This is a genomic window from Vibrio sp. Vb1127 (genome assembly GCF_033338735.1).
Lineage (GTDB): Bacteria > Pseudomonadota > Gammaproteobacteria > Enterobacterales > Vibrionaceae > Vibrio > Vibrio alginolyticus.
In genome coordinates, this window is record NZ_JAWOTF010000012.1 from 1 (window position 1) to 57671 (window position 57671).

The 57671-nt window shown below is 45.4% G+C and carries 53 protein-coding genes (1 of these 53 running past the window's edge); 31 read left to right on the forward strand and 22 right to left on the reverse strand.

Features of this window, described 5'->3' with window-relative positions; genetic code table 11:
• Nucleotides 1-212: 212 nt before the first annotated feature.
• A complete protein-coding gene (locus tag R7H07_RS15985; RefSeq protein ID WP_017821766.1) occupies nt 213-1391 on the reverse strand; it encodes a 2-octaprenyl-3-methyl-6-methoxy-1,4-benzoquinol hydroxylase in 1179 nt (392 codons plus the stop codon).
• A 257-nt stretch (nt 1392-1648) separates the two neighbouring features.
• Here R7H07_RS15985 and miaB point away from each other — a divergent pair, with 257 nt between their 5' ends.
• The 5 genes from miaB (at nt 1649) to lnt (ending at nt 7267) form a co-directional block, all read left to right on the forward strand.
• Nucleotides 1649-3073: a tRNA (N6-isopentenyl adenosine(37)-C2)-methylthiotransferase MiaB gene (gene miaB / locus R7H07_RS15990; RefSeq protein ID WP_005373038.1), complete on the forward strand. Its 1425-nt coding sequence runs from the start codon at nt 1649-1651 to the stop codon at nt 3071-3073.
• A gap of 73 nt (nt 3074-3146) precedes the next feature.
• Entirely contained in the window at nt 3147-4244 is a 1098-nt protein-coding gene (locus tag R7H07_RS15995) for a PhoH family protein (protein ID WP_005373033.1), read from the forward strand.
• A 2-nt stretch (nt 4245-4246) separates the two neighbouring features.
• Complete coding sequence (ybeY, locus tag R7H07_RS16000; protein WP_005373030.1) at nt 4247-4711, forward strand: rRNA maturation RNase YbeY; 465 nt, start codon at nt 4247-4249, stop codon at nt 4709-4711.
• Between the two features lie 105 nt (nt 4712-4816).
• Entirely contained in the window at nt 4817-5716 is a 900-nt protein-coding gene (gene corC / locus R7H07_RS16005; RefSeq protein ID WP_005384118.1) for a CNNM family magnesium/cobalt transport protein CorC, read from the forward strand.
• Nucleotides 5717-5749: 33 nt separating this feature from the next.
• Nucleotides 5750-7267 carry an apolipoprotein N-acyltransferase gene (lnt, locus tag R7H07_RS16010; protein ID WP_064376806.1) on the forward strand — a complete coding sequence of 506 codons (1518 nt, stop codon included), beginning with the start codon at nt 5750-5752 and terminating at the stop codon, nt 7265-7267.
• A gap of 84 nt (nt 7268-7351) precedes the next feature.
• Here the strand turns inward: lnt and R7H07_RS16015 are convergent, their stop codons facing one another.
• The gene (locus R7H07_RS16015) at nt 7352-7822 is read right to left on the reverse strand and encodes a zinc ribbon-containing protein (RefSeq protein ID WP_005373024.1); all 471 of its coding nucleotides are present in this window, start codon (nt 7820-7822) and stop codon (nt 7352-7354) included.
• A gap of 153 nt (nt 7823-7975) precedes the next feature.
• On the opposite strand from R7H07_RS16015, the gene leuS reads away from it, so the two are divergent.
• The 12 genes from leuS to lipA all read left to right on the forward strand — a co-directional run bounded on the left by leuS (nt 7976) and on the right by lipA (nt 20509).
• Nucleotides 7976-10549, forward strand: coding sequence for a leucine--tRNA ligase (gene leuS, locus R7H07_RS16020; protein ID WP_005384121.1), 2574 nt, complete (start codon nt 7976-7978; stop codon nt 10547-10549).
• A gap of 152 nt (nt 10550-10701) precedes the next feature.
• Nucleotides 10702-11241 carry an LPS assembly lipoprotein LptE gene (gene lptE / locus R7H07_RS16025; RefSeq protein ID WP_005384122.1) on the forward strand — a complete coding sequence of 180 codons (540 nt, stop codon included), beginning with the start codon at nt 10702-10704 and terminating at the stop codon, nt 11239-11241.
• 5 nt (nt 11242-11246) lie between these two features.
• Nucleotides 11247-12266: a DNA polymerase III subunit delta gene (holA, locus tag R7H07_RS16030; protein ID WP_172563352.1), complete on the forward strand. Its 1020-nt coding sequence runs from the start codon at nt 11247-11249 to the stop codon at nt 12264-12266.
• An 88-nt stretch (nt 12267-12354) separates the two neighbouring features.
• A complete protein-coding gene (gene rsfS, locus R7H07_RS16035) occupies nt 12355-12672 on the forward strand; it encodes a ribosome silencing factor (protein WP_005373015.1) in 318 nt (105 codons plus the stop codon).
• A 4-nt stretch (nt 12673-12676) separates the two neighbouring features.
• Nucleotides 12677-13147 (forward strand): 23S rRNA (pseudouridine(1915)-N(3))-methyltransferase RlmH, encoded by a 471-nt coding sequence (gene rlmH / locus R7H07_RS16040; RefSeq protein WP_017821762.1) that lies wholly within the window; start codon nt 12677-12679, stop codon nt 13145-13147.
• Between the two features lie 29 nt (nt 13148-13176).
• The gene (gene mrdA, locus R7H07_RS16045; RefSeq protein WP_005373006.1) at nt 13177-15093 is read left to right on the forward strand and encodes a penicillin-binding protein 2; all 1917 of its coding nucleotides are present in this window, start codon (nt 13177-13179) and stop codon (nt 15091-15093) included.
• Nucleotides 15093-16214: a rod shape-determining protein RodA gene (gene rodA / locus R7H07_RS16050; protein ID WP_005373004.1), complete on the forward strand. Its 1122-nt coding sequence runs from the start codon at nt 15093-15095 to the stop codon at nt 16212-16214. Before mrdA ends, rodA begins: the two co-directional genes overlap by 1 nt.
• A gap of 2 nt (nt 16215-16216) precedes the next feature.
• The gene (locus tag R7H07_RS16055) at nt 16217-17020 is read left to right on the forward strand and encodes a septal ring lytic transglycosylase RlpA family protein (protein WP_017635670.1); all 804 of its coding nucleotides are present in this window, start codon (nt 16217-16219) and stop codon (nt 17018-17020) included.
• 91 nt (nt 17021-17111) lie between these two features.
• Complete coding sequence (locus R7H07_RS16060; protein ID WP_005384132.1) at nt 17112-18290, forward strand: serine hydrolase; 1179 nt, start codon at nt 17112-17114, stop codon at nt 18288-18290.
• A gap of 139 nt (nt 18291-18429) precedes the next feature.
• Nucleotides 18430-18708 (forward strand): DUF493 family protein YbeD, encoded by a 279-nt coding sequence (gene ybeD / locus R7H07_RS16065; protein ID WP_005384135.1) that lies wholly within the window; start codon nt 18430-18432, stop codon nt 18706-18708.
• Between the two features lie 176 nt (nt 18709-18884).
• The gene (lipB, locus tag R7H07_RS16070) at nt 18885-19547 is read left to right on the forward strand and encodes a lipoyl(octanoyl) transferase LipB (protein WP_206959677.1); all 663 of its coding nucleotides are present in this window, start codon (nt 18885-18887) and stop codon (nt 19545-19547) included.
• On the forward strand, nt 19544-20509 hold the full coding sequence (lipA, locus tag R7H07_RS16075) for a lipoyl synthase (protein ID WP_005391329.1): 966 nt from the start codon (nt 19544-19546) through the stop codon (nt 20507-20509). The genes lipB and lipA overlap by 4 nt, the downstream gene beginning before the upstream one ends.
• A gap of 419 nt (nt 20510-20928) precedes the next feature.
• Here lipA and glyA read toward each other — a convergent pair whose 3' ends face one another.
• Nucleotides 20929-22179 (reverse strand): serine hydroxymethyltransferase, encoded by a 1251-nt coding sequence (gene glyA / locus R7H07_RS16080; protein ID WP_206959679.1) that lies wholly within the window; start codon nt 22177-22179, stop codon nt 20929-20931.
• Nucleotides 22180-22526: 347 nt separating this feature from the next.
• On the opposite strand from glyA, the gene R7H07_RS16085 reads away from it, so the two are divergent.
• The 3 genes from R7H07_RS16085 to R7H07_RS16095 all read left to right on the forward strand — a co-directional run bounded on the left by R7H07_RS16085 (nt 22527) and on the right by R7H07_RS16095 (nt 25771).
• Entirely contained in the window at nt 22527-23129 is a 603-nt protein-coding gene (locus R7H07_RS16085; RefSeq protein ID WP_206959680.1) for a YitT family protein, read from the forward strand.
• 90 nt (nt 23130-23219) lie between these two features.
• Nucleotides 23220-24740 (forward strand): winged helix-turn-helix domain-containing protein, encoded by a 1521-nt coding sequence (locus tag R7H07_RS16090; protein WP_065274237.1) that lies wholly within the window; start codon nt 23220-23222, stop codon nt 24738-24740.
• A 131-nt stretch (nt 24741-24871) separates the two neighbouring features.
• Nucleotides 24872-25771 carry a hypothetical protein gene (locus tag R7H07_RS16095; RefSeq protein WP_005381957.1) on the forward strand — a complete coding sequence of 300 codons (900 nt, stop codon included), beginning with the start codon at nt 24872-24874 and terminating at the stop codon, nt 25769-25771.
• 98 nt (nt 25772-25869) lie between these two features.
• Here R7H07_RS16095 and treC read toward each other — a convergent pair whose 3' ends face one another.
• From treC to gmhB, 4 genes are all read right to left on the reverse strand, one after another.
• Nucleotides 25870-27555 carry an alpha,alpha-phosphotrehalase gene (treC, locus tag R7H07_RS16100; protein WP_065274236.1) on the reverse strand — a complete coding sequence of 562 codons (1686 nt, stop codon included), beginning with the start codon at nt 27553-27555 and terminating at the stop codon, nt 25870-25872.
• An 87-nt stretch (nt 27556-27642) separates the two neighbouring features.
• On the reverse strand, nt 27643-29067 hold the full coding sequence (treB, locus tag R7H07_RS16105) for a PTS trehalose transporter subunit IIBC (RefSeq protein ID WP_005383602.1): 1425 nt from the start codon (nt 29065-29067) through the stop codon (nt 27643-27645).
• A 176-nt stretch (nt 29068-29243) separates the two neighbouring features.
• Nucleotides 29244-30191 carry a trehalose operon repressor TreR gene (gene treR / locus R7H07_RS16110; RefSeq protein ID WP_005381960.1) on the reverse strand — a complete coding sequence of 316 codons (948 nt, stop codon included), beginning with the start codon at nt 30189-30191 and terminating at the stop codon, nt 29244-29246.
• A 74-nt stretch (nt 30192-30265) separates the two neighbouring features.
• Complete coding sequence (gene gmhB, locus R7H07_RS16115; protein ID WP_005381961.1) at nt 30266-30817, reverse strand: D-glycero-beta-D-manno-heptose 1,7-bisphosphate 7-phosphatase; 552 nt, start codon at nt 30815-30817, stop codon at nt 30266-30268.
• Nucleotides 30818-31158: 341 nt separating this feature from the next.
• On the opposite strand from gmhB, the gene metN reads away from it, so the two are divergent.
• From metN to R7H07_RS16130, 3 genes are read left to right on the forward strand one after another with little or no spacing between them, the layout of a single operon-like run.
• Nucleotides 31159-32193, forward strand: a complete 1035-nt coding sequence (gene metN / locus R7H07_RS16120; protein ID WP_005381962.1) for a methionine ABC transporter ATP-binding protein MetN — start codon at nt 31159-31161, stop codon at nt 32191-32193.
• On the forward strand, nt 32183-32860 hold the full coding sequence (locus R7H07_RS16125) for a methionine ABC transporter permease (protein ID WP_005383604.1): 678 nt from the start codon (nt 32183-32185) through the stop codon (nt 32858-32860). The genes metN and R7H07_RS16125 overlap by 11 nt, the downstream gene beginning before the upstream one ends.
• Before the next feature lie 32 nt (nt 32861-32892).
• The gene (locus R7H07_RS16130; protein ID WP_005381966.1) at nt 32893-33702 is read left to right on the forward strand and encodes a MetQ/NlpA family lipoprotein; all 810 of its coding nucleotides are present in this window, start codon (nt 32893-32895) and stop codon (nt 33700-33702) included.
• A gap of 111 nt (nt 33703-33813) precedes the next feature.
• Here the strand turns inward: R7H07_RS16130 and R7H07_RS16135 are convergent, their stop codons facing one another.
• Nucleotides 33814-34590, reverse strand: a complete 777-nt coding sequence (locus tag R7H07_RS16135) for a Zn-ribbon-containing protein (RefSeq protein WP_065274234.1) — start codon at nt 34588-34590, stop codon at nt 33814-33816.
• 2 nt (nt 34591-34592) lie between these two features.
• Nucleotides 34593-35138, reverse strand: a complete 546-nt coding sequence (gene syd, locus R7H07_RS16140) for a SecY-interacting protein (RefSeq protein WP_025768899.1) — start codon at nt 35136-35138, stop codon at nt 34593-34595.
• Between the two features lie 108 nt (nt 35139-35246).
• On the opposite strand from syd, the gene queF reads away from it, so the two are divergent.
• The 5 genes from queF to xni all read left to right on the forward strand — a co-directional run bounded on the left by queF (nt 35247) and on the right by xni (nt 42712).
• The gene (gene queF / locus R7H07_RS16145; RefSeq protein WP_025768898.1) at nt 35247-36092 is read left to right on the forward strand and encodes an NADPH-dependent 7-cyano-7-deazaguanine reductase QueF; all 846 of its coding nucleotides are present in this window, start codon (nt 35247-35249) and stop codon (nt 36090-36092) included.
• A gap of 164 nt (nt 36093-36256) precedes the next feature.
• Nucleotides 36257-38539, forward strand: a complete 2283-nt coding sequence (locus tag R7H07_RS16150) for a tetratricopeptide repeat protein (protein ID WP_017635678.1) — start codon at nt 36257-36259, stop codon at nt 38537-38539.
• Nucleotides 38540-38637: 98 nt separating this feature from the next.
• Complete coding sequence (locus R7H07_RS16155; protein ID WP_005381978.1) at nt 38638-40203, forward strand: sensor domain-containing diguanylate cyclase; 1566 nt, start codon at nt 38638-38640, stop codon at nt 40201-40203.
• 291 nt (nt 40204-40494) lie between these two features.
• Nucleotides 40495-41871 carry a nucleotide 5'-monophosphate nucleosidase PpnN gene (gene ppnN, locus R7H07_RS16160; protein WP_005383611.1) on the forward strand — a complete coding sequence of 459 codons (1377 nt, stop codon included), beginning with the start codon at nt 40495-40497 and terminating at the stop codon, nt 41869-41871.
• 58 nt (nt 41872-41929) lie between these two features.
• A complete protein-coding gene (gene xni, locus R7H07_RS16165) occupies nt 41930-42712 on the forward strand; it encodes a flap endonuclease Xni (RefSeq protein WP_005381982.1) in 783 nt (260 codons plus the stop codon).
• Nucleotides 42713-42821: 109 nt separating this feature from the next.
• Here the strand turns inward: xni and rlmM are convergent, their stop codons facing one another.
• The 7 genes from rlmM to pomA all read right to left on the reverse strand — a co-directional run bounded on the left by rlmM (nt 42822) and on the right by pomA (nt 49716).
• The gene (rlmM, locus tag R7H07_RS16170; protein WP_017820611.1) at nt 42822-43913 is read right to left on the reverse strand and encodes a 23S rRNA (cytidine(2498)-2'-O)-methyltransferase RlmM; all 1092 of its coding nucleotides are present in this window, start codon (nt 43911-43913) and stop codon (nt 42822-42824) included.
• Nucleotides 43910-44308, reverse strand: a complete 399-nt coding sequence (locus R7H07_RS16175; protein ID WP_047010151.1) for a DUF423 domain-containing protein — start codon at nt 44306-44308, stop codon at nt 43910-43912. Before R7H07_RS16175 ends, rlmM begins: the two co-directional genes overlap by 4 nt.
• The gene (locus R7H07_RS16180; protein ID WP_017820609.1) at nt 44298-44921 is read right to left on the reverse strand and encodes an alpha/beta fold hydrolase; all 624 of its coding nucleotides are present in this window, start codon (nt 44919-44921) and stop codon (nt 44298-44300) included. Before R7H07_RS16180 ends, R7H07_RS16175 begins: the two co-directional genes overlap by 11 nt.
• A complete protein-coding gene (locus R7H07_RS16185; RefSeq protein ID WP_005383616.1) occupies nt 44902-45822 on the reverse strand; it encodes a transcriptional regulator GcvA in 921 nt (306 codons plus the stop codon). The genes R7H07_RS16180 and R7H07_RS16185 overlap by 20 nt, the downstream gene beginning before the upstream one ends.
• Nucleotides 45823-46332: 510 nt before the next feature.
• Nucleotides 46333-47781, reverse strand: coding sequence for a tRNA uracil 4-sulfurtransferase ThiI (thiI, locus tag R7H07_RS16190; RefSeq protein ID WP_005383617.1), 1449 nt, complete (start codon nt 47779-47781; stop codon nt 46333-46335).
• 211 nt (nt 47782-47992) lie between these two features.
• Nucleotides 47993-48940, reverse strand: coding sequence for a flagellar motor protein MotB (locus tag R7H07_RS16195; RefSeq protein WP_042521210.1), 948 nt, complete (start codon nt 48938-48940; stop codon nt 47993-47995).
• A 14-nt stretch (nt 48941-48954) separates the two neighbouring features.
• On the reverse strand, nt 48955-49716 hold the full coding sequence (gene pomA / locus R7H07_RS16200; RefSeq protein ID WP_005381564.1) for a flagellar motor protein PomA: 762 nt from the start codon (nt 49714-49716) through the stop codon (nt 48955-48957).
• A 263-nt stretch (nt 49717-49979) separates the two neighbouring features.
• Here pomA and xseB point away from each other — a divergent pair, with 263 nt between their 5' ends.
• The 3 genes from xseB to dxs are packed head-to-tail and all read left to right on the forward strand — an operon-like array spanning nt 49980 to nt 53014.
• The gene (gene xseB / locus R7H07_RS16205) at nt 49980-50222 is read left to right on the forward strand and encodes an exodeoxyribonuclease VII small subunit (protein WP_005381566.1); all 243 of its coding nucleotides are present in this window, start codon (nt 49980-49982) and stop codon (nt 50220-50222) included.
• Nucleotides 50223-50243: 21 nt separating this feature from the next.
• Nucleotides 50244-51128 (forward strand): (2E,6E)-farnesyl diphosphate synthase, encoded by an 885-nt coding sequence (gene ispA / locus R7H07_RS16210; RefSeq protein WP_065274231.1) that lies wholly within the window; start codon nt 50244-50246, stop codon nt 51126-51128.
• Nucleotides 51129-51148: 20 nt separating this feature from the next.
• Nucleotides 51149-53014 (forward strand): 1-deoxy-D-xylulose-5-phosphate synthase, encoded by a 1866-nt coding sequence (gene dxs, locus R7H07_RS16215; protein WP_005381568.1) that lies wholly within the window; start codon nt 51149-51151, stop codon nt 53012-53014.
• Nucleotides 53015-53061: 47 nt separating this feature from the next.
• Here dxs and pgpA read toward each other — a convergent pair whose 3' ends face one another.
• From pgpA to R7H07_RS16245, 6 genes are all read right to left on the reverse strand, one after another.
• A complete protein-coding gene (gene pgpA / locus R7H07_RS16220) occupies nt 53062-53568 on the reverse strand; it encodes a phosphatidylglycerophosphatase A (RefSeq protein WP_053350269.1) in 507 nt (168 codons plus the stop codon).
• A 91-nt stretch (nt 53569-53659) separates the two neighbouring features.
• On the reverse strand, nt 53660-54625 hold the full coding sequence (gene thiL, locus R7H07_RS16225; protein WP_053350268.1) for a thiamine-phosphate kinase: 966 nt from the start codon (nt 54623-54625) through the stop codon (nt 53660-53662).
• A gap of 78 nt (nt 54626-54703) precedes the next feature.
• Nucleotides 54704-55171: a transcription antitermination factor NusB gene (gene nusB, locus R7H07_RS16230; protein ID WP_005381571.1), complete on the reverse strand. Its 468-nt coding sequence runs from the start codon at nt 55169-55171 to the stop codon at nt 54704-54706.
• Nucleotides 55171-55641 carry a 6,7-dimethyl-8-ribityllumazine synthase gene (gene ribE, locus R7H07_RS16235; RefSeq protein ID WP_005381572.1) on the reverse strand — a complete coding sequence of 157 codons (471 nt, stop codon included), beginning with the start codon at nt 55639-55641 and terminating at the stop codon, nt 55171-55173. The genes nusB and ribE overlap by 1 nt, the downstream gene beginning before the upstream one ends.
• Before the next feature lie 169 nt (nt 55642-55810).
• Nucleotides 55811-56920, reverse strand: a complete 1110-nt coding sequence (gene ribBA / locus R7H07_RS16240) for a bifunctional 3,4-dihydroxy-2-butanone-4-phosphate synthase/GTP cyclohydrolase II (protein WP_005381573.1) — start codon at nt 56918-56920, stop codon at nt 55811-55813.
• Nucleotides 56921-57093: 173 nt separating this feature from the next.
• Nucleotides 57094-57671, reverse strand: the 3' portion of a protein-coding gene (locus tag R7H07_RS16245; RefSeq protein WP_005383626.1) for a riboflavin synthase. The gene runs 76 nt beyond the window's last position; only the last 578 of its 654 coding nucleotides appear in the window; its start codon lies off the right edge, out of view; it ends in the stop codon at nt 57094-57096.

A 57671-nucleotide genomic window follows, 5' to 3' on the forward strand; every position in this document is an offset into this window, starting at 1 on the left:
GCGGAATTGGTAGACGCACCAGATTTAGGTTCTGGCGCCGCAAGGTGTGAGAGTTCAAGTCTCTCCTTCCGCACCATTATCGGAAAACCCAGCATGACTTTGCTGGGTTTTTTCTTTTTTTTGGTTCTGGACTCGGGAAATCATTAGATTTGCCGAATTAAAAAAGCGAGCTCATGGCTCGCTTTTTTTCTATCTGTGATTTGAGTAGCTTACTACATACCTAACGCGTATTTCAGTACTTGAGCCTTAATTGGCCCTGAGTTTTCAGCAAGCTTCAATGCAGCATTACGTACGAACTTCAATGGCCCAAGATCGTTGCTAAAACCTTTATAGAAAAAGTCCATGCCCGTCTGCATGAGTAAGTTGTCAGGTCGACGTGCGCGTTCGTATTTCGCGAGTAAGGTATCTTCCAGCTTTTCTTGGTGTTCTGTTACCGAAAGGAGAACGTCTACATCTTTGAAGCCTAAGTTTACCCCTTGCCCTGCAAGCGGATTGATCGTATGAGCAGAGTCACCCACTAACACGCAATTTTTGCTTGAGTAGCTTTGCGCATGACGACGAGTGAGTGGGAATGAGCCAAACTGTAAAACTTCAATATCGCCTAATTCAGCAGGGAAATGACGTAAGATTTCTTCCCTTAGTTGAGGTTTACCCATCGCACACAGTTGTTTAATACGTTTAGGCGAGTCATACCAAACCAAAGAACCTTGGCCTACTACTTGACCATCGTCGTTACTCAAAGAGCACAGAGGTAAAAATGAACGTGGGCCTGAAGGTGTAAATTGTTGCCAAGTAATATCTTGCTGAGGCAATTCTGTTTTCACGTTAATCAACATGCAGTGTTGTCGGTAGTCCCACGCAGTTACACCAATTCCAGCCAATTGACGAACTTTAGAGTTTGCACCATCAGCACCAATCACCCAGTTAGCTTCAAACTGCTCCCCACTTTCTAGTGTCACAAGGTTTACATCTGCAAACTCAATGGCTTTTAATCGCTCAGGACACATCACGGTTAGATTTTCATACTGAGAGAAGACTTGCCAAAGACCTAATTGGATTAGGCGATTTTCAACGATGTAACCTAGCTGATCCAATGACAATTCATCAGAGTGAAAACGAGTACGGCACTCTGGGTGCTCCCAAGTTTCTAAGCGACGATAAGGACAAACTCGCATGCTCTTGATCTCTGACCATGCTCCGAGTGAATCAAGTAACTCCACCGACTGGTGCGAGATTGCAGATACACGAATATCCATCGCCTGAGCGGCATCAAAAACTTTAGGTTTTGTACCTTCAACCAAGACAACGCTTCTGCCCTGCTTGGCAAATCCAACAGCGACGGCTGCCCCAACCATACCGCCACCGATCACGGCGATGTCATACTTGTTCATTTTTCACTCTTCATCGTGCTGATTAATTGGCGTTTTTTATTGTACTTTCCATGGCTATTTTTACAAAATTGTTTAACAAAAAACCTTGTTCTGCATAGGGCGAAAAACTAGATTTCATCAGGCTTTGCAGAGAATTAGCTAGATCACTAGTCAGGTGCTTTTTAAAGCAGTACAATACGCCGCTTACCGCCGTGATGGCGGCTATAATTTGAGCAATAGCTCTCCGATTTAAGTACAACTGAACGAGCGAAAGTGAGATGAGTAAGAAACTGCTAATTAAAACCTGGGGCTGCCAGATGAACGAATACGATTCATCAAAAATGGCCGACCTGCTTAATGCTGCAAACGGCTACGAGCTGACGGAAGAGCCAGAGGAAGCAGACGTACTTCTACTTAACACCTGTTCGATCCGTGAAAAAGCGCAAGAGAAAGTTTTCCACCAGTTAGGCCGCTGGAAAACACTAAAAGATAAAAAACCTGGCGTAGTTATCGGTGTAGGTGGTTGTGTAGCAACGCAAGAAGGTGACCATATTCGTGAACGTGCACCATACGTTGACGTTATTTTTGGCCCACAAACTTTGCACCGCCTACCTGAGATGATCAAACAATCTCAGTCCGATGATGCACCAGTTATGGACATTTCGTTCCCAGAGATCGAAAAATTCGACCGCCTACCTGAACCTCGCGCAGAAGGTGCGACAGCATTCGTTTCTATTATGGAAGGCTGCTCTAAGTACTGTACTTACTGTGTCGTACCGTACACTCGTGGTGAAGAAGTAAGCCGTCCAATGGATGACGTACTGTTCGAAATCGCCCAACTTGCTGAACAAGGCGTACGTGAAGTAAACCTTCTGGGGCAAAACGTAAACGCGTACCGTGGTCCTATGCACGATGGTGAGATCTGTTCATTTGCAGAACTGCTTCGTTTGGTTGCGTCTATCGATGGTATCGACCGTATTCGTTTCACGACGAGCCACCCGTTAGAATTCACAGACGACATCATCGCAGTATACGAAGATACCCCAGAACTTGTTAGCTTCCTGCACTTACCTGTGCAAAGTGGTAGTGACCGTATCCTAACGATGATGAAACGCCCTCACACCGCTATCGAATACAAATCGATCATCCGTAAACTGCGTAAAGCTCGTCCTGATATTCAAATCAGTTCAGACTTTATTGTTGGTTTCCCTGGTGAGACAGACAAAGACTTCCAAGACACCATGAAGCTAATCAAAGATGTAGACTTTGACATGAGCTTCAGCTTTATTTTCTCTCCACGTCCAGGTACGCCAGCAGCGGATTACCCTTGTGATGTGTCAGAACAAGTGAAGAAAGAGCGCCTTTACGAACTACAGCAAACTATCAATGCTCAAGCGATGCGTTACTCTCGCTTAATGCTTGGCACAGAACAACGTGTTCTAGTTGAAGGTCCTTCGAAGAAAAACCTAATGGAACTACGCGCTCGTACAGAAAACAACCGTGTAGTAAACTTTGAAGGTAGTGCAGACCTAATTGGTCAGTTCGTTGATGTGAAGATCGTAGACGTATTTGCAAACTCACTGCGTGGTGAGCTAGTACGTACTGAAAAAGACATGGATCTTCGTAGTGTGATTTCCCCAACGCAGATGATGGCGAAAACACGTCGCGAAGATGAGCTGGGTGTAGCTACTTTTACGCCGTAAGCTCGTATAAATAGCCATGGAGAGCCTGGTCGTTATCAGGCTCTCACTAAGTGGCAAAAAATGAGAGGCAACATTGAGCAATAAAATCGTAACTCTAGAAATTAACCTAGAACCTTCAGACAACCGCCGACTAGCTAGCCTGTGCGGTCCATTCGATGACAACATCAAGCATTTAGAACGTCGTCTAGGCGTTGAAATTAACCACCGTAGTGACCACTTTACGATTGTCGGTAAACCTCATACCGCATCAGCTGCGCTGGATATCCTGAAAACTCTATATGTTGATACCGCACCTGTACGAGGTGAGATCCCAGATATTGAGCCTGAGCAAATCCACCTAGCGATCAAAGAGTCTGGTGTTCTTGAGCAGAATACTGAGTCTAATATCGAGCACGGTAAAGAAGTCTTCGTCAAAACCAAGAAAGGTGTGATCAAACCACGTACGCCAAACCAAGCGCAGTACTTGGTTAACATGGTCACGCATGATATTTCTTTTGGTATTGGCCCGGCTGGTACAGGTAAAACCTACCTTGCTGTAGCAGCAGCTGTTGACGCACTAGAGCGCCAAGAGATCCGCCGTATTCTACTTACTCGTCCAGCGGTTGAAGCTGGTGAGAAATTGGGCTTCCTACCTGGTGATTTAAGCCAGAAAGTCGACCCATACCTACGTCCGCTATACGACGCCCTATTTGAAATGCTGGGCTTTGAGCGCGTAGAGAAGCTGATTGAACGTAACGTGATTGAGGTTGCCCCTCTTGCTTACATGCGTGGTCGTACTCTAAACGACGCCTTTATCATTCTTGATGAGAGTCAGAACACCACAGTTGAACAGATGAAGATGTTCCTAACGCGTATTGGTTTTAACTCTCGCGCAGTTATCACTGGTGATGTCACGCAAATCGACTTACCTCGTGGTGCAAAATCGGGTCTTCGTCATGCTATTGAAGTATTAAGCGAAGTTGACGACATCAGCTTTAACTTCTTCTTAGCCGACGACGTTGTACGTCACCCTGTGGTTGCTCGTATCGTTAACGCGTACGAGAAGTGGGAAGCACAAGACCAGAAAGAGCGTAAAGAGTTCGAGAAACGCCGTCGTGAAGAACGCGATGCGAAGTTACTAGAAGCAGCAAAAGCCGAACTGAATGCACAAGTTGCTTCAACTAAGGAATAATCATGGCGATTGAACTTGATCTGCAGCTGGCAGTCGAAAATGAAGAAGGTCTGCCTTCGCAGCAAGATTTCCAATTGTGGCTAGATAAGACAATTCCTCTCTTCCAGCCACAAGCCGAAGTCACCATTCGTATTGTTGATGAACAAGAAAGTCATACGCTCAACCATGAGTATCGCGGCAAAGATAAACCAACTAATGTGTTGTCGTTTCCATTTGAAGCACCTCCTGGTATGGAAATAGACTTACTTGGTGATTTGATTATTTGCCGCCAAGTTGTTGAAAAAGAGGCGGTTGAACAGAGCAAGCCTCTGCTAGCACATTGGGCGCATATGGTTGTACATGGCAGCTTGCATCTGCTAGGTTATGATCATATAGAGGATGACGAAGCCGAAGAGATGGAGTCCCTCGAAACCGAAATCATGCAAGGTATGGGTTATGAAGATCCTTACATTGCTGAAAAAGAGTAGCTATTGACCACTCGACAGGGAAAGGCGAACCACTTAAATGACTCTCGTGTTCGCCTCTCTATGTGTGCTATCACACTTCTGATAGCGTTACTTAATTGAGAAACAATGAACGAAGATAATTCTCCCTCTTCTAACGAAGATAAGAAAGAAAAGGCAGAAGGTCCGAGTAGAAAGTCCTTCTTTGAACGTCTAGGTCAACTATTTCAGGGCGAACCAAAAGATCGCCAAGAGCTTGTGGATGTTATCCGCGACTCTGAAGTTAACGACCTGATTGACCATGACACTCGCGATATGCTCGAAGGTGTTATGGAAATCTCCGAAATGCGTGTGCGTGACATTATGATCCCGCGTTCGCAAATGGTTACCGTTGAGCGTACTCACGACCTTGATACCTTGGTTGCTTTGATTACCGATGCTCAACACTCTCGCTACCCTGTGATCAGCGAAGATAAAGACCATGTGGAAGGCATACTTCTAGCGAAGGACTTACTTAAATACTTAGGCTCAGGCAGCAATCCATTTGATATCGAAGAAGTCATTCGACCAGCGGTTGTAGTACCGGAAAGTAAACGCGTTGATCGACTGCTGAAAGAATTCCGTGAAGAACGTTATCATATGGCCATTGTTGTCGATGAATTCGGTGGTGTTTCTGGTCTTGTGACCATTGAAGATATCCTTGAGGAAATCGTCGGGGATATTGAAGATGAATTCGATGAAAGTGAAGAGACGGACATTCGTAAACTAAGCAAGCATACGTTTGCTGTCAGAGCGCTGACAACCATCGAAGAGTTTAATGAGACATTCGGAACCAACTTCAGCGATGAGGAAGTTGATACCGTTGGTGGTATGGTCATGACTGCCTTTGGTCACTTACCTTCTCGTGGTGAACTGGTTGAAATTGAAGGCTACAACTTCAAAGTCACCGCTGCCGATAACCGTCGTGTCATTCAACTCCAAGTGACGATCCCAGACGAAGAAACCCTGGTTGAAGCCACTCAAGAGTAACGCGATACCCATTGGGAATCTCAGAAAATTACAATGATGAATGAACTCTTTCATCGCCTTAAGCGGCCCTCAGTGGCCGCTTTTGTTGGCGCCTCTACTACACTCGCTTTCGCTCCTTACCAGCTGTGGCCTATTGCCATTCTTAGCCCAGCAATTCTACTGATTCTTCTTGCTAACCAAACTCCGAAACGCGCACTATGGATTGGTTATGCTTGGGGGTTAGGTCAATTTGCAACTGGCGTTAGCTGGGTTTACGTCAGTATCTCCGGTTTTGGCGGTATGCCGCTCATTGCCAATTTATTTTTAATGGGCTTGCTTGTTGCCTACTTGGCTGTTTATTCAGGCTTATTTGCTTGGCTCAACAACAAGCTGTTTCCTCAATTTACGCTCACAAAAGCACTTCTCGCTGCACCTGCTTTATGGCTGATCAGTGATTGGTTGCGTGGTTGGGTGATGACTGGCTTCCCTTGGTTATGGCTAGGCTATAGCCAGATAGATGCTCCACTCGCAAGCTTTGCACCAATTGGCGGCGTAGAACTGCTTACTCTATTTATCCTTATCAGCGCAGGGGCGTTAGCCTATGCCTGGATTCATAAGCAGTGGCTGATGGTGATTATCCCTGCGGTGCTACTCAGTACTGGCTTTGGGATTCGCAACTACGATTGGGTAACACCCCGACCAGAAGACACGACTAAGCTCGCACTAATTCAAGGTAACGTAGACCAAAACCTAAAGTGGCTACCAAGTCAACGTTGGCCAACCATCATGAAGTACGCTGACTTAACTCGTGAAAACTGGGACGCTGACATTATCGTTTGGCCAGAAGCAGCAATTCCCGCTTTTGAAATTGAAGTGCCTTCATTTTTGAGCAATATCGACAGCGCTGCAAAAATGAATAACAGCGCAATCATCACCGGTGTCGTCAACCAAGCTGAAGATCGACAGTTCTACAACAGTATTCTGTCCCTAGGCATCACACCATACGGTGACTACAGCTTCGATTTAAGCGAACGTTACCATAAGCATCACCTACTACCATTTGGTGAGTTTGTACCATTTGAAGATATTTTGCGCCCATTAGCGCCATTCTTTAACCTACCGATGTCGTCGTTTAGCCGTGGGGCTTTTGTGCAGCCAAACATCGTTGCGAATGGCATGCACATGGCACCAGCGCTTTGCTATGAGATCATCTTTAATGAGCAAGTGCGTCAAAATGTGACTGACGAAACAGACTTCATTCTAACGCTTTCAAATGATGCATGGTTTGGTCACTCTATCGGTCCTCTTCAGCATATGGAGATCGCCCGTATGCGTGCCTTAGAGTTAGGTAAACCGCTCATCCGCTCGACTAACAACGGATTAACAGCGGTAACCGATCACAAAGGTAAAATCGTTGAGCAAGTACCGCAGTTTGAAACTGCAGTACTGCGCGCAGAGCTCACCCCAACCAATGGACAAACGCCATATCGAGTCCTTGGTACTTGGCCATTGTATATTTGGGTTGGGTTGAGTTTAGCGCTGGCGCTCGGCTTAAGAAGAAAACAGAGCTGATAACAGCTTGAAAGTAGAAAAGACAAAAAAGAGGCGACTAAGCCTCTTTTTTATTCATAGCATTATACTGTCGTTACGCGCCATTTATGGCTTTAATGACTGACGAGTAAAGCCTTTGTGACCACATTTAATACACGGAATGATTACAGTTGGGTGGTTATACGTTGTCTTGTGACCACACTCATCACAGACTAAAGTGCCTAAGCCTATCACCTCTCCTGCTTCATATAGCCCTTGATGCTCTAAGTCATCGAACAACTCAACCCACTCAACTTTAGTTCGGTCAGTAATCTCTAACAGCCCTTGCCATATCGAGTCCGCAATCGTTAAGTAAAACGGGCCGCTTTTGCTATCCTCGTAACTCTCTGAAAACTCTTTTAAGTCTGCTTTAAGGTACGCTTTGATTAAAGCCAATTCATCTTTGGTCAAGTCATTAGCAGCATCCACCACTTTGCCCGACGTCTCAATCGCTTTGTTAACTTCTTCCGGACTGTGCTTCAAGGTTTCAATCACATCCTCGAGCATTTCCTCATAACCTGTTTTACGTTTAGGCATAACTGACCTCCATCTTTCTCCTACCTGCGTCACTTAAGGGCGCATGGGTACAGATTGGCTATTGTTGTGATCCCTAGCTTTAGGTATTCTATGACGATCTATTTAAGTCTGTTCTAACCGAACTCACAAATTCCAAGATAACGGATACCATCGATGCAAGAACAATACAACCCACAAGATATTGAACAAAAAGTTCAAAAGCACTGGGATGACAACAAAACCTTTGTTGTAAGTGAAGACCCAAATAAAGAAAAATTCTACTGTCTGTCCATGTTCCCATACCCAAGTGGTCGACTGCACATGGGTCACGTGCGCAACTACACTATCGGTGATGTAGTATCTCGTTTCCAACGCCTACAAGGCAAAAACGTGATGCAACCTATCGGTTGGGACGCATTCGGTCTACCTGCAGAAAACGCAGCAGTAAAAAACAAAACTGCGCCAGCACCTTGGACTTACGAAAACATCGAATACATGAAGAACCAACTTAAGCTTCTAGGCTTTGGTTACGATTGGAACCGTGAATTCGCAACATGTACACCGGAGTACTACCGCTGGGAACAAGAGTTCTTCACTAAACTTTACGAGAAAGGTTTAGTTTACAAAAAGACTTCTTCTGTTAACTGGTGTCCTAACGACCAAACTGTTCTTGCAAACGAGCAGGTTGAAGACGGTTGTTGCTGGCGTTGTGATACGCCTGTAGAGCAAAAAGAAATCCCTCAATGGTTCATCAAAATCACTGAGTACGCTCAAGAGCTACTAGACGACTTAGACAAGCTTGAAGGTTGGCCTGAAATGGTGAAGACCATGCAGCGCAACTGGATTGGTCGTTCTGAAGGTGTTGAACTGAAGTTTGAAGTTAAGGGTCAACAAGACCTAGAAGTTTACACAACACGTCCAGATACGCTAATGGGTGTGACTTACGTGGGTATCGCAGCCGGCCACCCTCTTGCAGCTCTTGCAGCAGAGAACAATCCAGAGCTTGCAGCGTTTATCGACGAATGTAAGAACAACAAGGTTGCAGAAGCTGAGCTAGCGACAATGGAGAAGAAAGGTATGGCAACTGGCCTTACTGCGATTCATCCATTGAACGGCCGCGAAGTACCAGTATACGTAGCAAACTTTGTACTGATGGACTACGGTACAGGCGCGGTAATGGCAGTACCTGCACACGACCAACGTGACTACGAGTTCGCAACGAAGTACGGTCTAGACATCGTGCCTGTTATCAAGCCTGCTGATGGCAGCGAGCTAGACATTTCTGAAGCGGCATACACAGAGAAAGGCGTACTGTTCGATTCTGGTGAATTCGACGGCCTAGAATTCCAAGCGGCGTTCGATGCAATTGCAGCGAAGCTAGAAGCAGAAGGCAAAGGCACTAAGACTGTAAACTTCCGTCTACGCGACTGGGGTGTATCTCGTCAACGTTACTGGGGCGCACCAATCCCAATGGTAACGACTGAAGACGGTGAAGTTCACCCAGTACCTGCTGACCAACTACCAGTGATTCTTCCAGAAGACGTGGTAATGGACGGCGTAACCAGCCCAATCAAAGCAGACAAAGAGTGGGCGAAGACAACCTTTAACGGCGAACCTGCTCTACGTGAGACAGATACGTTCGATACGTTCATGGAATCTTCTTGGTACTACGCGCGTTACTGTTCACCACAAGCGGACGACATCCTAGACCCAGAAAAAGCAAACTACTGGCTACCAGTAGATCAGTACATCGGTGGTATCGAGCACGCTTGTATGCACCTACTGTACTCACGCTTCTTCCACAAACTACTGCGCGATGCGGGTTACGTAACTTCTGACGAACCGTTCAAGCAACTACTGTGTCAAGGCATGGTACTGGCTGATGCGTTCTACTTCGAGAACGAGAAAGGCGGCAAAGAGTGGGTAGCTCCAACAGACGTAGCCGTTGAACGTGATGGTAAAGGCCGCATTACTTCTGCTAAAGACACTGAAGGTCGTGATGTAACGCACTCAGGCATGATCAAGATGTCTAAGTCTAAGAACAACGGTATCGACCCTCAAGAAATGGTAGACAAGTACGGCGCTGACACAGTACGTCTATTCATGATGTTCGCGTCTCCAGCGGACATGACACTTGAATGGCAAGAGTCTGGCGTAGAAGGTGCGAACCGCTTCCTAAAACGTGTTTGGAAACTAGTTAAAGAGCACACAGCGAAAGGCGCAGCAGAAGCAGTAGATACCTCAGCGCTTTCTGGTGATCAAAAAGCACTTCGCCGCGACGTTCACAAAACTATCGCGAAAGTGACGGACGATATCGCTCGTCGTCAAACATTCAACACCGCGATCGCAGCGATCATGGAGCTGATGAACAAACTAGCGAAAGCGCCTCAAGAATCTGCGCAAGATCGTGCAATCCTTGACGAAGCACTGAAAGCTATTGTTGTCATGCTTTACCCTATCACTCCGCATATCTCATACGAGCTATGGGCAGCACTAGGTGAAACAGACATTGATAACGCGGCATGGCCGACGTTTGACGAAAAAGCGCTAGTTGAAGACGAAAAAACTATCGTTGTTCAAGTTAACGGTAAGCTACGTGCGAAGCTAACAGTCCCAGCGGATATCTCTAAAGACGATATCGAACAGCTTGGTCTAAACGACGAAAACGTGGTTAAGTTCACTGATGGCCTGACTATTCGTAAAGTTATTTACGTTCCAGGTAAACTGCTGAACATCGTTGCAAACTAATCACAGCTTGCAATTTGTCTCTGTTTAGCGAACTTATTTGTTTACCAAGAGTCATTAAACAGGGTAGTTCGCTACCCTGTTTATTTACCTCAAACCATTCACATGAGTGGTTTAAGGTAAATAACCCCTTCAATTTAGGATGAATACAATCAATGCGCTTTTTCTCTTTGATTAAACTACCAGTGGTATTGGTATTAGCGGGGCTTCTTTCTGCCTGTGGTTTTCACCTTCGCGGCGAGTATTCCGTACCGGAAGAGCTGCACACTATGTCTTTCTCCAGCTACGATGAATACAGTGAATTAACTCGCTATGTTCGCTCTCAACTCGAACTGAACAAAGTTGAACTTGTTCAACCCTCATCGACGGTACCCAACCTTCATTTGACGGAAGCGACAATCGATGAGCGTACACTATCGCTTTATCAAAATAGCCGTGCAGCAGAAAAAGAGCTGACATACGTAGTAAAATACCGTGTGACAATTCCTGGCTATGGTTCTAAAAACTTTACGACAACAGTAAACCGCAACTACCTAGACAACCCGTTGACCGCACTTGCAAAATCTGTTGAGCGTGACGTAATTGAAGACGAGATGCGCTTGCAAGCTGCAAAACAGATGATGCGCCAGTTGGGCCGTATTCGTGCCGAATATGAAGCAGGACAAATCTCTGAGCCAGCGAACAAAAACTCTTAGTCACTATGCGAATTTATGCCGATAAGCTAACGGATCATTTAACTAAACAAGTTAAACAGGTTTACTTAATCTTTGGTAATGAGCCGTTACTGATTCAAGAAAGCCGCCAAGCAATCCAAAAGGCAGCGTTTCAGCAAGGTTTTGAGGAAAAACACCGTTTTGCGGTGGATGCTAGCATAGACTGGAACCTAGTTTACGACTGTTTCCAAGCGATGAGCCTGTTTTCAAACCGTCAATTGATTGAGCTTGAAATTCCTGAAAGTGGCGTAACAACCGCCGTCAGCAAAGAGCTGCAAACACTGTGTGATATGCTTCATGATGACATCATGCTCGTCATTGTTGGTAGCAAACTGACCAAAGCCCAAGAAAATGCGAAATGGTTCAAAGCATTAAGCTCAAAAGGCGATTGGGTAAGCTGCTTGTCGCCAGACCTTCAACGCCTACCTATGTTCATTCAGACACGTTGCCGCACGTTGGGACTAAAACCCGATCAGCAATCACTGCAAATGTTGGCTCAATGGCATGAAGGTAACCTATTTGCATTGACACAAAGCTTAGAGAAATTGGCCCTACTCTATCCGGATGGTGAGCTGACCATCATACGTTTAGAGGAAGCCCTAAGTCGCCATAATCACTTCACTACCTTTAACTGGATCGACGCCTTACTGGCAGGTAAAGCAAACCGTGCACAACGCATTCTTCGCCAACTTGAGGCGGAAGGGGTTGAGACCGTGATCTTGATTCGAAGTGTACAAAAAGAGTTGAGCCAACTTTTAAATATGCATCAAGACTTAACTCAAATGGGAATGAACCAGGTATTTGAGAAATATCGAGTTTGGCAAAACAAGCGTCCACTCTATAACGCAGCACTGACCCGCTTATCGGCGAGTCGTATTTGTGCATTGCTCTCCTTGTTGGCTCAAGCAGAGATAAAAGCCAAAACTCAATATGACGAGTCTGTATGGCCAACTATTCATCAGTTGAGCTTAGAAACCTGCTCTCCTGATATTAAGCTGGCAATTTAAAAATCAAAGCGTGATATAGTGCGCGACCTGTTTTGCAAGCAAGAATGTAAAACACTGTAGAGATAAGAGACAAACCGAGGAAAACCGAGTGCTTCGCGAAGAACTGAAAGACTTTTTAGCTGATAAAGCCGACGACATGAAAGCGGAAGACATTATCGTCCTAAATGTGGAAGATAAATCAAGCGTGACAGATTACATGATCATCTGTACTGGTACATCCAAACGCCACGTTTCATCCATCGCTGACCATGTTGCAACAGAAGTGAAAAAAGCCGGTCTTGAGCCACTAGGAATGGAAGGTGAAAACGAAGGTGAATGGGTAGTCCTAGATATGGGCGACGCCATGCTTCACGTGATGCAAGAAGAGCACCGCGAACTCTACCAGCTAGAAAAACTCTGGGGTTAATCTTTTGAAAATTCAACTAATTGCTGTTGGCACAAAAATGCCAAAATGGGTTGAGGAAGGCTTTCAAGAATATCGTCGCCGTTTCCCGCATGATATGCCGTTGGAGTTGATTGAAATCTCTGCTGGCAAGCGTGGTAAGAATGCCGATATCGCTCGCATCCTGCAAAAAGAAGGGGAAGCGATGCTCGCGGCGGTACCAAAAGGCAACCGTATCGTCACGTTAGATATCCCTGGTAAAAAATGGGACACTCCTCAACTCGCTGAGCAGTTAGAAGCTTGGAAATTAGATGGCCGTGATGTATCAATATTAATCGGCGGTCCCGAAGGACTCGCTCCTGCATGCAAAGCTGCAGCAGACCAAAGCTGGTCATTGTCTGCCTTAACGCTACCCCACCCTCTAGTGCGTATCGTAATGGCAGAAAGCTTGTACCGAGCGTGGAGCATCACCGCTAACCACCCTTATCATCGCGAATAATCGTTGTTTAACTTTAGAGCCAAGCGTTAATGATTCGTAAACGCCGCAGTCAAATCCGAGATTATCAAGCCGAAGCGCGTCTGTTTGCCAGCCGCGCTATTGTTGCTTTTATCGGCATTGTTGTCTTGATGGGAGCTCTGGTTGCCAACATGTACAACATTCAGGTGAACCAGTTTCAAGACTATCAAACCCGCTCGAACGATAACCGCATCAAAGTAGTGCCTATCGCGCCTAACCGAGGTCTAATTTATGACCGAAATGGCGTTTTACTGGCAGAGAACCGTCCTGTCTTTAACTTAGAACTGACCCCAGAAAAAATTAAAGACATTGATGCAACCATCCAAGAATTACAAACTATTCTGGAAATTACACCAGACCAGATTGAACGTTTCCACCACGAGCGTAAACGGACTCGTCGATTTAAATCGGTCCCACTGCTTACCCAACTGAACGAAAAACAAGTAGCGGTATTCTCCGTCAATCAGTACCGCTTTCCAGGTGTGGAAATAAGTGCGACCTTAAAGCGCTACTACCCTTTCAGCGAAGTCTTAACCCACGTGATTGGGTATGTTTCTCGAATCAATGATCGCGACATGCAGCGCCTGATCCGAGAAGAAAAAGACGCAAACTATCAAGCCACTCGCGACATTGGTAAGCTGGGTATTGAAAAATACTACGAAGACCTCTTACACGGTACAGCCGGATATCAAGAAGTCGAGGTAAACAGCCGCGGCCGAGTAATTCGTACCTTAAAGTACGTTCCACCTGTACCCGGAAAAGACATCGTTTTAAACCTTGATATCAACTTGCAGTTGTACGTACACCAATTATTGGACGGCCGCCGAGGCAGTGCTGTAGTAATCGATCCTAGAGACAACGGCGTACTGGCTATGGTTTCGAGCCCTAGCTACGATCCTAACTCGTTCGTGCACGGAATCTCAGGTAAAGACTATCGCGCCCTTTTGAACGATAAAAACCGTCCTTTGGTCAACCGCACTACTCTTGGCATTTACCCTCCTGCGTCTACCATCAAACCATTTATGGCGGTAGCCGCGCTGCAAGAAGGTGTCGTCACACCTAACACCACACGAAATGACCCTGGTTATTGGCGCATACCAAACTCCAACACACGCCCGTTTCGTGACTGGTTGCGTTGGGGGCACGGGCGCGTCGATATCATTAAGTCGATCGAAGAGTCTGTTGATACCTTCTACTATCAAATCGCTTATGACATGGGTATTGACCGTATTTCGAATTGGATGATGATGTTCGGTTTTGGTGATTACACTGGCATTGATATCTACGAAGAAAGTAAGGCGAATATGCCGACTCGTGACTGGAAAATGTCTCGCCATAAAACCCCATGGTATAAAGGTGATACGATCCCTGTAGGTATCGGCCAAGGATATTGGACAGCAACACCAATGCAAATCGCCAAAGCAACCTCCGTATTAGTAAACGAGGGAGAAGTGATCGCACCTCACTTGCTCAAAGCGACGATAGAAAATGGTAACGACTTCGAAGAGCAGCAAGCGACAGAATACGTGACTTACCCACCAATCAAGAATGTGCCTAAAAAGTACTGGGATATGGCGAAAGAAGGCATGCGTCGGGTAAACCATGGCACGCGCGGAACAGCTCGCCGCTCATTCTACAAAATGAATTATGAAACAGCGGGTAAATCAGGTACTGCACAGGTCTTCGGTCTGGGTGAAAACGAAGAATACAACGCCGATGAGATCGCCGAGCACTTACGTGACCATGCGTTATTTACTGGCTTTGCACCATTTGATGATCCTAAAGTGGTCGTCACTGTAGTACTAGAAAATGCCGGTGGTGGTTCTAGTAACGGTGCCCCAGTAGTAAGGAAAATTTTTGACCGAGTCGTTCTTGGTCCAGAAGAAATTGAGCCTGAAAACAATGCGAAGAAAGAGGTAAAACAGTAATGAAGATGGATCCCTCTACAGGTAAAAATCGCGCCCTGTTTGAACGCTTCCATATCGACTTACCACTCCTACTTGGCATACTGGCCCTGATGGGGTTTGGCCTGGTGATCATGTACAGCGCCAGTGGCCAAAGTTTACTGATGATGGATCGCCAAGCCATGCGAATGGTGCTTTCACTCGTTGTGATGCTCGTCCTTGCACAGCTTTCTCCACGAACTTACGAAAGCTTGGCACCTTTGATGTTCGTTGGTGGCGTTATACTGCTTTTCGGCGTGCTGTTTTTCGGTGAAGCATCGAAAGGCGCGCAGCGTTGGCTTAACCTCGGTTTTGTGCGCTTTCAACCGTCAGAGCTATTGAAGCTCGCAGTGCCATTAATGGTGGCTCGCTATGTCGGTAGACAGCCCCTTCCACCAACGCTAAAAACACTCATTGTTGCACTGATTATGGTCTGCTTACCAACCATTCTCATTGCAAAGCAGCCTGACTTAGGTACCTCGATCCTGATCGCCGCTTCCGGTATTTTTGTTATCTTCCTCGCCGGCATTAGCTGGAAAATCATCGCTGGTGCTGCGATTGCATTAGGTGGTTTCATTCCAATTCTGTGGTTTTTCTTGATGCGAGAGTATCAAAAAGTGCGAGTTCGTACTCTATTTAACCCGGAATCTGATCCGCTAGGAGCGGGCTACCACATTATTCAGAGTAAAATTGCGATTGGCTCCGGTGGTATTTCCGGCAAAGGTTGGTTGCAAGGTACGCAGTCACAACTAGAATTTCTTCCAGAACGACACACTGACTTTATCTTTGCAGTAATTGCTGAAGAATGGGGTATGATTGGCTTCCTTTGCCTTTTAGCCATCTATCTATTTATTATTGGACGAGGTTTATATCTCGCCAGCCAAGCGCAAACCGCATTTGGACGAATGATGGCAGGCAGTATTGTACTCAGCTTCTTCGTGTATATTTTTGTAAATATTGGCATGGTAAGTGGCATCCTACCTGTAGTAGGTGTACCGTTGCCACTCATCAGTTATGGCGGCACATCAATGGTAACCTTGATGGCTGGTTTTGGTATTCTGATGTCGATTCATACGCACCGAAAAGCATTCTCTAAGGCGACCTAGACATGCAAAAACGCGCTTTATATTCCTTGGTTTTCTCTGCTCTTATTTTGGCAGGCTGTTCATCAACTAGCCAAAAAGAACAAGAAGGCCGTTACGAACTCGAATCTGATGTTGCACCGGATACACCGCTTTCAGTCGAACACATCGAGGATGCGCATCCTAAATATGAACCGTACAGCCTAGGTGGGAACAAAGATTACCACTTGCGTGGCAAAGACTACAAAATAGTTCGCAATGCGAAAGGCTTTAAAGAAAAAGGCCGCGCATCTTGGTATGGGAAAAAATTCCAAGGTCATTTGACTTCTAATGGCGAAATCTATGACATGTACTCAATGACGGCAGCGCATAAAACGCTACCGTTACCAAGTTACGTAAAAGTTACCAATACTGACAACGGCAAAACCACCATAGTACGAGTTAATGACCGAGGTCCTTTTCACGATGGCCGTATCATTGATTTAAGCTATGCCGCCGCGCACAAGTTAGATGTCATAAAAACAGGCACCGCGAACGTGGAAATTGAAGTGATCAGTATCAATCAGCCCACGGACAAAAAGTCATTAGAAGCGCACCCTAGGTACGTTATTCAAGTGGCATCATCAAAAAATGAAGAACGCGCGCGAACTTTAGGTACCGAGCTTGGTCAAAAATTGGATACAGAAACTTTCCTAGAGAGTGCGAAAGAGTCTTATCGCTTGTTGTTAGGGCCATTTACTGACTATTCCCTGACGCAAGCCACATTAGATAAAGTAAAGTTGCTCGGCTATTCGTCTGCATTTATTAAAAAACACAACACTGCCAAATGACCTCGTGTCATGAATTTCTCTTTGATCCCCCTCTTACATAACTAGGGATTCTGATAAGATGTCTGCAGTTAACCCAAAAATTTGAATTACCATGAATAAAAATAAGTTTGTGAAATCTATTCTCGTTTCTTCGGTTGCCCTTTCTGCAACTTTCGCTCAATCTGCTCTTGCATCACCTATCGTTGTTCCAGATGCCCCTCAAATCGCGGCGAAGGGCTACGTGCTGATGGATTACCATTCAGGTAAAGTACTGGCAGAGAAAGAGATGAACACAAAATTGTCTCCAGCTAGTCTGACTAAGATGATGACCAGCTATGTAATCGGCCAAGAGCTAGCGCGTGGTAATATCTCAGAAGATGATGATGTCACCATCAGTAAAAATGCGTGGGCGAAAAACTTCCCTGATTCATCAAAGATGTTCATTGAAGTAGGCACAACAGTTAAAGTACGTGACCTGAACCGAGGTATCATCGTCCAGTCAGGTAACGATGCCTGTGTTGCGATGGCAGAACATATTGCAGGTTCAGAAGATGCATTTGTTGACCTAATGAACGCTTGGGCCAACACATTGGGTATGACTAACTCGCACTTTGCCAACGTTCATGGCTTAGATAACGCAGAATTGTACTCAACACCATACGACATGGCACTGCTAGGTAAAGCACTTATCCGTGACGTACCAAATGAGTACCGAGTGTACTCAGAGAAGAAATTTACTTACAACGGCATCACCCAATACAACCGTAACGGTCTACTTTGGGATAAGAGCATGAACGTTGACGGCATCAAAACGGGTCACACAAGTAATGCGGGTTACAGCCTAGTAAGTTCAGCAACTGAAGGTCAAATGCGCTTGGTTGCGGTCGTTATGGGTACTAAAGATGCCAATGCTCGTAAGTCAGAAAGTAAAAAGCTGCTAAGCTACGGCTTCCGTTTCTTCGAAACAGTGGCACCGCACAAAGCAGGTGAAACGTTCGTAGAAGAAAAAGTGTGGATGGGTAACAAAGACACCGTAGCACTGGGTCTTGACCAAGATACTTACGTAACACTACCGCGTGGTGAAGCGAAAAACCTAAAAGCAAGCTTCGTCCTTGAAAAAGAGCTAGAAGCCCCAATTAATAAAGGTGATGTAGTTGGTAAGCTATACTATCAGATCGATGGTGAAGATATTGCCGAATACCCACTAATGGCACTAGAAACCGTAGAGCAAGGTAGTCTATTTAGCCGCATGTGGGATTACATCGTATTGTTATTCAAGAGCTTCTTCTAAAAAGAACATTAGAGTAGCAAACTTATTCGCAAAGCCGCCTGAATGGGCGGCTTTTTAAGTTTGAGCTCCTCGTCTTGAGTTCCCCCTAATTTGACTGTACTATTTCGCACCGCAACGAATATCTACTGGAGTTATCGATATGCTAACCATCAACTCTGATGCAAAATTAAAAGACCTGCTTGAGTTCCCTTGTTCATTTACTTACAAGGTAATGGGTCATGCAAAGCCTGAACTTCCAGAGCTTGTTCTTGAAGTTATTCAGCGCCATGCTCCAGGTGACTACAGCCCGACCGTTAAACCAAGTGCTAAGGGCAACTACCACTCTGTGTCAATCAACATTACTGCAACCTCTATCGAGCAGGTTGAGACACTGTACAAAGAGTTAGGTGAAATTGACATCGTACGCATGGTTCTATAATTTTTTGATATATTAAATTTTTTTTGAAAGCAGCCTTGGCTGCTTTCTTTTTATTTATCAAAGAGATAACGAGGCTTTACATCACTTTCAGTTAAAAATCTGTTACGCAGCGGTAGAGCATCAGGGTTATCCGGTTTATAATCCAAAAACTTTATATATTAGCAACAGGAATTCCCATGCAACACCAACTTGTTGTAAAACGACTTGGCCGCCAAGACTATGAGCCTGTATGGAAGGCGATGCATGAGTTCACCGACCAACGCACAGAAGAAACCCGTGATGAAGTCTGGTTGGTAGAACATAACCCAGTATTTACGCAAGGACAGGCAGGTAAAGCTGAGCACTTGATTAACATTGGCGATATTCCTGTTGTACAAAGTGATCGCGGAGGCCAGGTTACGTATCATGGCCCTGGTCAGTTGGTCGCCTACTTCTTGATCAACCTACGCCGTAAAAAATTAGGTGTACGAGATCTCGTTACCATAATCGAGAACCTCGTGATCAACACGCTAAAAGCATACAATATTGACTCAGCCGCGCGACCTGACGCACCAGGTGTCTACGTTGCCGGTAAGAAAATATGCTCTCTCGGTTTACGCATTCGTAAAGGATGCTCGTTTCATGGTTTAGCCTTGAACGTAAATATGGATTTAACACCGTTTCTGCGTATTAACCCTTGTGGTTATGAAGGTATGGAAATGGTTCAGGTCAGCCAATTTGGCGGCCCAGACAATGTAGAAGCCGTAGAAAAACAATTAATAGAAGAACTCGTTACTTTGCTCGATTATGAGCAAGTAGAATTCAGCACAGAAGCACCTTCTCAAGGTAATAAAGCATGAGCAAACCAATCCAGATGGAAAAAGGCGTTAAATATCGTGACGCCGATAAAATGGCATTGATTCCCGTAAAGAACATGCCTACAGAGCAGAAAGAAGTGCTACGTAAGCCTGATTGGATGAAGATCAAGCTACCAGCCGACAGCCAACGAATTCAAGACATCAAAGCGGCGATGCGTAAGAATAAACTTCACTCCGTATGTGAAGAAGCATCTTGCCCGAACCTAGCGGAATGTTTTAACCACGGTACAGCAACCTTCATGATCTTAGGTGCTATTTGTACTCGTCGTTGTCCTTTCTGTGACGTTGCTCATGGCCGCCCATTACCACCGGAAGCAGAAGAGCCTCAAAAACTGGCGAAAACCATTGCCGATATGAAGCTGAAATACGTAGTAATCACTTCTGTTGACCGTGACGATCTGCGTGACGGCGGTGCACAACACTTTGCCGATTGTAACCGCGAGATCCGTGCGTTAAACCCGCATATTAAGATTGAAACACTGGTTCCTGACTTCCGTGGTCGCATGGATGTAGCGCTTGATCTAATGAAAGACAATCCGCCAGATGTCTTCAACCACAACTTAGAAACCGCGCCACGTCTTTACCGTAAAGCTCGCCCAGGTGCGAACTACAAATGGTCACTTGAGCTCCTTAAGAAGTTCAAAGAGCAGCATCCAGATGTACCGACCAAGTCTGGTTTGATGATGGGCCTTGGTGAAACCAAAGAAGAAATCATCGAAGTACTGAAAGATCTACGCGCACACGGCGTAACGATGCTGACTCTAGGCCAGTATTTAGCGCCAAGCCGTCACCACTTGCCAGTAGAACGTTACGTTCCACCATCAGAGTTTGACGAGCTAAAAGAAGTTGCACTAGAACTTGGCTTCACGCATGCAGCGTGTGGTCCATTTGTGCGCTCTTCTTACCATGCCGATATGCAAGCTCAAGGTATCGAGATTAAATAAGCTCTCGCTTGTTTTGAAAAGCTTGTTTTGAAGAGAAAAGGTTGGCTCAGTGCCAACCTTTTTTGTATCTGGCAAATGATGATAAAAAGCCATTCTACCACCGTCATTCTGAACTGCGAGGAACGAGCGTGATTCAGAATCTGTTTTCAGAATACTGATGATTTTTAGGGAAACTCTGAGTAAAAGAGTGTGCCTCAACAAGATTCCTGATCTCGCCTAGGCTCGTCGGAATGACGTGGTTTGGATATATTGAAAAGGGACAGTGTTGGTAGCCATCCCCTTATCACACTCTCTCGCTATATCTCATTCCAAACGCCAGACAAACAAAAAGGCCCTCAAATGAGGACCTTTCATCAATCAAATAATCAAACCGAATCGCAGAAATAGAACGAGTTCGCCTGAGTTATTTTCAAAAAATGTTAGGCGTAAACTGGTAGACGCTTACAAATTTCTAGCACTTTCTGTTTTGTCGCTTCGATAACTTCTTCGTTGCCGATTTTATCTAGAACGTCACACATCCAGTTTGCTAGCTCTTTTGCATCTTCTTCAGTGAAGCCACGGCGAGTGATCGCTGGCGTACCTACACGAATACCAGACGTTACGAATGGGCTGCGTGGGTCATTTGGTACTGAGTTCTTGTTTACAGTGATGTTTGCTGCACCTAGTGCCGCGTCTGCGTCTTTACCAGTGATATCTTTGTCGATTAGGTCAACAAGGAACAAGTGGTTTTCTGTACCGTTAGATACGATTTTGTAGCCACGTTCTTGGAACTGACCAACCATTGCTTTTGCGTTTTTCACTACGCGAGCTTGATAAGCTTTGAACTCTGGCTCCATCGCTTCTTTGAACGCTACTGCTTTACCAGCGATAACGTGCATTAGAGGGCCACCTTGACCACCAGGGAACACTGCTGAGTTCAGTTTCTTGTACATATCTTCGCCAGCATTTGACAAGATAAGACCACCGCGAGGACCTGCTAGTGTTTTGTGCGTCGTTGTTGTTACCACGTGAGCATGCGGTACTGGTGTTGGGTATTCACCGGCGGCGATAAGACCCGCTACGTGCGCCATATCAACAAATAAGTAAGCACCTGCTTTGTCAGCGATTTCACGCATGCGTTTCCAATCAACGATTTGCGAGTAAGCAGAGAAACCACCGATGATCATCTTAGGTTTGTGTTCAAGTGCTAGCTGTTCCATCTCGTCGTAGTTGATTTGACCAGCTTCATCGATACCGTAAGGGATAACGTTGTAGTGCTTACCCGAGAAGTTTACTGGTGAACCGTGAGTTAGGTGACCACCGTGTGCTAGGCTCATGCCTAAAACTGTATCGCCAGGGTTAAGAAGCGCCATGTAAACTGCGCTGTTTGCTTGAGAACCTGAGTGAGGCTGTACGTTAGCGTACTCACAACCAAATAGTTGGCATGCACGCTCAATTGCTAGTGCTTCAGCTTTATCTACGTACTCACAACCGCCGTAGTAACGCTTACCTGGGTAGCCTTCAGCGTATTTGTTCGTTAGCTGAGAACCTTGCGCTTCCATTACACGTGGGCTTGTGTAGTTTTCAGAAGCGATAAGTTCAATGTGTTCTTCCTGGCGAAGAGTTTCTTCCTGGATAGCTGCGAACAGTTCCGCATCGTAATCTGCGATGTTCATATCACGCTTAAGCATCTGTATCTCCTGACTCAGATTAGTACTGAAAGTTGCAAAAAAACTGTTGAATGACCTGACGCAAACGTTTTCGCCACCCTAATGGCGCGCATTCTACATAATTTGATTTAGGTCATAAAGAGAAATTTACAATTTTTCTCATGCAGTTTTTTCATGATGACAAGCAATGTTTATCATGCCAGCATTGCAATCGCATAACGACAATCTATTGCCTGTCAAATTTGTGCTTTACACCCTGTAAAACAGCAATTACATAGGTTTACCGTAAATTTTACCCTCTAGCTACCGAAAAGATCATCTTTTTACTACTATGCACGCCTTATTTATCACTAATGACTGCAACATTGATGGAAAAACACTCATTAAAAGAAGACTGGATAGCGATTCTCACGGGTACCTTTTTAGTAGCTCAAGGCGTTTTCTTTCTCCAATCCGCGAACCTTCTAACGGGAGGCACGACTGGATTGGCTCTGCTTATTAGCCAATTTACACCTTTTACCTTTGGTGTGCTGTACTTTTTAGCAAACAGTCCTTTTTACTTACTAGCATGGAAACGCTTCGGCCGTCATTTCGCCATTAATAGTGCCACTTCTGGCGCGTTGGTTTCTATCTTTGCCGATCATCTTTATTTGCTAATCTCGCTCGAATCGGTAAATGAAGTTTATTGCGCCGTCGCAGGCGGGCTTTTAATGGGGCTCGGTATGCTGATCCTATTCAGACATCGCTCCAGCTTAGGTGGCTTTAACGTGCTGTGTTTGTTTATCCAAGACAAATTTGGCATTTCAGTTGGCAAAAGCCAAATGGCAATCGATGCATGTATCCTGTTTGCTTCATTCTTCTTTGTCACACCAGAAGTGATTGGCCTTTCAATTTTGGGGGCGTTTGCACTCAATGTCGTGTTAGAGATGAACCACAAACCGCACCGCTATTCCGTGACCTACGGTTCATAAATTTTTGATAATGATTGAAGCGCGATTTATAAGATTTCGCGCTCCAATCGCTATATAATACTTCGCGATTTCCAAATAGATCGGTACGGTATGCGCGACTTTCTGCAACAAGCTAAACAGACTCACAGTTGTATTGCGATTGGAGAGCTGATCTATAACCCGAAGACACAGAGCCTTCATCAAGATGCTATCGCGATTGATCTTGAACCTCGCACCGTTGAATTATTAGAACTGCTGTTAACAAGCGTTGGCCACCCACTCTCTGCTGACACCATTATTGAAACCATTTGGCAGAGCAAGTTCATCTCTAAGAATGTGCTCACGAACCGCATTAGCACCTTACGTGCACTGCTACAGCAGTACTTACCCGAATACGATGCCGCTAAGCTTTTAGTCACTTACCCCCGCAAAGGCTACTTTCTTAACCCTGCCAATATTCGTTTAGTGCCACCAGCGAAAAACCATCGGCGCGTTATCTCAACCCAGGTGGCGAGTAATAAGAACTTCAAGCTGATTTTTGCTTACAGCTTATGTGCCATACTTGCGGTATGTAGCATGACACTCGCAAGCTTGTTATGGCAACGCCAAGAAATCTCAACACAACAAACACGTCATCAACTACTGATTCCCAAAGTCGAGCTACTACTCAACCGTGTCGATTCAATCGGCTCTCAGGCGCGAAAATACCGCATACTGGTCAAAGCCATCTTGCTGCAACAACAGGTCGAATATCCATACACCGACATCGCCAACCAAGATGCTCCCAGTTACTTTCTTGATCCTATCGGTCATACGCCATATTTCCCTGGCGCACGAAACATGCAGACCAGCGACTACGAGCTCAATATCGAGTTAAAAGACGGCGCAGAGCAAGGCATCTTGAAAGCGCAGATGAACCTTATTTACCCTGCGACGGGCAAGCTGGCGTTTCGCAATGAGTACACACTGCGTTTATCTGACCTACAATCGGATATTTTCCAAATGCACTCGGATGTCGCGCAATACTTCAATCTGCCTGCACCTTCGGCAAGTACGTGGCAGCTTTCGGATCTTCACAAAAAAATGTTATTCGAGAATGCCTTTTCTAGCCAACCTCTCCGACAATCTGATGAGTTTGCGGCTATAACAACGGCAAGACATCTCGCCTTATACGAGCACGAACATCAAAAGCTGGAAGCGTATTTAACTCAAGTACAATCGTCGTTTGATGTTTTGCCAGATGAGCTGAGCCTCTGGTTAGGTCTATTGCATTTCAAATTAGGTAACTTAGACAGGGCAAAAGCTCTGTTAACGACACCAGATGGCGACTCACGTATCCAAAACGCACTGATTTATACCTTTGTGTCTCACATTGCTTACAAGCAGAACAAACTTGAACAGTTCCGTCTCAACTACATGGAATCACTGGTGGCGCTGCTGCGCGTTTTACCTTCCGAAACCTTGTTTGAGCGTCTTTCTCAATCTGAATCAAAAGAGACTTGCCTCCAACCGTGGAAAACGTTGCATGTTAGTGTGACCGATCAAGAAATCATAAGCCGATGGAAAGCGCTCATTAACGAGTATTGCACTAATGTGGCCAACGAAATAACTCCAAATAAAACAAAGACCTAAATATAAAATTAAGCTTTCATTAACCCCTGTTATCTTTTGTTTTTTGCCCTTTTTCTCTCACTGAACTTAGCATGCTCGCATTCAAGCAACGGCCCAACATGAAGCGGCCTTATCAATCAGGAATGTAAACCATGCTAAACAAAATGACGCTTATCGCAGCAGCAACTCTGGCTCTTTACGGCTGTGGCGGAGGTTCGTCTTCTGGCAGTGCGAATCCAAACAAAGTGCCTCAAGAAAGTTTCGACGTCTCGATTCACAACTCAATCTTCGCTCCCACGCCAAGCACACAGCTAAACTACGCATTTAGCTTGGATGGCCAACCAGAAGGCGACATGAAACTGAGCTTCCAAGCGATGGGTCGCGAGCAAATATTGGCAGCATTGGCACAAATCCCAAACAGCGAGGCAATGGTCCAGTTGGTTAATGACTTGGTGAACTACGGCGCCGAACAGTTCTACTATTCAGACGAGCAGTACAACGACGACGAAGAGAGCAATACGCTTTACTTTGCAGGATCAGATGGTGCACTCCATGAAATCACTGACGCTTATTTCATTGGTCATCAGTTTATTGCCATGCTTATGCACAGCGGTCCGATTTTCCGCCTAAACGGTGACGACGTAAAAGAGAAAAGCCCGAATATTGACATCGGTGAAGAAACTATGTCTCTGCAAACCACTCTTACAGGCTACGCAGTTCACAACCTTCTAGACCGTTTTGAAGATCATGAGTGGGTACAAAACCTTCCTATGACAGCATCTTGCCAAGTGGTTTGGCAACAGCAAATCCGAGAGACTGGCGTGCGTAAAGCGTTCTCGATCTCAGGCAAGAAAATTGAAGCGGCATACCTGATGGAAGAGAACATCTACAACCTGAACTGTGATGACATGGACTCAATGGAGTTCGCTACTTCGGCAGAACGTTGGTTTAATCCGAGCTTAGGTCTGATTGAACAAATTGAACTACTAAAAGTACAACAAGTACAAATCAACGAAGAGAAAGTGCAGCTAACAGCGATTGAAACAAAATAAGCTCGCATTTTTAGAGATATCTCAATAAAAGAAGGCTTTGGGGAGCACACCAAAGCCTTCATCTCGAACATCAATCTTAGGGGTGATGACACCCGAGTTTATTCTTCTATCAATAAAATACGAGTTTCGTAAGGTCGTAACACTTGATGGTTTGACGCGACTGCGCTCGCTGAGTTTTGATAGTTAGATAGCAAGTTTTTCGCTTTACTCATATCAAAACGTTCTGGCAGAACGCATTCCACCTCTTCTGCGTAGTAGTTATTGATACACAGCAGCGTTTGCTTATCGTTCTGACGAGCGTAAGCGAAAATACGTTTGTGCTCTGGCAGCAGGTCCTCGTAACGGCCATCGGTGATGACTGGAACCTGTTTACGCAGTTCAATCAGACGCTTGTAAAAGTAGAACACCGAGTTCAAATCGGCAACCGCAGCTTCAGCATTGATTTCAGAGTAATTCTGCGCCACTTCAAGCCACGGCGTGCCCTCAGTAAAGCCCGCGTGTTTTGCACTGTTCCATTGCATTGGTGTACGTGAGTTATCACGCGACTTCTGTGCCAAGATCGCCATCATATCGTCATGAGATACACCATCACGGTTGACCATGATGTCGTACATGTTAGTACTTTCAACATCACGATATTGGCTGATTTCGGTATAACCCGGGTTGGTCATGCCGATCTCTTCCCCCTGGTAGACATAAGGCGTACCTTGCATCATGTGTACCGATGCCGCAAGCATCTTGGCAGATTCAACACGGTATTGCTCGTCGTTACCTAATCGGCTCACAACGCGTGGTTGGTCGTGGTTACACCAGAACAGCGCCCCCCACCCTTTGCCATTTAAGCCCGTTTGCCAATGATTGAAGATCTGTTTTAACTGAATGAAATCAAACGGCGCTTTGGTCCATTTTTCACCATTTGGATAATCGACTTTCAGATGATGGAAGTTGAACACCATGGATAGCTCTTTGCCGTCTAGCGAAGAATATTGCTGGCAGTGCTCTAGCGTAGTGGAAGACATTTCACCCACCGTCACGCTGCCGTATTTTTGAAACACAGATTCGCTAATCTCTTGAAGGTATTCGTGCACACGTGGACCATCCGTGTAGAAACGACGACCATCACCAATATCGTCACTTGGAAAATCTTGCTGCTTGGAAATCAGGTTGATAACGTCGAGACGGAAACCATCGACACCTTTGTCTGCCCAGAAGTTGATGACTTCTTTCACTTCTTCACGCACTACTGGGTTTTCCCAGTTTAAGTCCGCTTGCTCTTTAGCAAAAAGGTGCAAATAGTACTGGCCTGTTTTTTCATCCAGCGCCCAAGCGTTACCACCAAACTTAGATTGCCAGTTGTTTGGTTCTACACCATCTACCGGATCTTTCCAGATGTAGTAATCACGGTATGGGCTGTTTTTATCACCCAGTGCGGATTGGAACCACTTGTGTTCTGTCGACGTGTGGTTCACTACAATGTCCATGATGATACGAATACCCAACTGATGCGCTTCTGCTAGCAAAGTATCGAAATCTTCCATAGTGCCGAACTCAGGGTTGATCGAGTAGTAATCGGATATGTCATAACCGTTGTCGATCATTGGCGATTGGTAAACCGGCGTCAGCCAAATCGCATCCACACCAAGATGCTTAAGATAATCCAGCTTAGAAATGATCCCTTTGATGTCGCCCGTGCCTTTACTGCCACTGTCACAAAAGCTTTTTGGGTAAATTTGATAGATGGTTGCGGTTTTCCACCAGCTCTCATCATGCTTGGTCATAGCCATTTCTAACACTCACTTACCAGTAATCGGAAACTTAAAATTTGAAAAGAAAAATAGGAGGAGGCAGCCAAGTCACTGCCTCAAATAGAATTACGCGTTTGCAGGCTCAAGCTCACCTTTGGCTTGTGCACGCTTATAAAGAATTAACGTTAATGCAGCAGGTACTAGCATTGCGACTAACATAGCCAAAGCAAAAATGCCCCAGAACTGCGGTTGGATAGACAAGATGCCCGGCAAACCGCCCACACCGATACCGTTCGCCATTACGCCCGCACTACCACAAATAGCAGCAGCACACGCACTACCGATCATCGCGCTCAGCATTGGGAACTTGTATTTCAAGTTGATGCCGTACATCGCCGGCTCGGTCACACCAAGGTAAGCAGAGATAGCCGCAGGTACTGAGATATCACGCTCGCCATGTTTTTTACTGATGATAATGATGCCGACAACCGCAGACGCTTGAGCAATATTTGAAAGCGCAATCAGAGGCCAAATTGGCGTGCCGCCTAGCTCTTGCATTAATTGAAGGTCAACCGCGTTGGTTGTGTGGTGAATACCAGTAATGACCAATGGCGCGTATAGGAAGCCGAAGATGGTTGAGCCAATCATTGCGAAGTCACCTGTCATGGCTGCTTTTGCTGCGAAAGCAACACCATCACCCAACATACGACCGAATGGGCCAATGATAGAGTGCGCAAGAATCACAGACACGATGATAGAGACAAACGGCACGACCACTAGGTAAAGGTAAGACGGAATGATGCGTTTTAAGTTGGTTTCAATAAACGCCAGAGCCATACCAGCAAGCATTGCTGGAATCACTTGCGCCTGATAGCCCACTTTTTCGATGGCGAATAAGCCAAAATCCCACACTTCGGGTACTTGCTTACCAATCAGGTAGGCGTTCATCAACTGCGGCGAAACCAATGTTACACCAAGCGTGATACCCAGAATCGGAGTACCGCCGAGCTTTTTCACTGTCGACCAACATACGCCAACTGGTAGGAAGAAGAAGATCGCCTCACCAATCAGCCATAAGAAAGAGTGTACAGTTGCCCAAAACTGGCTGATTTCCGTTAGCGTTTGACCATCAAACATCTTGATGTCGCCAATCACGTTACGGAAACCAAGGATCAGACCACCGGTGATGATCGCTGGTAGCAGTGGTACAAAGATTTCTGCAAGGTGGGAAATACCACGCTCAACGATATTCATGTTTTGACGAGCAGCGTTCTTCGCTTCGTCTTTGCTGGCTTCACTTTTACCCGTCAGTCCGATCAGTACCTTGTAAACTTCATCCACTTCAGTACCGATAACCACTTGGAACTGGCCTGCGTTGGTAAAACAGCCCTTCACCATCGGTAATGTTTCTAACTGTTTCGTATCTGCTTTGTCCGTATCATTTAGAACAAAACGCAAGCGAGTTAAACAGTGACTTACACTGGCAATATTGTCCGGCCCCCCGACCAGCTCAATAAGACGCTCCACGTCTTTACGCGCAATCTTACTCATAACTTTGTCCACCCTGTATTGGATACATTCGATTCATCATTTTGTTTTTATAAATGGGAACATTCCCATTTCTTAATTTTAATATTGCCATTCGAAGACAAAAAACAAAATGGGAACAGTCCCATTAATTGAGAATGATCACAGTATAATTTTAGAGCAGATCGTTTTAGTGTGGATTAACAAACGATAGGCTGTTGAGTAAAGTGAACCACTTCCTCATCACCATTTAATTGATTGATCAGCATGTTAGCGGACTTCTCACCTGCAAGGGTATAACCTGGGTCGACACTAAATACTTTAGGGAAAAGGAAAGAGAGCAATTCATTACCACCAACACCTGTCACAACCACGTCTTCACGGCCTAACTCTTGAAGACGCTTAATCACGCCCAACGCGATGGTGTCACTGGCGCACACGATGGCCTGAGTATCAGATTGAAGGACTTTGTCTACCAACTGATAAGCACTTTCATGGCTCAACTTACCCGTTTGGAAACAAGGTGCAATTTGCTTGCGTTGACACCAAGCTTTATAAGCATTTAGACGAGCTAAGCCAGTGGTTTTGTCTTCAGGATCAACACCAATATAAGCAATGCGAGATAAAGATTGCTGCTCAAGGTGAGACAAAGCCATGTCTATCACACCTTGGTTATCGTAGTTGATCGAGGAAACCATTTGCGTGTCCATCGCGATCACGACGATACGATTCCCCCACTCCGCCAATGCTCGCTCATCACATCCAGTAAAGCCAAACACGATCACCCCATCGACGTTGCGACGTTTAAGCACATCCAAATGCTCATTGGTTTTATCGCGATCGAATTGGCTCTCCATGATCACCGCATCATAACCAGCGGAATACAAAGCATTGAGCATGGTACCAACGGCGCGATTTTCTGATGGTGAATCTAAACGGGAGATGATAACCCCAATAACCTTTTGACTGCCACCACGCATCGACTGCGCCGACTTTGATGGGACGTAGCCTGATTCACGAATGATTTGCTCTACCTTCTCACGCGTTTGCGGTTTCACTTTTGGATCGTTAGTAAGCACACGGCTTACTGTCGATTTGCCCACGCCTGCCAATTTTGCGATATCAAGAATGGTGAGTTTTTTGCTCATAAGTGTTCAGACTAAAAGAAGGAATCAAACAAAAGGGAAGCAGTGGCTTCCCTTAACTCAGTCAGTAATGCAGATTACTTGTTTAAGTACGCAGGCACATCTGCAATGCTATCTAATACTACCGTTGCAATGGCTTCGCCCTGTTCTGTTACTGGCTTACCAGTGCGAACCAAAATCTTAGTGCCAACGCCTGCCGCTTCTGCTGCCATCATGTCTTCAGCTTTATCGCCGATCATCACAGATTTCTCCATGTCGATCTTCAAGAAGTCACGCGCAGAAATGAACATGCCTGGTTTTGGCTTACGGCACTCACAATCTTGCTTGTACTCGCCAATGCCATGTTCTGGATGATGTGGACAGTAATAGATACCATCGAACTCAACACCATTATCAGCAAAGTTCCAATCCATCCATTGAGTCAGAGACAAGAAACGGTCTTCACTGAATTTACCGCGTGCGATGCCCGATTGATTCGTCACTAACACTAGAAGGTAGCCTTTATCTTTTAGCGCTTTCGTCGCTTCAAATACACCATCAATGTACTCAAAATCATGTTCGTCATGAACGTAGCCGTGGTCAACGTTTATTACGCCATCACGATCGATAAAAACAGCAGGTTTTGCCAAAACGTATTTCTCTATTAACTCGGTTTAATCAGATTATTACATACCTTATAAACTTCAACACTATCTAATTCATTCTAGGCCTCGACAAAACGGTTGATTTGTTGGGCAAGAATCGGTAAATCTGAGGGTGCCCCGCCGTCTACCTCCTGCTTGTTATCTATACATCTTCGTTTCAAAACAGAACATCCATACATTTAGACGTCTAGACGTAAAAATATCTATTGACTTCATTCTGCTTAACCCATAGCATCAACTGAAAATTGAGATAAAGCTCAACATTAAGTTCTGTCAAAGGCCGTTTTTGACAGCGAAGTTCCCCGTATCTTTGGGCAGGTTGAAACATGATAGAAATAAAAAACGTCAATAAAGTGTTCTACCAAGGCAGTAAGGAAATCCTTGCCCTGAAAGACATTAACCTACACATCGACAAAGGCACCATCTTTGGTGTTATCGGTTCATCAGGTGCTGGTAAAAGTACGCTGATCCGCTGTGTCAACATGCTAGAAGCACCGACCTCTGGTTCCATCATCGTTGATGGTGTGGATCTAACCAAACTCAGTAAAAAACAACTAGTCGAAACACGCCGTAACATTGGCATGATCTTCCAGCACTTTAACCTGCTTTCGTCTCGTACTGTGTTTGATAATGTGGCATTACCCCTAGAACTGGCAGGTAAAGACAAATCGCAAATCACAACAAAAGTAACTGAGTTGCTAAAGCTTGTAGGCTTAGCCGACAAACACGAGAGCTACCCATCTAACTTAAGTGGCGGCCAAAAACAGCGTGTGGCAATTGCTCGTGCATTGGCATCCGATCCTAGCGTGCTGCTTTGTGATGAGGCCACTAGCGCACTAGATCCGGCAACAACTCAATCTATCCTTGAGTTATTGAAAGAGATCAACCGCAAACTCAACATCACGATTTTACTTATCACTCACGAAATGGAAGTCGTAAAAAGTATCTGTCACGAAGTAGCAATCATCGGTGGTGGTGAGCTGGTGGAAAAAGGCACCGTTGGCGATATTTTTGCGCACCCTAAAACGGAGCTGGCGCACCAATTCATTCGCTCAACACTGGATCTTTCCATTCCTGAAGATTACCAAGCACGTCTGCAAGCAGAGCGTGTTGATGGCAGCTACCCGTTGGTTCGCTTAGAGTTTACTGGCGCAACCGTCGATGCACCGTTAATGTCGCAAATTTCTCGTAAATACAATATTGATGTGAGTATTTTGAGTTCCGACCTTGATTACGCTGGTGGCGTGAAATTCGGCATGATGGTCGCAGAGCTATTTGGTAACGAAGAAGATGACAACGCAGCTCTTGAATACCTGCGTAAGCACAACGTAAAAGTAGAGGTACTTGGTTATGTCCTTTAATACGATTTCTGAATGGCTGAGTTTAAACAGCAAACTACTTTTAGGTGCAACGTGGGAAACGCTTTACATGGTTGCGGTTGCCGGATTAGTCGGCTTTGCTGTGGGTATTCCATTAGGCGTAATCCTCCATATTACTAAGAAAGGCGGCCTACTTGAAAACACCAAACTAAATAGCGGCTTAGGCGCTATCGTTAACATTGGTCGCTCAGTGCCATTCCTCGTACTGATGGTTGCGATTATTCCAGTGACAAAAATGCTGGTTGGAACCTTTATCGGTACAACCGCAGCAATCGTCCCACTGACTATTGGCGCCATTCCTTTTGTCGCTCGTCTTATTGAAGGCGCTTTATTAGAAGTACCGACAGGCTTGGTGGAAGCAGCGCAGTCAATGGGGGCGACTCCAACACAGATCATCACAAAAGTTCTACTACCTGAAGCAATGCCGACTATTGTTAACTCAGTAACGATTACCTTGGTCACTCTCGTTAGCTACTCAGCTATGGCGGGTACGGTAGGCGGCGGCGGCCTAGGTGACGTAGCCATTCGTTACGGTTTCCACCGCTACGATGTAACTATCATGGCCGTGACTGTCGTGATGTTGATTGTTCTAGTACAGATTATTCAGTCTATCGGCGACGCAGTGGTGCGCCGTGTAGACCACAGATAAGCATCAAAAATACAAATTATAAGGAGATAAAGATGAAATTTAGCCTTAAAGGTCTTTTGACTGTAGCAACGGCCGCCTCTGCTCTTGCTCTAGCGGGTTGCGGCGACAAAGAAGTAGACGTAAACAAAGTAAAAGTTGGCGTTATTGCTGGTGCTGAAGCACAAGTAGCCGAAGTTGCCGCTAAAGTAGCAAAAGAGAAATACAACCTAGACGTTGAGCTAGTAACATTTACCGATTACGTAACACCAAACGCCGCTCTGGATGATGGTTCAGTAGACGCGAATGCGTTCCAGCACAAACCATACCTAGACCAACAAGTGAAAGACCGCGGCTACAAACTGGCTATCGCGGGTAACTCATTCGTTTACCCTATTGCTGGTTACTCAAAGCAAGTAAAATCAATTGATGAAATTCAAGATGGCGCACGCATCGCAGTACCAAACGACCCAACTAACCTAGGTCGCTCACTACTGCTTCTTGAGCAGCAAGGTTTAATTACGCTACGTGATGGCGTTGGTCTACTCGCTACAGTACGTGACATCGTAGGCAACCCTAAAAATATCGAAATCATTGAACTAGAAGCCCCACAGCTTCCACGTTCACTGGATGACGTAACGCTATCTATCATCAACACCACTTACGCAAGCTCTATCGACCTATCGCCAGAGCGTGACGGCGTGTTCGTTGAAGATAAAGACTCACCATACGTAAACCTAATTGTCGCTCGCGAAGAAAATGTTAATGCGCAAAACGTACAAAACTTCGTAAAAGCTTACCAAACGGAAGAAGTTTACGAAGCGGCAAAAGAACTGTTCAAAGGCGGTGTTGTGAAAGGTTGGTAATCCCACTTTTCAAAACATGACTGAAAACAACGTTCTAAACACAAAAGGGCTGATGTGAAAACATCAGCCCTTTCTATTTGTCTATCTACCCATTTAAGTAGCTTCAATTCGCTACTTAAGATGGTCCCAAGAGATATTCGACACGATTCGGCAGTCATCACACTTAAAATGAAATATGTCATGTAGTGGCTCATCGAGTAGCCACTCGCCATCGCATTTTGGACACTTGCGCGCTTTCTCGCTCTCCAGCGACTGACCACCGACACGATACTGGTAATAGTACGTAGGGATCTTCGTGATGTAATCGATACGGCCACGTAAGTCCCAACCTCGGCGAAACAGCACACTATCCACATCGCAAATTTCGTGCAGCGCCGCATGTTCCGCTCGGCAGCCCCCTGCCATTTGGATTTCATCACACGCTTGCCACTCAGTCTGCCACTTAATGACGGCTTTATGGTCTCCATTAAGTGTTGGCTCATTACGATACAAAGGAATTGGCAACAGGGTTTCACCACTTCGCAAAGGCGAACACGTATGAACATAAGTCGTGTACAACACTTGCCAGCTAGGTGTCTCTTCTTCGGCTGCTTGTTCTGAATTCAAATCACGCCCCAGCATACGCATTTTCGGTGCAAGCAAAGACGCATCCGACAAACGGTTCATGCACACTTTGACGAAATCTGAGTGATAACGTGGATGCAAGCTGTCTTGTTCTGGGCAAACAACACGAACGAAAAATTCACCTTCTCCCATCACTATCGGGAATTCACGACCTAATACTTGGCCGTTGTAACGCAGAGCATCCATCAAGCCATTAATGGCTTTGTCTACCGCGCTGACGGTGGTGTTATCAAAACACTCAAACTGCAACTCAACAACATACATACTTAGACGGCAGCCTCTAACTTATTCAAGAACTCAACCAATGAATCTGCCAATACATCACGTTTAGAGGTGCCCAAACGCTCTAGAATCACATTGCCAGTGAGGTTACAAATAGAAATCACATCCATTTCCTCATCTGTCGCTGCGATAAATACTGTTGGTTTAAGTTTCAAGCGGCGCTGCGTCACCAAATGACCAAGAATATTTTCTTGTAGACGCACGAAATCGTCATCGCTCCAGACTTGCAGCAGCGTCAACGAATTACCTTGCCAAGTTGCCTCCATATCAGCGCAGTATTGAGAACCATAAAAGGCTTTAACATCATCTTGCAGTGACAACTCAATCGCATTTTCCACATTGGTGAAATCGGCCATTTCATCACGTGCGACCGCTTTCCAAAGCACCTTTCCATCACGCTTCTCTTCGACACAAGGAGAAACAAGCTCTGCAAGCTCTTCACTGCTTGGCAACTCATTGTGCTTAGCTTGCCAAGCTTGTTGGTAGCGCAGGCTGAACTCTTGTAGCGCCTGAGTAACGTTTGGGGTCATGAAGGTCTCCTCATTCCTTATTTATCAGATAGCCGTGCTTGCCGGATGGCAATTGACCAGCGGATTCAGTAAAATTCTCGCCATTCTAATCGAAAACGACCACAAAGTATGAGCAAATATTCTGACGCTAAAGAGCTTGCTGGCTTAACACTAGGTAAAACGACCGAGTATGCGAACCAGTATGACCCAAGCTTGCTGCAACCAGTCCCTCGCAGCCTGAACCGAGATGACCTCCAGTTAGGCGATACTCTGCCTTTCATGGGGCACGACATTTGGACGCTGTACGAATTGTCTTGGTTAAATAGTAAAGGTTTACCACAAGTGGCCGTTGGCGAAGTATACATTCCAGCCACCAGCGCAAACTTGATTGAATCGAAGTCTTTCAAACTGTACTTAAACAGCTATAACCAAACCCGCTTTGCAAGCTGGGAAGAAGTGACTGAGCGTTTAACACAAGACCTTTCTGAATGCGCAGGTGAAAAGGTGCTGGTTGAGGTGAATCCAGTGACCCACTATACCAATCAACCTATCGTAACAATGGACGGTGAATGTATTGATGACCAAGACATTAACATCACCAGTTACGATTTCGATGCCGATTTGCTTGAAGGTGCAGCAGGTGAAGTACAAGTTGAAGAGGTGCTACATAGCCACCTATTGAAATCAAACTGTTTGATCACTAACCAACCCGACTGGGGCAGTGTAGAAATTCGCTACCAAGGCGCAAAAATAGCTCGTGAGAAGCTGTTACGTTACTTAGTGTCTTTCCGCGAGCACAATGAGTTCCACGAACAGTGTGTAGAGCGTATTTTTACGGATCTAATGAAATACTGCCAACCAAGCAAACTGACCGTATTTGCCCGCTATACGCGCCGTGGAGGCTTGGATATCAACCCTTACCGCTCAACGGAACAAGATAAGCCAGCTCACAATCACCGTATGGCTCGTCAGTAAGCGCATAGGCAACAGAAATAAGTTCGGCAATCTAAAGGGTTGCCGGACGTTTTTATTGTCCAAGCATGTTACTATATCAAATGGCTTCAACCCGCATTTAAACGGCTAATTGAGGCTTTTCGCCGTTATCGCCATATCTAAAAACAGTTCGAGGGAACGAAAGGATGTTTTGGGACAGTTCGCGTCTATTCAAATTGATTGGCTTTCTTTGCTTGCTGTTTGTACAGCCACTTCATGCAACCATTTTATCGTCCGCGTTACTCAACGAAGCACAACAATTGGCGGAAATAGAACCATCACAAGCAAAACAAGCGGCAACCAACTATTTGTCACAGCGTGAGCTAACAGAACGCAAAGAAAGTGACAGCCCTTCAGCCATGTCTCGCGACGAAACAGATCGTAGCGTTCGCACACCAAGCAGCACCATCGAAGCGCACAAGATTATCGCTCAGGCAGATTACGCCATGGGTAATGTTCGTTCGGCTATCGAGCACCTAAATAAAGCGGAACGCTTAGCGCAAGAATATCAATTGCCGTACATGGACTTAGATCTCCAGCTGATGCGCAACCAAATGATTTGGATGTACGACGAAAACTACTCAAAAGCGGAAGACACGCTTAACCAAATTGAACAACAGCTCGATGAAGCCGATGCCGTATTACAACGCACCGACAGCGTTCGCTACCGACTGGTGATGCAAAGAGCACTCCTCGCTTCACATAGTGGCGATATCATTAAAGCGGAAAACTTGTACTCTGAAGCAAAGACCATGCTTGACGATAGCCGCTCTGAGTTAGCCTTGATCGACTACTACACAGCCGTCGGCGAGTTTTACCTCAATAGCAAGAAATACAATTTGGCTTTGTCAGAGCTGCTATACGGTTATTGGCAATCTATTGAAAGTAACAGTGGTGCAAGATTAGCAAAAGTGAATCGCCTTTTGGCTAGGCTCTTCCAGGAGCGACGAGTGTACGACAAAGCGATCGAATACTTATCTCAAGCCGCAGATTTTTATGACTCTTACCCTAGCTCTCCGATCCTAGCGGACGTCCTAGAGCAAATGGGCGACATCTACTTTTATCAGGGTAAGTTTAACCTTGCGTTAGTGCATTACTTCAACGTGCTTGACCATGAAAGTACCAGTAAGAACATCAATAGAATCATTAAAATTCGCTTAAGCTTGGCGGCTACCTACCTACAACTCTATAACTACGCGCTAGCAGAGCAGTACTTAGACCGCTCTAAAGAGCTTTTAGAATACACCAATATTCCTAAGCTTGAAGCAAAGGCTGCCCTGCTTCAGTCAGGTCTGGCTTATCATCAAAATGACAGTAAAGACGTCATTACTAATGCTAAGCTGGCGTTAGCACTTGCTGAAAAGTCACCTGAAAATAACAACTTCATTAAGCAGCAGTCATACCGTTTACTTGGGTTGGGTTACGAGCAGGCAGGCGAATACAAACTTTCTCTGCAAGCTTATAAAAAATACACCAACCTCGTTCGTCTAGAACAAAAGCAGCTTAACCAAATCAGTGAGGATGCGTTCCGTCAGCAAAAAGAATTTGCCGAACAAACCATCCATTACATCGGTCAATCAGAACGCTTAGAGCAAGTGGAAAGAGAGCATCGTAAATTCCAGAAAATCTCATTTGCATTGTTTATTACTGTCTTGGTCATGTTTTTGTTCATTATGCGCCGTGGTGTCATTATGCAGCGCCAAGCAAGTGAAATCGAAAAACTGCGTAACGACCTCTTCACCCACTCTCGCTCTCGTTTACGTAACTTGCGTATGCTGAATGTTAAGCTTTCTCGCTCATTGAAAAAGTCGAGCGAAACTTTCGAGCAATGGCAAATGGGTGAATTGATCCACGAACCACTTAATGATCGCCTACGCTTTGTTATGATCGATTTGCCATTCTTACGAAGCATGTACGTCCATAACGGCTATAAGGCAGGTCTAGAACTAGAACGGGCATTTGGCGACTTCCTTGCGGAAAAAATAGAAAAACCGTCGCGTCTTTACCATTTCTCAGATGCGAACTTACTCTACATAGAACCGAACGCTGACCGTGATGCTTCTGCCGAAGTCATGTTCGAAAAATTCCAGACTTGGGTGGATGAGTTCGCACAGCAGCACAACGTCAATCGTATTATTCGTATGGGCATCAGCGATTATCCGTTCTTACCCCGAGCCTACACTGCAATTAACGATGAGGAATTACTCGATCTGTTATTGCTTGCTACTCACATCGCACGAGAAGTCAGCTTGAAGGATAAGCAAAGCCACTGGGTGTTCTTAAAAGCCATCGATAATGCGCCTGCTGCTAGCTTTGCAACAGGTAACATAAGAACTGCCTGTCAACATGCCATTAGCCAAGGCCTGATCAAGATCCATTCGTCCTACAAGAATGAGGACGACATCAAGAAAATATTAAAAAATGGATAATTAAACGCCTGTTGAACGTAATAACTAATGACGCTATAAAGTTTTTTGTTATTATCAGATAATTGTCAGTAGTACATGGACTTAACCGTAGTCACTTCATGGGAATCTTGGAATCCGATATTCAGTCGCAGCTGCATCAGCTGAGTTGTCAACTTGACCAACTCAGACTGACTCATCGTGATACTTCACTCAAATTCAAACGTGAACAACAAGTTCTTAAACGCGTTGTGGCATCATTGTCTTCAGCTTGCCAGGGTTCGAACACTCAGGTATCCAACTACCTATTTGAAATCCAACAAGAGCTGCAACATCAAAAAGATATCAGCACTCTTATCCCGCGTTTAGCGGTATTAGAGAGGATGCTCAAACAGCAGTCGAAGACGATGGATAAACAAAACGGTTACCTTGACGAACAAATCAAGCACAGTGGTGAAACACTGCAACGTGTCACGGGCTTACCTGCGCAGTTAAAACGTGAACTACGGAACCTGATGAGTTTCTCTGAAGTTCACGCCAGCAATAAAGCTGATCAAGCCACTAAGCTACTGAGTATTTACGAACGCGCTCTGAAAATCATTACGTCTAATTCACGTCTACATCTTAGTGAATTTGAAAACAATCCTGACAGATCTCAACTTGAATGCTTGGCCAGCGACCTTCAACATACTATTACAGAGCTGGATTTCGAGGGAGAATCAGGCGATAGATTGCTGGATATTCGCGCTAAGTTGCTCCTTGGCGTGAGTGCCGAGTCTCTCATTGAGCTTACGCTCTCAACGCTGAAATTGGTTGTCGAAGCAACAAAGTTCGAGCGCGAGGCGTCAAGCCAATTCCTTGATCAGCTGAACACTTCTCTCGCAAGTAACCTAAAAACCGTTCATCAGAACGTCGACCAGCATCATACCTACTTTGAACACCGCCAAGAGCTCAACACAGAAATGAACAGCTTGGTTGAATTAAGCCAAAAGTCACTTAATCAAGCTCAAGATATCGCGGTTGTGAAAAAAGAAATCACGCCTCTTCTCGAAAAAATGGCGTCGCTGACAGAGCGACTGAAAATGACGGAAGAGCGAGAGCAAGCGCTGCAAGAGCGGTTAAGTTACAGTAAGAACCAACTCGAAGCGGTATTTGAAACTACGCAAGATTATCGTCGACGCTTAGATGACCAAGCTCAGCGTATGTTGCTCGACCCGCTGACTAAAGTTTATAACCGCACTGCATTTAACGATCGACTAGAGCTAGAGTATCGCCGTTGGATTCGCTCTCAGCAAAACCTTCGTGTTGTGCTATTTGATGTAGACAACTTCAAAGCGGTGAATGATAGCTATGGTTATACGGCTGGCGATAAAGCGCTGAAGATCATCGCTCGTACTATTAACAAGCGCGTATCAGAAACGGAAACAGTGGCTCGCTTTGGTGGCGAGGAGTTTATTCTACTCGTCCCGGAACAATCTGAAGAATACACACTGGATCTGATTAAGCATATCCAGCGTGATATTAGCCAATTACCCTTTAAGTTCCGTGAGCAAAATATCATGATTACCTTAGCTGCTGTATCGACGTCTTTCAAAGAGTCCGATACGCCAGAGTATGTGCTCGATCGTCTTGGCAAGATGCTTGCGGACGCTAAAAAACGTGGAACAAACCAGCTTAACTGGAGCTAAGATTCGTACAAAAAGCGAGCAAACAAACCAAATTTGGTGCAATCTACGCTTTATAACCACCCATTTTCAACGAGTTATCACATTTCTTCCCTTTTAGTCTGCTAAGCTGTAAAAACCCAAGTCACTTCAAGATGATGTATTTATAAAAGGCAAATGTATCATCTTGAGGTTGCTTGGGAGTTGATAACCATAAAACCAAATCGGCCAACTACCTTTCATCAAACCATACGTATAACACCAAAAAGGTAAGTTGGTACTTTCCCTCAAATTAATGCAACACAAGGAGGCGTTATGATTACCCATATAAGCCCCGCTGGTAGCATGGACTTGCTATCTCAACTAGAAGTAGAGCGCTTAAAGAACACAGCCTCGAGTGAACTTTATCAGCTGTACCGTAATTGCACATTAGCGGTGTTGAACTCCGGTAGCCATACCGATAACTCGAAAGAACTGCTCGATAAATACCAATCGTTTGATGTCAACGTCGTGCGTCGTGAGCGTGGTATTAAGCTTGAGCTGACTAATCCGCCAGAGCACGCTTTTGTTGACGGCGAAATAATTAAAGGTATCCAAGAGCATCTGTTCTCCGTATTGCGTGATATCGTTTACGTAAACATGCATTTGGCAGACGCCCAGCGGCTCAACCTTACTAACCCAATTCACATTACGAACCTCGTGTTCGGCATTCTTCGTAATGCCAGAGCATTAACTCCAGGTATCGCACCGAATCTTGTCGTATGTTGGGGTGGTCACTCTATCAATGGAGTGGAGTATCAGTACACACGTGAAGTGGGTAACGAACTGGGCCTGCGTGAACTTAACATCTGCACAGGTTGCGGCCCTGGTGCAATGGAAGGGCCGATGAAAGGTGCAGCAATTGGGCACGCAAAGCAACGTTATACTCAGCAACGTTATCTTGGTTTAACCGAACCCTCGATTATTGCGGCCGAGCCACCAAACCCAATAGTAAATGAGCTGGTCATCATGCCCGACATCGAAAAGCGCTTGGAAGCTTTCGTCCGTATGGCTCATGGTATCGTTATTTTCCCAGGTGGCCCGGGCACAGCGGAAGAGCTACTGTACATTCTTGGCATCATGATGCACCCGGATAACGCCGATCAGCCAATGCCTATCGTATTAACAGGACCAAAAGAGAGTGAAGAGTACTTCCGCTCTATTGATGAGTTCATTCGCGACACACTTGGTGAGGAAGGGCAAAAGCACTACGAGATCATCATTGACGACCCGGCAGAAGTCGCTCGTATTATGAAACGCTCCATGGACTCGGTACGCCTTCACCGAAAAGAGAAAGGCGATGCGTACAGCTTTAACTGGTCATTGAAAATTGAGCCAAACTTCCAACTGCCATTCGAGCCTACTCATGAGTCGATGGAACAATTGGATTTAAGCCTAGATCAAGAACCGCAAGTTTTAGCGGCCAACTTGCGTCAAGCCTTCTCTGGCATAGTGGCAGGTAACGTAAAGGCTGAAGGCATTCGAGAAATAGAACGTAGAGGGCCTTTCACCATTCATGGCGACGCAGTCCTCATGAAAAAACTCGATAAGTTGCTAAAAGACTTTGTCGAACAGCACCGAATGAAATTACCTGGCGGTTCAGACTACGAACCGTGTTATCGAATCGCTCACCCGGAAATTGGTGGTCGATAGTCAGGCTAGCATTCGTTACACTAGGGGCATTACGCCCCTTTTTTATTGCTAAGTCATTATGTCTATTCATCTTGTTATCATTGATGCCCTAAACCTGATCCGCCGAGTGCACTCAGCACAACCAGATCCAACCGACATAGCAAGAACCATAACCACAACGCAAAGAACCCTCACTCGCATTCTGTCAGAGGCCAACCCGACACACATCATCGCAGTTTTTGATCACCACGAACAAGACAGAGGTTGGCGCGCTGAAATTCTCCCTGACTATAAGCAAAACCGAAAACCAATGCCTCTGCCACTACTGCAAGGGTTAGATGCGATTCAACAAGCGTGGTGGGAGCAAGGTATTGATTCATTGCTGTCTGAAGGCGATGAAGCAGATGATTTGGTTGCTACACTCGCAACGAAAGTGGCCAGCCATGGTGAAAAAGTCACCATCGTTTCGACTGACAAAGGTTACTGCCAGCTACTTTCCCCTACCCTACAAATCCGTGATTATTTCCAACATCGTTGGTTAGATGAACCATTTATCGAAAAAGAGTTCGGCGTAAAACCAAGTCAACTAGCGGATTACTGGGGATTGACAGGGATAAGCTCTAGCCAGGTTCCGGGCGTACCTGGAATTGGCCCGAAAGCAGCGAAAGAGATTCTCACTCAGTTTGAGAGTATTGAAGCTGCCTACGCTAGTGAAGATCTCGTACCGAAATACCGTAAAAAATTGGATGAGCACATTGAGTCTGCTCGTTTATGTAAACGCGTCGCCGCTTTAAAGTGCGATATAGAACTAGGCTTTAACTTGCAAGATATTCGCTTTTTAGGGCCAAACAAAGCGGAGTAGTGTCCGATGGTAGTTTCACACCATGAAATCCGGCAGATATTAAAAAAGCGCCATTTGAAGGCGCTTTTTCTATTCTAATCACTATTCCCAAAAGACTCGGGGAATAAAGTTAGTAAGGTGAAATATTCGACAGACATTGGATATGAATCGTGATCTCTTCACGATCATGATACAAATGTTTAGCTTGTAGCTTGAACTTTACCTTATTATCAATGAGGAACTGCTTCAGATTTTCAAGGTCTTGCAGCACTTCGTCATAACGCCCTTTCATTGGCAGCTTAAGGTTAAAGATAGCCTCTTTTGCCCAACCTTTTAACAGCCACTGTCCCATCAGGTGAGCAACACGAGCTGGCTTTTCCACCATGTCACAAACAATCCATGTTACGTTCTTGCGGTCTGGTTCGAACTTAAAACCATCCACCATATGGTGTTTGATCTGGCCAGTTTCCATCAAACTGTCTGCCATCATGCCGTTATCAACGCAGTGAACGAACATTGAGCGCTTCACTAATTGGTACGTCCAACCGCCTGGACATGCACCTAAATCCACACCCCACATACCTGGTGCCAAACGCTCATCCCACTCTTCACGTGGAATAAAGACATGAAATGCTTCTTCCAGTTTAAGTGTTGAACGACTTGGGGCGTCTGCTGGGAATTTAAGGCGAGGGATACCCATGAAGAACTGTGAGTTGTTGTCAGTGTAAGAGTAACCAACGTAACAGTGGCCAGGCTCAACAAAGCAAATGTGCAGTACTGGTTTTTTCGCGTTATCTTTGTTCAGCATTAAGCCTTTGCCGCGCAACGCTTGACGCATTGGGACGGTAAACTTACGGCAGAATTTCAGTAGCTCTTTCGCTTCATTTGTATCTGGCGTTTCAATTCTCAAATCACCACAACGAGGGAATGCTTCGATGTCTGCTAGTTCATTCAAAATTGGACTAATTCGGTCATCACTTGGCAACGATTGAAACTCAGCTGCTACCGCAAACATTTGTCGAGCAAAAATTAAAGACTTAAAGTCTAAACCTCTCGCAAGTTTGTCGGCATCTCCATCTTGGTAACACTCGAAGACAACATAACCTGAGTTTCTCTTCACACGAGGGAAGCCATACACTTCCAACTGTGTCGCTTTGTCCTGAATTTCACCAGCACACTCTTTCTCAAAGCCAGAACGGCAATAGAGCATTAGTTGTTTCACTTGGAGACCTCTTTGATATTGAACGCAGCAAAAAAGAACAGACACCAACCAATCATGAACAGTAATCCTCCCACAGGAGTAATTGGCCCAAACCACTTAATGCCCGTCAGCGCCAGCGCGTAAAGACTGCCGCTAAAACAAAAGATGCCGATAATAAAGCAAATCGCCGCAATGAAAAAATATTTTTGTGCTTTTTGTCCCAAATTGAGCAGAAGCAGAATGGCACAAAACACAATCGCCAACGTGTGAATAAATTGATACAGAACTCCGGTCTCAAATACACCGAGCAAATAAGGGGCCAGTGTCGCTTTTAGCCCATGAGCAGCAAATGCTCCAAGAGCGACCGAAAGCAGCCCAGACAATCCAGAGAATGAGAGTAACCACTTACTTTTCACTGTACACCTCTTTTATAAACGCCGCTAACTGCTCTATCGCGAGTGTAATGTTACCTACTTCAGTATGACCTGAGATCTTGCGCGGTTTGAAGCTGTGGTCACCATCAGGTAAAAAGCTCACCGTTACTTGTGACGAAAGGACGAAATCATCGAATTCCTCACGCTTACCAAAGGTGTCTCGTTCCCCTTGAAGAATCAGCGTAGGTTTCTCAATGGTTGCTAAGTGCTCGCCTTTGTATTTCTCTGGCTTTCCTGGCGGGTGAAATGGAAACCCTAAACAGGCAATGCCCGCCACCAGCTCATTTTCAGCCAACAAGCTCGACATACGACCGCCCATTGACTTACCACCAATAACCACGGGAGAAGAAGTAAAGTGAGCGATCACTTCGCTGTATGCTTCGAGCAACTTTGGCGCGCGATCGGGCGGACGCTTTTTGCCATCTTCCGAACGTTTCACCATGTAAGGGAAATTAAAACGCACTACACGAATACCTTGCTCCACTAATCCTTTGGCGACAGCTGTCATGAAGTCATGCTCCATCCCCGCACCTGCGCCGTGAGCAAAAATAAACAGCGGTCCGTTTTCAGGTCCCTCAGCTATCCAGTGATTCATCCAATACTTCCTCTTGTTCTTTTCTCGCGGTTGCTAACATCCAGTCTCTAAACGTTGCGATTCGGCCCATATCTGCCTGCTGTTCATGACACACCACATAGAATGCATTCTTAGATATCAACACCTCGTCGAATGGTGCAATGAGTCGTCCGGCTTCCATTTCAGGTTTGGCGAGTACGTTGTTACCGAGCGCGACCCCCTGACCGTGCGCAGCAGCCTGTAGCACCATCGTTGAGTGACTAAAAATAGGACCGTGGTTTACGTTGATGCCTTCAATGTTGTAATGACGAGCAAACTGCTTCCAGTCTTTACGCGAAGTATCGTGTAACAAAGTATGTAATTTGAGGTCACTTAAAGATTCTAATGGTTTGTTACCCAAAAGTAATGAAGGTGAACAAAGTGGGATCAAAAACTCTTGGTACAATTTATCTGCTCGCAAACCTGGCCAGTTCCCACGGCCATAGTAGATCGCCACATCAACATCATCAGTCAGTGAGCCTTCATCCATATCTACGGCTTTAATACGTACATCGATATCGGGCTCTTGAGCATTAAAATCGGCCAAACGAGGTACAAGCCATTGGATAGCAAAACTCGGCGGTAGGCTAATCGTCAATGCCCCTTTTTCGCTACGTTCCAACACCTTATCTGTCGCTTCCGCAATCGAGGTGAAAATATCTTTGATATCGAGAAAGTAACTTTGGCCTTCTTCTGTTAACAACAAAGAACGATTACGTCGACGGAAGAGCTTCAATGATAAGAACTCTTCAAGCGCTTTAATCTGGTGACTGACCGCGGCTTGAGTAACAAATAATTCTTCTGCTGCTCGTGTAAAACTGAGATGACGAGCAGCCGCTTCGAAGACTCGAAGCGAATTTAATGGAGGCAATCTGCGAGACATATGGGACCTCTAATAGGATTAGTTTTTTTAATCTGAAACATTATAAAATGTCCGTTGTCGAACAGCCAGATAAATTCTATATTTCACCCCGCAACACGGGCCTGAACGGCTTGATTTCTTTGGAAATCAATTGGCTTCGTTGTTGCGATGTTGTGTTTGCAAACTCGTATTTCGAGTTAGGTAGATTTCTACCATAATGTTTTGTCCACACTCCCTGTGACAAAACATATACTTCCTGTATTTATTTTTGACCTGTCTGTCAAATTTGTTACACCGCCTAAATTAGGCGGTGTTTTTTTATCTATCAAAAATCTCATCCGCATATCTGGCAGCAATATCACTTTATTACTCTTCTTTCGGATTAATTATCGTTATATCAACACAAAGTGTATGGCTTTGCGATGAGCCTCAACATTATGCTAAGTAATGGTTGTCTGTAACGCGATCAAAAACAAAAAAGGCGCAAATTGATGTCTCAATTTGCGCCTTTTAACGTATTTTAACAGTCAGCTATGGACGGTAAACTTTTACGTTGCTGAAGCCTTGCTCTTGCAAGTAAAGCGCTTGCAGACGGCTCATCACACCGCGGTCACAGTAAAGTAGGTATGTCTTAGACTGGTCTAAGTCACCAAACTGTGTACCCAGCTTGTAGAAAGGGATATGTTTCACATCCACACCTTCGATTTCAAGTGGGTTATCGTCTTCCTCTTCAGGACTACGAATATCTAGCACAACCGCGTGCTCTTCTACCGCTTGAACTTGCTCTACTTCTGGTGCGGCTTGCTCAGACTCTTTCGCAATATCACGAATGTCCATCATGCGAGCTTCTTGAACCACTTGCTCAAGGATACTAAAGTCGAATTTCTCTTCTTCAGCTTCTAGCTTGCCTTTCACCGCTTTCACGGTTGGCTTCTTAGAGATAACACCACAGTATTCTGGCATTGTCTTCGCGAAATCTTCTGTGCCGATTTCACGTGCTAGATTGATGATGTCTTCTTTATCCCAGTTGATAAGTGGACGCAGAATCAGCGTGTCAGTTACGTTATCGATGTGGCGTAGATTGGTTAGCGTTTGGCTCGATACTTGACCTAGCGCTTCACCTGTTACCAATGCTTCGATCTTCATCTTCTGAGCGATCATGCCTGCTGCACGCATAAACATACGCTTCAAGATCACGCCCATTTGGCCGTCATCGACTTTCTCTAGGATTTCCGCAACCACAGGCTCGAAATCAACTGAGATAAAACGTACTTTTGCTGAAGAACCGTATTTGTTCCATAGGTAGTGAGAAACCTGCTTAACGCCGATTTCGTGTGCTGGACCACCTAAGTTAAAGAAGCAGTAATGTACTTTTGAACCACGCTTGATATGAAGATAGCTTGAAACACCAGAGTCGAAACCACCCGAGATCAGGCTTAACACGTCTTCTTGCGTACCCAGTGGGAAACCACCTAGGCCTTTATGACGAGACAATACTTGGTTTAGCTTGTCGTTCGAGACTTCCACCTTGATCGTCACGTCTGGGTTTCGTAGCTTAACACTAGCGCTTTCAATCGCTTGATTTAAACCACCGCCTACATAACGCTCTAGTTCAATGGAGGTAAAGTCATGCTTGCCACGACGCTTCGCACGTACAACAAAGGTTTTATTTTCGAGTGCAGCACGGTTGAGTTCTAGCACTTGCTCGAAGATATCGTGCAAGTCTTTAAATTCAGTTTGCTTCACTTCCAGTACGTGGTGAATGCCTGGTGTATGAGTCAAAACCTCAAGAACTTCAGCGTGGAATTCGTTACTCTCAGAGGTCACTTCAATGTGATCACGACGGTTAAATACCGCGACAGACTCCGTGCGGCTCTTAATGATGTTACGAATGTTGCACTCTAAAATCTTTGTGAAGCGCTTACGCACAGATTCACTTTTTACAAAAATTTCTGGATGGGGCTTTACAATAAATTTCATAGTCTAATTCGCAGGTTAGTTTCGCAATCAACAAAGAGTGACACTCAACTTCAATACTTCATACGCAGTAAAACCGCGTTTCAGTCACAAAAAGTAGTCTGAGCTCACTTTTAAGGCGCAAGATTATACACCCAAGCGGATTGGAAAAACAAAAAAAGCGAGCAATCTGCTCGCTTTCTTATCTCTTTACTGACTTAAAACTAAAGCCTAGTTATTGAATTACCGGCACTTCTTCACTGTAGAGAGGCTCGCCTTGCATAATGCTGATTTCAACCCGTCGGTTAAGCGCGCGATTTTCATCAGAATCATTCGGTAACAAGGGTTCCGTATCCGCCATGCCTCGTACTCTTAAACGTTGATGAGAGAAGCCTCTCACTTTCTCCATCTCTTGCGCGACTGATACTGCACGCTGAGAAGAGAGATCCCAGTTAGAACGATAAAGTTCCGAGTCTAGCGGTCGATTGTCTGTATGGCCAGATACTCGAACAATGCCTGGCACGTCTTTTACTAGCTCTGCAATCTGACGAACTAAAGGACGAAACTTAGGCTGCAAGAAGGCCGAACCTTCTGGGAATGCACCTTTTTCACGCATACGTATAACAATCTGCTGACCGAGGTTTTCAACTTCAATGGCGCCTTGTTCAATCTCTCGCTCTAAGGCTTTCTTGATGCTTTCCATCAAGGTTTCCATCTCTTGCGACATCTCTTTAGATTGCTGCTGCTGCATGTCCGCTTCGGCAGATTCATTGTTTTGAGTTGACGTTTCTGGCGATTGCCCACCCGTTAACTTGCCTTCATCACGTTTTGTGCCACCAGCTCGATCAGACTCCCCTTCATGAAATTCGAGCGTCTGCTGAGTGATGTCCATGGTTTGCTGCATGATGACATCAATCGGAGTTGGTTCCGGCCGACCCGGTCGAAACTCTTGGGCAATAATGCTAGTACCTTTGGGAATGTCTTTCACTTCAAGCTGATTTTGCACACCGAAGGCAAATTTCATTGATCCTGCAATTTGTTTGAACTTCAGTACATCCATCTCAGAAAACGAGAGCAGAAGAACAAAGAAACACATTAGTAGCGACATCAAATCTGCAAATGTCCCCATCCATAACGGGAGGCCAGGTGGCGGACAATCGCATTTGTTATCTTCATCATCCATCACGACTCTCCAAGTTACTCGTCAATCTCAAGGGCACGTTTACCTTCATTGAGGTAGTTCTTCAAGTAACTATCGATCACTCGCGGGTTTTGGCCATCTTGAATCGCTAATACGCCATCCATGATCAAACGGCGATTTAGCGTTTCTTGGTCACGGCGAAGAGAAAGCTTATCCGCAATAGGGAAAAACACCATATTGGACAGGATCGCGCCATACAATGTGGTCAAGAGTGCAACGGCCATTGCTGGTCCAATCGCTTTAGGGTCATCCATGTTTGAAAGCATCGCAACAAGACCAACCAAGGTACCAATCATTCCCATCGCAGGAGCAACGTCGCCAAAGGCGCGAAATACACCAGTACCTTGCGTATGTCGTTCATCTGTAAGCGCGATGTCTTTTTTGAGTGCCGCTCTCACAACGTCGGCATCATGGCCATCAACCAGTAGATCAATGCCTTTCTGCATGAATGTGTTGTTTATTTCCATCTCTTCAAGAGCAAGAAAACCACCTTTACGCGCCGCGTCGGCCATTTCCACAATTTTTGCGATCAGGTCTTCGGGTTCATCCGCTTTAAACATGAAGGCTTTGCCAGCAATCTTTGTCGCACCAAAAAACTGTCCCATTGTGAACTTCATCAACACGACGAATATTGAGCCACCAACGACAATAAGGATCGACGTGACATCGACAAACATGCCGATGCTGCCACCAAGCACCATCGCCATAATGACGAATGCAAAACCACCAATCAAACCTAATAGGGTTGCTAAATCCACAAAGCACTCCTCACGCTATACTCAAATACTGCCATTGGGCGGATTATTACCTGTATCGACAACTCGCGCAGAATTTTTAGAAAAATCTTAGCTAATGGATCACAAATTACACCTAACAACCTCAACCAAAATATGGGGTTTCACCGCTTAGACTCGTTGAACGCTAATTTTGTGACAATTATATAAGGTTAAATTTGACCAAGTTACTAGGCTAAGGTAACTTTCGTGCATCTTACCCGAGGCTTGATTAAGGCAGAAAAAAGATGGCGGTCAAGAAACCAGAAAACATGACCTTTGAAGCAACCATTGAAGAGCTTGATAGCTTGGTTGATCAATTAGAAAATGGCGATCTTGCTCTAGATGATGCCCTGCGTAAGTTTGAACGAGGCATTGCCTTAGCTCGTGCAGGCCAAACTAAATTAAGCGACGCCGAACAGCGCGTGAGCATTCTTCTTAGTGAAGATGATGAAGCACCACTGAGTGACTTCAAACCAGATTCAGAATAACAATCAGTAGTGAGCAATGTGATGCAACAGACATTGACGTCTTTTCAACAAAGAAACAATCAGCAATTGAATTTGTGGCTCGATCAGCTTCCATATCAAGAGCAGCCATTGATTCAAGCAATGAAATACGGCCTTTTGCTAGGTGGAAAACGCGTTCGCCCTTTTCTTGTTTACATCACAGGTCAAATGCTCGGCTGTAAACCTGAAGACTTAGACACCCCCGCCGCTGCTATCGAATGTATACATGCCTACTCACTCATTCATGATGATCTGCCAGCCATGGACGATGATGAACTGCGTCGAGGTCAACCAACTTGTCATATTAAGTTTGATGAAGCAACCGCAATACTGACAGGTGACGCACTACAAACTCTTGCCTTCACTATTATTGCTGATGGTCAATTAAGCCCGGCGGCTGAAGCTCAACGCATCAACATGATCAAAGCCTTAGCGCATTCCTCTGGTGCCAGCGGCATGTGTGTAGGGCAAGCCTTAGATTTAGGCGCGGAAAATCGCCTAGTTTCTCTTGAAGAAATGGAAGAGATACACCGTAAAAAAACCGGAGCTCTGATTGATTGTGCGGTAAAATTAGGTGCATTAGCTGCTGGTGAGAAAGGTATCGAGGTTCTACCTCACTTGGAGCGCTACTCAAAAGCAATTGGTTTGGCGTTTCAGGTTCAAGACGATATTCTTGATATCATCAGTGACACAGAAACACTGGGTAAGCCTCAAGGTTCCGACCAAGGTCTGAATAAGAGCACTTATCCTTCCCTGCTGGGTTTAGAGGGAGCCATAGAGAAAGCTCACACTCTGTTACAGGAAGCACTTCAAGCATTGGAAGCTATCCCATACAATACTCAGTTACTCGAAGAGTTCGCCCGATATGTCATCGAGCGCAAAAATTAACACTATAAGCGCGCATTTATATGACTCTTGATATTTCAAAGTACCCAACACTGGCGTTAGCAAATACACCGGAAGAATTACGTCTTCTTCCGAAAGAAACATTACCAAATCTGTGTGATGAACTGCGAACGTATCTGCTAAATTCAGTGAGCCAATCTAGCGGACACTTAGCGTCTGGCTTAGGCACCGTGGAGCTAACTGTCGCTCTGCATTATGTTTACAACACCCCTATCGACAAATTGATCTGGGATGTTGGTCATCAGGCTTACCCGCATAAAATCCTCACCGGACGTCGCGATAAAATGCCAACAATTCGCCAAAAGGATGGTCTACACCCTTTCCCTTGGCGTGAAGAAAGTGAATATGACACCTTATCTGTCGGCCACTCTTCGACATCGATTAGTGCAGGTCTTGGCATGGCCATCAGCGCACAAAAAGAAGGTAAAGGCCGCAAAATCGTCAGTGTGATTGGTGATGGCGCAATTACAGCAGGCATGGCATTCGAAGCCATGAACCACGCTGGCGACGTTCATCCTGATATGTTGGTGATTTTGAACGACAACGAAATGTCGATTTCAGAAAACGTCGGCGCCCTGAATAACCACCTTGCGAAAGTACTTTCTGGCAGCTTGTACACTTCTATCCGTGAAGGCGGCAAGAAAGTGCTGTCTGGTGTCCCACCTATTAAAGAGTTGGTTCGCCGTACGGAAGAGCACCTAAAAGGCATGGTAGTGCCTGGTACTCTGTTCGAAGAGTTCGGCTTTAATTACATTGGCCCGATTGATGGACACGACGTCAATGAACTCGTCAAAACGCTGAAAAATATGCGTGAGCTCAAAGGTCCTCAGTTCCTACACATCATGACCAAGAAAGGCAAAGGTTATGAGCCTGCCGAGAAAGATCCTATCGGCTACCATGGTGTTCCTAAATTCGATCCAACGCATAATTGTCTGCCGAAGAGCAGTGGCGGTAAGCCAACTTACTCAAAGATCTTCGGTGACTTTTTATGTGACATGGCGGCCCAAGATCCTAAGCTAATGGCAATTACGCCAGCAATGCGCGAAGGATCAGGTATGGTGCGTTTCTCAAAAGAGTACCCAGACCAATACTTTGATGTGGCGATTGCTGAGCAGCACGCAGTGACACTGGCAACAGGCATGGCAATTGCGGGCGATCATCCAATCGTTGCTATCTATTCGACTTTCTTGCAACGTGGTTATGACCAATTGATCCACGACATCGCGATCATGGACTTACCAGTGATGTTTGCGATCGACCGCGCAGGTCTCGTTGGCGCAGATGGTCAAACTCACCAAGGTGCGTTCGATTTGAGCTTTATGCGCTGTATTCCGAACATGGTGATCATGGCGCCAAGCGACGAAAACGAGTGCCGACAAATGCTTTACACTGGCCATAAGCATTCTGGCCCGAGTGCGGTTCGATACCCTCGTGGTAGCGGAATGGGCGTAGAAATCGAAACTGAGTTTACGGCTTTAGAAATCGGTAAAGGACGCATGGTTCGCCAAGGTGAAAAAGTTGCTATTCTGAGCTTTGGTACTTTCTTGGGTAACGCGCTAGAAGCGGCAGAATACCTTAACGCCACTGTTGCTGATATGCGCTTTGTGAAGCCGCTCGATGAGGCATTGATTCGTCAACTAGCCGCAGATCATGACGTGCTCGTGACGTTAGAAGAAAATGTTATCGCGGGTGGTGCTGGTGCTGGTGTCGTTGAGTTCATGATGAAAGATAAAATCATTAAACCTGTGTTGAACCTAGGTTTACCAGATGAGTTTATTCATCAGGGAACACAAGATGAACTGCATGAAGAGCTTGGTCTCGATGCAAAAGGAATTGAAAAATCCATCTTGGATTATTTAGCAAAATAGAATGTAAAAAGGGATGCTCATAGCATCCCTTTTTTTACGGTCAACGTTTAATTCATCCAGCCCGCATATTTTGCGACTAGAAACAGGGCAACACCGGCCATAACTCCCGCCACGATATCATCAACCATAATACCCAGCCCACCGTGAACTCGCTTATCTAGCCACCCAATTGGCCAAGGTTTTACCATATCGAAAAAACGAAACAAGATGAAGCCAGTGATCAACCACTTCCATTCAGTGAGTGGAATATTCAGTGCAGGTACAATGCTCATCGTAATCCAAAAGCCCGCAAACTCATCCCATACGATTGAACCATGATCATGTACTTTCATGTCTGCAGAGGTCACTTGGCATATTTGAATGCCGATCACACACGAAATCAGAACAACAATGACATACGCCGTAAATGGTAATTGTGCCAACAACAAAAATAAAGGCACGGCCGCCAGTGTGCCCATTGTTCCAGGGATAAACGGGGATAATCCACTGCCAAAACCCGTCGCCAATAGATGCCACGGGTTCTTTAATGAAATCAGAGAAAGAGGGTTGGTCATATCCTTAAACCTATACTGCTAGTTTGGTTTCAATCGTCATGCCTGCGAGTTACTCAATAGTAACAGGCTCTTGGCTAGAGCTTAGCTCAGATCATTTAAAGTGGTCGAAGCCACTTAAGTCCCAATCAAGTGGTTGATTGTTATCATGCAGCTCGAAGGTTCCATTTGGTCGGATTTGACCAATACATGTGACCTTACAGCCAGTATGAGACAAAGCGCTTTGTAACGAGCCTCGATTTTGCTCCGGCACGGTAAAACACAACTCGTATTCTTCGCCACTTGCTAAAGCATACTTCTGCGCGCTGATCTTATCATCTAAAAACTGGACTAATTCTGAAGAGATCGGTAGCTGAGAGACATCAATACTCACCCCAACCTGAGATCGCTGTAAAATGTGCTTAATATCAGAGATTAAACCATCTGAAATATCTATCGCCGAAGAGGCTAGGCCAACCAGAGCCTGACCAGCGAGCACACGAGGAGAACTAAGGTAATGAGCTCGCTCTAGTGCTTCCGCGCCGGCTCTACTGCGCAGAGAGTCATCTAGAATCACATCCAAGCCAGCTTTTGCATCGCCAAGGTTTCCCGTTACGTATACCCAATCCCCAGGCTTGGCGCCGGATCGCGTGAGCGCTTTGTCTTCAGGTACAAAACCTTGCACCGTCAGTGTCAGACACAATGGGCCTTTGGTGGTATCACCGCCTATTAACTGAATACCATAGTAATCAGCCAGTTCGAAAAATGCATCACAGAAAGGTGCAAGCCATTCTTCATCTGGCTCAGGCATCGTTAATGCAAAGCTCACCCACGCAGGCGTTGCGCCCATCGCCGCCAAATCACTGATGTTAGAAGCCAATGCTTTGTGTGCGACCCATGCTGGGTTCGCGTCGGCTAAGAAATGCGTTCCAGCTACCAATGTATCCGTGCTAATCGCAATCTGAACATTAGCTGGCGCTTTGACCAAAGCGCAATCATCACCAGCGGCTAGATGGACATCTTTACGTTGGCTCTGACGACCGACGAAGTATTTGTCTATCAGATTAAATTCACCAGACATAATTCACTTACTTTTTGATGTAAAAGCTTTTGATACAAAAAAGGTCAGCATGTGCTGACCTTTTCATTGAAGAAATCGTTATTTCTTACGAATGTGAGGTGCTGCTTTATCAAGTACACCATTCACAAACTTGTGGCTATCTTCTGCTGCGAAAACTTTTGCAAGTTCAATCGCTTCATTGATAACAACTTTGTAAGGAACATCTTCGCGACGAGTCATCTCGTACATAGCAAGGCGAAGAAGAGCAAGTTCCATCATATCTAAATCCTGCATAGGACGAGAGATGTATGGACGAATTTTGCTATCTAGCTCAGCGTGGCTAAGTACAACACCGCTTAATAGTTCACGGAAGTAAGCTACGTCTGTCTCTGGAGCAGCAAGCGCTGGCTCAGATGCATGAAGTTCTTCTTCATCGTATTTGTCGCCAGACAAAAACTGTTCTTCAATCTTGGCAACATTCTCTTTAGTAATTTGCCATGAGTAGATCGCCTGTAGAGCGAATTGACGTGCGTTACGACGTGCGGCTGGTTTCACACTGGCCCCCATTAGGAATCAATTTCAGATAGTACATTAATCATTTCAAGTGCGCTTAGTGCAGCCTCTGCACCTTTATTACCAGCCTTGGTTCCTGCGCGTTCAATCGCTTGATCGATCGTATCAACAGTCAAAACACCAAATGCTACTGGAATGCTGAATTCCATAGACACTTGTGCTAGACCTTTGTTCATTTCACTACAAACATAGTCAAAGTGAGGCGTTCCACCGCGAATAACAGACCCTAGAGAAACAATAGCGTCGAATTTGCCAGTTTTAGCAACACGCTGAGCTACTAGAGGTAGTTCTACGGCACCTGGACAACGCACAACCGTGATGTTGTCTTCGCTTACTTGTCCGTGACGCTTTAGTGTATCGATCGCACCAGAAAGTAGGCTTTCGTTAATAAAACTGTTGAAACGAGAAATAACGATAGCAATTTTTGCATTTGGCGCTGGGAAGCCACCCTCGATCACTTTCATAAGCTTTCCTTTAACTCTATTTATAAGTGAAATATGTTCATCAAGTGAGAATCGCCGGATTCTAGCACAAATTTGTGAGCAATATCTAATGGAAATTGGAGGCAAATCACCGGTTCCTAGCCATTGACGAGTTAAGCACGTCAAAGACTAGGAACTTATTGTTCGGTTGTTACTCGCAGACGTACTCAACAACATTCAGACCAAAACCACCTAACGCGTGGTACTTTTTGTTGGTCGATGACAGAAGGCGCATATCATGTACACCGAGATCCGCAAGAATCTGTGAACCAACGCCAACACGGCGAGACGTGCCTTGTTTTTTAGCAAGCGTTGGGGCTTCACCTTTGTCTTGCGCTTCGAACATCTTCACGCGATGAATAAGTAGATCAGTCGATTCTTCATGGCCAAGAACAACCAACACACCGCCCTCTTCACCAATGCGTTTCATTGCCTTATCTAGTGTCCAACTGCGCTCTGCATTACGATCGCTACGTAGTAAGTCGGTAAAAACGTCTTGAAGATGTACGCGAACCAGTGGCGCTTTTTCTTTCAAATCGCCCTTGCACATTGCGTAGTGCACTTGGTTATCAATGGTGTCTTTGTACGTGACTAACGTGAACTCGCCAAACTCTGTCGGTAACTTGCACTCAGCCACACGTTCAATCGTTGTCTCAGTGTTATTGCGGTACTCAATTAGGTCGGCAATAGTGCCCAATTTAATACCGTGCTTCTCTGCAAAGATCTCTAGATCTGGGCGACGAGCCATCGTGCCGTCGTCATTTAAGATCTCAACAATCACCGATGCTGGCTCTAAACCAGCAAGACGAGCCAAATCACAGCCAGCTTCAGTGTGACCTGCGCGAGTCAGTACACCGCCGTCTTGAGCTGCGAGAGGGAAGATGTGACCAGGCTGCACCAAATCCGCAGCTTTAGCGTTTGGCGCGACTGCTGCTTGAACGGTACGTGCGCGATCTGCGGCTGAAATACCCGTCGTTACCCCTTCTGCTGCCTCAATCGAAACAGTAAAGTTGGTGGTGTATTGCGCATTATTGTCTTGCACCATTGGTGGCAGACCTAGACTTTCGCAACGATCTTTGGTCATGGTTAAACAAATCAGGCCACGGCCATAGGTTGCCATAAAGTTGATGGCTTCCGGCGTAATATGCTCGGCAGCCATGATCAAGTCACCTTCATTCTCGCGGTCTTCATCATCCATTAGGATGACCATTTTGCCTGCGCGAATATCATCAATAATTTCTTGTGGCGTACTGATTGGCATAGTCTGTTATCCCGTTATTCTAAATTTGTTATTGCGACAGCAATGAAAAATTACGTTGCAGTGAATGCTAGTTAGGTCAATAGTTTGAGCTTTGCATTAAGCAAGTCAATGAATCTCGCGGTGTTCTGTGAGTCTGCTCTTTATCGCATGCCTCACGCAGCCACTCCCAAGACTTATGCAAAACCGTTTTGCTGTAAAAAGTCCATCGTGATACGAGACTCGGCCTTATCTTCTTGTTGTCCTTGCAGTAAACGCTCCATATAACGCGCAAGTACATCAACTTCTAAGTTGACTTTGCGCCCCACTTGAAACTGGTCAATCGTAGTTTCTTCACTCGTATGAGGAACGATCGTCAGCTTAAAAGCATTTTTACGTAAGTCGTTGACGGTTAGGCTAATACCATCAACAGTAATCGAGCCTTTCTCTGCAACGTACTTGCTAATTTCCGCAGGCATTGCAACCCAAAACTCTATCGCACGGCCAACTGAATTGCGTTCGACAATTTCACCAACCCCATCGACATGGCCAGAAACGATATGTCCACCCAATCGCGTTGTTGGCAACATGGCTTTTTCTAGATTCACCTTATCGCCTACTTGGTAATCAGCAAACCCAGTTTTCTTCAAGGTTTCTAATGACAGATCAGCACTGTAATAGTGGCTTCCGAAGTCAACTACCGTTAAGCAAACACCATTGGTCGCAATGCTATCGCCTAACTTAACGTCTGACATATCAAGCGTACCCGTTTCAA

Bases quoted from the DNA above. Each gene is read 5' to 3' on its own strand.
- ribE (WP_005381572.1), bottom strand. From the start codon at position 55,641: ATGAAAGTGATCGAGGGTGGCTTCCCAGCGCCAAATGCAAAAATTGCT.
- xni (WP_005381982.1), top strand. From the start codon at position 41,930: ATGTCTATTCATCTTGTTATCATTGATGCCCTAAACCTGATCCGCCGA.
- nusB (WP_005381571.1), bottom strand. From the start codon at position 55,171: ATGGGGGCCAGTGTGAAACCAGCCGCACGTCGTAACGCACGTCAATTC.
- glyA (WP_206959679.1), bottom strand. From the start codon at position 22,179: ATGCTTAAGCGTGATATGAACATCGCAGATTACGATGCGGAACTGTTC.
- treC (WP_065274236.1), bottom strand. From the start codon at position 27,555: ATGGCTATGACCAAGCATGATGAGAGCTGGTGGAAAACCGCAACCATC.
- R7H07_RS16055 (WP_017635670.1), top strand. From the start codon at position 16,217: ATGCAAAAACGCGCTTTATATTCCTTGGTTTTCTCTGCTCTTATTTTG.
- R7H07_RS16060 (WP_005384132.1), top strand. From the start codon at position 17,112: ATGAATAAAAATAAGTTTGTGAAATCTATTCTCGTTTCTTCGGTTGCC.
- mrdA (WP_005373006.1), top strand. From the start codon at position 13,177: ATGATTCGTAAACGCCGCAGTCAAATCCGAGATTATCAAGCCGAAGCG.
- ribBA (WP_005381573.1), bottom strand. From the start codon at position 56,920: ATGCCAATCAGTACGCCACAAGAAATTATTGATGATATTCGCGCAGGC.
- syd (WP_025768899.1), bottom strand. From the start codon at position 35,138: ATGACCCCAAACGTTACTCAGGCGCTACAAGAGTTCAGCCTGCGCTAC.
- rodA (WP_005373004.1), top strand. From the start codon at position 15,093: ATGAAGATGGATCCCTCTACAGGTAAAAATCGCGCCCTGTTTGAACGC.
- corC (WP_005384118.1), top strand. From the start codon at position 4,817: ATGAACGAAGATAATTCTCCCTCTTCTAACGAAGATAAGAAAGAAAAG.
- leuS (WP_005384121.1), top strand. From the start codon at position 7,976: ATGCAAGAACAATACAACCCACAAGATATTGAACAAAAAGTTCAAAAG.
- queF (WP_025768898.1), top strand. From the start codon at position 35,247: ATGAGCAAATATTCTGACGCTAAAGAGCTTGCTGGCTTAACACTAGGT.
- pgpA (WP_053350269.1), bottom strand. From the start codon at position 53,568: ATGACCAACCCTCTTTCTCTGATTTCATTAAAGAACCCGTGGCATCTA.
- ppnN (WP_005383611.1), top strand. From the start codon at position 40,495: ATGATTACCCATATAAGCCCCGCTGGTAGCATGGACTTGCTATCTCAA.
- R7H07_RS16155 (WP_005381978.1), top strand. From the start codon at position 38,638: ATGGGAATCTTGGAATCCGATATTCAGTCGCAGCTGCATCAGCTGAGT.
- R7H07_RS16180 (WP_017820609.1), bottom strand. From the start codon at position 44,921: ATGAATCACTGGATAGCTGAGGGACCTGAAAACGGACCGCTGTTTATT.
- metN (WP_005381962.1), top strand. From the start codon at position 31,159: ATGATAGAAATAAAAAACGTCAATAAAGTGTTCTACCAAGGCAGTAAG.
- thiI (WP_005383617.1), bottom strand. From the start codon at position 47,781: ATGAAATTTATTGTAAAGCCCCATCCAGAAATTTTTGTAAAAAGTGAA.
- treR (WP_005381960.1), bottom strand. From the start codon at position 30,191: ATGAGCAAAAAACTCACCATTCTTGATATCGCAAAATTGGCAGGCGTG.
- treB (WP_005383602.1), bottom strand. From the start codon at position 29,067: ATGAGTAAGATTGCGCGTAAAGACGTGGAGCGTCTTATTGAGCTGGTC.
- R7H07_RS16085 (WP_206959680.1), top strand. From the start codon at position 22,527: ATGGAAAAACACTCATTAAAAGAAGACTGGATAGCGATTCTCACGGGT.
- R7H07_RS16195 (WP_042521210.1), bottom strand. From the start codon at position 48,940: ATGGATGATGAAGATAACAAATGCGATTGTCCGCCACCTGGCCTCCCG.
- R7H07_RS15985 (WP_017821766.1), bottom strand. From the start codon at position 1,391: ATGAACAAGTATGACATCGCCGTGATCGGTGGCGGTATGGTTGGGGCA.
- miaB (WP_005373038.1), top strand. From the start codon at position 1,649: ATGAGTAAGAAACTGCTAATTAAAACCTGGGGCTGCCAGATGAACGAA.
- lnt (WP_064376806.1), top strand. From the start codon at position 5,750: ATGATGAATGAACTCTTTCATCGCCTTAAGCGGCCCTCAGTGGCCGCT.
- R7H07_RS16135 (WP_065274234.1), bottom strand. From the start codon at position 34,590: ATGTATGTTGTTGAGTTGCAGTTTGAGTGTTTTGATAACACCACCGTC.
- R7H07_RS16150 (WP_017635678.1), top strand. From the start codon at position 36,257: ATGTTTTGGGACAGTTCGCGTCTATTCAAATTGATTGGCTTTCTTTGC.
- xseB (WP_005381566.1), top strand. From the start codon at position 49,980: ATGGCGGTCAAGAAACCAGAAAACATGACCTTTGAAGCAACCATTGAA.
- R7H07_RS16090 (WP_065274237.1), top strand. From the start codon at position 23,220: ATGCGCGACTTTCTGCAACAAGCTAAACAGACTCACAGTTGTATTGCG.
- ybeY (WP_005373030.1), top strand. From the start codon at position 4,247: ATGGCGATTGAACTTGATCTGCAGCTGGCAGTCGAAAATGAAGAAGGT.
- lipA (WP_005391329.1), top strand. From the start codon at position 19,544: ATGAGCAAACCAATCCAGATGGAAAAAGGCGTTAAATATCGTGACGCC.
- thiL (WP_053350268.1), bottom strand. From the start codon at position 54,625: ATGTCTGGTGAATTTAATCTGATAGACAAATACTTCGTCGGTCGTCAG.
- R7H07_RS16125 (WP_005383604.1), top strand. From the start codon at position 32,183: ATGTCCTTTAATACGATTTCTGAATGGCTGAGTTTAAACAGCAAACTA.
- ybeD (WP_005384135.1), top strand. From the start codon at position 18,430: ATGCTAACCATCAACTCTGATGCAAAATTAAAAGACCTGCTTGAGTTC.
- dxs (WP_005381568.1), top strand. From the start codon at position 51,149: ATGACTCTTGATATTTCAAAGTACCCAACACTGGCGTTAGCAAATACA.
- lipB (WP_206959677.1), top strand. From the start codon at position 18,885: ATGCAACACCAACTTGTTGTAAAACGACTTGGCCGCCAAGACTATGAG.
- R7H07_RS16130 (WP_005381966.1), top strand. From the start codon at position 32,893: ATGAAATTTAGCCTTAAAGGTCTTTTGACTGTAGCAACGGCCGCCTCT.
- ispA (WP_065274231.1), top strand. From the start codon at position 50,244: ATGCAACAGACATTGACGTCTTTTCAACAAAGAAACAATCAGCAATTG.
- holA (WP_172563352.1), top strand. From the start codon at position 11,247: ATGCGAATTTATGCCGATAAGCTAACGGATCATTTAACTAAACAAGTT.
- R7H07_RS16185 (WP_005383616.1), bottom strand. From the start codon at position 45,822: ATGTCTCGCAGATTGCCTCCATTAAATTCGCTTCGAGTCTTCGAAGCG.
- R7H07_RS16095 (WP_005381957.1), top strand. From the start codon at position 24,872: ATGCTAAACAAAATGACGCTTATCGCAGCAGCAACTCTGGCTCTTTAC.
- lptE (WP_005384122.1), top strand. From the start codon at position 10,702: ATGCGCTTTTTCTCTTTGATTAAACTACCAGTGGTATTGGTATTAGCG.
- R7H07_RS16015 (WP_005373024.1), bottom strand. From the start codon at position 7,822: ATGCCTAAACGTAAAACAGGTTATGAGGAAATGCTCGAGGATGTGATT.